Below are 57,671 nucleotides of genomic sequence, written 5' to 3' on the forward strand. Positions count from 1 at the left end.
GGGTGAAGTCGGGCCGGGGTGGTGAAGACGACCGGCGGTCGTGGAGACGGGCCGGGGTGGTGGAGACGGGCCGTCAGTCGCGGGCGAGGACGACGGTGAGGGCGTCGGCGGCGGCCGAGCGGACCCCCGTCAGGCCTGCACCGTCGGCCAGGGCGCCGAGCACGGCGCCGTCGACCACCGCCAGCACCACCTGCGGCGGCGGTGCCGCGCCGACCCCGGACCGCTCGAGCACCGTCGCCACCGCATCGAGAGCGGCGGCGTTGGTGCGCCGGGCGGCCGCGGCGAACAGCGGCTCGCGCGCGGCGAGCACGTACCGCTCGTACCAGGCGACCAGCGCGCCGTACTCGTCCGGCGTCAGGAGGGTCGCGATCATCCGCGCGACGGCCGCACCGCCGCGGCGCCGGGCCGGCAGGGCGTCGACGGCGGCGGTCATGCGGGCGACGTCGGCTTCGGCCAGAGCGTCGACGGCGGCGCGGCGCAGTTCGGCGAGGTCGGCGAAGTAGTAGGTGGTGGCGCCGAGCGGCACGCCGGCCCGGCCCGCCACGGCGCGGTGCGCCACCGCCTCGAGCCCGCCCGACTGCAGCAGCTCGGCGGCGGCCCGCACCAGCGCGGCTCGGCGCTGTTCGCCCTTGGCGGTGCTCATCAGTGCGCGCCGCCGCCGGCGAGGTTCAGCAGGATCACCCCGGACACGATGAGGCCGATCGCCGCGATGCGCAAGAACGACGCGGGGTCGTCGAAGAAGATCATGCCGACGATGGCCGTGCCGGCCGCGCCGATGCCGGTCCAGACCGCGTAGGCGGTGCCGACCGGCAGCTCGCGCAGGCCGAGGCCCAGCAGCAGCATGCTGACCACGACGGTGACGGCGAAGCTGACGCTCGGCCACAGTCGGCTGAAGCCGTGCGACTCCTTGAGCGAGACCGCGAACGCCGTCTCGAACAGCCCGCCGACGATCACGTAGAGCCACGCCATGGTGTCCTCCTGGTCCTCTCGTCAATTCCTGTACGAATGTATCAAAAAACTGGGACAGTAGTACAACTCGGCGGCGCCGTGACGCCCGAGGTGGGAGACTCGACTCCGTGATCGGTGACTACAAGGGCTTCCGCTCGGGCTTCGCCTGCTTCGTCGGGCGGCCCAACGCGGGCAAGTCGACCCTGACCAACGCGATGGTCGGCGAGAAGATCGCGATCACCTCGAACCGGCCGCAGACCACCCGCCACGCCATCCGCGGCATCGTGCACCGCTCCGACGGCCAGCTGGTCATCGTCGACACCCCGGGCCTGCACCGGCCGCGGACGCTGCTGGGCCAGCGGCTCAATGACCTCGTCCGCACCACGTGGTCCGAGGTCGACGTCATCGGGGTGTGCTTCCCGGCCAACGAGGACATCGGCACCGGCGACCGGTACATCGCCGGCGAGATGGCCGCCATCGGGCGGACGCCGAAGATCGCCGTCGTCACGAAGAGCGATCTCGTCGGACCCGGCCGGCTGGCCGAGCAGCTGGCCGGCGTCGCCGCGCTCGGCGAGGAGGCGGGCATCGCGTGGGCCGACGTGGTCCCGGTGTCCGCGGCTGAACGACTTGCGGCCTCGGCTGAGAAGCGTGCCTCGGCCGGGCGTGACCAGGTCGAGCTGCTCGCCGAGCTGTTCCTCGCGCAGATGCCCGAGGGCCCGCCGCTCTACCCCGACGGCGAGCTCACCGACGAGCCCGAGGAGACGCTGGTCGCCGAGCTGGTCCGCGAGGCCGCGCTCGAGGGCGTCCGCGACGAGCTGCCGCACTCCATCGCCGTCGTCGTCGAGGAGATGATCCCCCGCGAGGACCGCCCCGCCGATCGGCCGCTGCTCGACATCCACGCCAGCCTCTACGTCGAGCGCGACAGCCAGAAGGCCATCGTCATCGGCAAGAAGGGCGCCCGGTTACGCGAGGTGGGCACCAATGCGCGCACCCAGATCGAGCGGCTGCTCGGCACCCCCGTCTACCTGGACCTGCACGTGAAGGTCGCCAAGGACTGGCAGCGCGATCCGAAGCAGCTCGGGAAGCTCGGCTTCTGACCGGGTGCTAGAGTCTCTGTTCGTGCGGCGTTTCAGCCTCCTGCTTAGCTGCCGCGATGGGGTCCGCTAGACCGGCTCCCTCATCGCGGTGAGTTCGCGCTGCCGGTCGCGCTGTGTCCGACCTTCCCGAGCAGGAGCCTTCCCGCCATGACCATCGCCAACGTCTGGCCGCCTTCGCAACGGCCGTCCGGTATGCCCGCCGAGCGCTACCGGCCGTTCCACGAGCAGATCGCCGTCGAGCTGCCCGACCGCACCTGGCCCACGAAGCGCATCACGACGGCACCGCAGTGGTGCGCCGTCGACCTGCGCGACGGCAACCAGGCGCTCATCGACCCGATGAACGCCGAGCGCAAGATGCGCATGTTCCAGCTGCTGGTCCGCATGGGCTACAAAGAGATCGAGGTCGGCTTCCCGGCCGCGAGCCAGACCGACTTCGATTTCGTCCGCGAGCTGATCGAGGGCGAGCTCATCCCCGACGACGTCGTCATCCAGGTGCTGACGCAGTGCCGCGACCACCTCATCGAGCGGACGTTCCAGTCGCTGGTGGGCGCGAAGCAGGCCATCGTGCACCTCTACAACTCGACGTCGATCCTGCAGCGCCGCGTCGTCTTCGGGCTGGACCGCGACGGCATCACCGACATCGCGACCTCGGGGGCGCGGGCGGCGCAGAAGTACGCCGAGGCGATCACCCCGGACACCGAGATCTACTGGGAGTACTCGCCGGAGTCCTACACCGGCACCGAGCTCGACTACGCCGCGGAGATCTGCGGCGCCGTCGCCGACGTGCTGCAGCCGACGCCGGACCGCCGCATGATCGTCAACCTGCCGGCGACGGTCGAGATGGCGACGCCGAACGTGTACGCCGACTCCATCGAGTGGATGAACCGCAACCTGCCGCACCGCGAGTCGATGATCCTCTCGCTGCACCCGCACAACGACCGCGGGACGGCGGTCGCGGCGGCCGAGCTGGGCCTGCTGGCCGGCGCCGACCGCGTCGAGGGCTGCCTGTTCGGCAACGGCGAGCGCACCGGCAACGTCGACCTCGTCACGCTGGGCATGAACCTGTTCACCCAGGGCATCGACCCGCAGATCGACTTCGGCGACATCGACGAGATCCGCCGCACCGTCGAGTACTGCAACCAGCTGCCGGTACCCGAGCGGCACCCGTGGGGCGGCGACCTCGTCTACACGGCGTTCTCGGGCAGCCACCAGGACGCCATCAAGAAGGGCTTCGAGGCGCTCGAGCGCGACGCCAAGGATGCCGGCGTCGCCATCGAGGACCACACCTGGGAGGTCCCGTACCTGCCGGTCGACCCGAAGGACGTCGGCCGCACGTACGAGGCGGTCATCCGGGTGAACTCGCAGTCTGGCAAGGGCGGCATCGCCTACATCATGAAGACCGAGCACCAGCTCGACCTCCCGCGCCGGCTGCAGATCGAGTTCTCCGGCGTCGTGCAGGGCCTCACCGACGGCGAGGGCGGCGAGATCGAGCCCGCGCGCATGGGCGAGGTGTTCCGCGCCGAGTACCTCGAGCGCGAGACGCCGCTGGCGCTGAACTCCGTGCACACCTCGTCGGCGGCGGGGGAGCGCGACGCCCTGCAGGTCGGGGTCTACGTCGACGGCGTGCGGCAGGTGCTGCAGGGCAGCGGCGACGGCCCCATCGACGCGTTCACCGACGCGCTGCGCGGCATCGGCCATGACGTCCGGGTCCTCGACTACGCCGAGCACGCGCTGACGTCCGGCGCCGACGCGAAGGCGGCCGCGTACCTCGAGTGCTCGGTCGGCGGCGAGGTCTTCTGGGGCGTCGGCATCGACGCGAACATCGTGACCGCCTCGCTCAAGGCGATCGTCAGCGCCGTCAACCGGTCGGTCGCCGCGCGGGCGGCCACCACCTCTTGACACGGCGAATGGTATAGACCATCGTCGTCGCTCTCCGGATCGATCATCCCCCGATGCCGAGGAGCGAACGATGGCCAGCTGGACCCGCAACCTGGCCGTCACCGCCGGCGCCACCGCGCTGGTCGTGACGGGGAACGTCGCCTCCCACCTCCTGGCGGCGGAGCCTGATGCGGCTCCGGCCGGCGCGACACCGGCCACCGACGCCCTGACCGCCGACCTCGACGCGATCCTCGCGGACCCGCGGCTCGACGGCGGTCAGGCGTCGGTCGTCGTACGCGACGCCGCGACGGGCGAGACCCTCTACGAACACGACGGCGACCAGCGGCTGATGCCGGCGTCGAACGAGAAGCTGCTGACGTCGGCCATCGCGCTGGACGTGCTCGGGCCGGACCACACGTTCGCCACCACCGTCGCCACGTCCGGCCGGCGGACCGGCCCGATCCTGCGCGGCGACGTGTACCTGCGCGGTACCGGCGACCCCACCCTGCTCGCCGAGGACTACGCCGAGCTGGCGAAGCAACTGGCCGACGACGGCGTCCGCGTGGTCAGCGGGCGGGTGCTGGCCGACGACACCTGGTTCGACGACGTCCGGCTCGGCAACGACTGGGCCTGGGACGACGAGCCGTACTACTACGCGGCGCCGGTGTCGGCGCTCACCGTCGCGCCGGACACCGACTACGACGCCGGCACCGTCATCGTGAACGTCGACCCGGGCGCCGCCGCCGGCGCGCCCGCCGTCGTGACCCTCACGCCGCACACCGGCGCCGTCACCATCGTCAACGAGGCCACCACCGGCACGAGCAACGACGTCTCCGTGGAACGCGAGCACGGCAGCGACCGCATCGTCGTCTCCGGCACCGTCGCGGCCGGCGGCAACGGCGCGAGCGAGTGGGCCAGCGTCGAGGAGCCCACCGACTATGCCGCCGACGTGTTCGTCCGCGCGCTGGCCGCCGAGGGCGTGCGGGTCACCGGCGGGATCGGCCGCGGCACCACACCGGAGGGCGCCACCGTCGTCGCCGAGCACGAGTCGATGCCGCTGAGCGAGCTGCTCACCCCGTTCCTCAAGCTCAGCAACAACGGACACGCCGAGGTGCTGATCAAGGCGATGGGACGCGAGGTCTCCGGCGCCGGCACCTGGGCGGCCGGGCTGGCGGTCCTGCGCGCCGAGCTGGCGGACTACGGCGTCGACACCGCCACCATCGCCAACCGCGACGGCTCCGGGCTCTCGCGGCGCAACCTGATCCCGGCCGCCGAGCTGGCCGACCTGCTGGTCGCCGCGCAGGACCGGCCCTGGTTCGGCACCTGGTACGAGGCACTGCCGATCGCCGGCGTCTCGGACCGCATGGTGGGCGGCACGCTGCGCTCGCGGATGGCGGGCACGCCGGCGGCCGGGAACGTGCACGCCAAGACCGGCTCGCTCACCGGCGCGTCGTCACTCTCGGGCTACGTCGACGACGCCGACGGCCGGCGGCTGGTCTTCTCGGTCGTGCTCAACGACTACCTGAGCGGCAAGCCCAGCGACCTGGAGGACCGCATCGCCGTCCGCCTCGCCACCCACACCGAGGACGGCGCGGCCGCGGCCGCTCGCACCGACATCCCGGCCGTCGACCTCCCCGACGACGTCGAGTGCTCCTGGGTCAAAACCTGCTGACGCGTGGATCATGGTGGCAGCGCGGAGTCGCCCTGGTGTCGTGTCCGGCCCGGCTGTCATCATCGGGCCATGACCGCACCGACTCCCAGGCCGATCAACCCGTACCAGGTGGCGCTCGGCATCCTGGCGCTCGGGGGGTTGCTGGTCGGGCTGATCCTGGTCCTCGCCAACCAGCCCTATGACGACTTCGGGTACGACGAGGAGGGATCGGCGGCGGGCCGGGCGGCGGGCGTGCTGCTGCTCTGTGTGGGCGCCGCGCTGGGCATCGCCTGGCTGGCCGTGTCGGCGCTGCTGTGGAAGCCGGGACCGCCGCGGCCGGCGACGCCCGCGGCCGCGTGGAACGGTCAGTACGACCACGTCGCGCCGGAGCCGCCGCGGGACCATGGGACGGCTACCCTGGACAGGTGAGCCTCTACCGTGACGAAGGGGTCGTGCTGCGCACCCAGAAACTGGGCGAGGCCGACCGCATCGTCACGCTGCTCACCAGGAACAACGGCCGCGTCCGCGCCGTGGGCAAGGGGGTGCGGCGCACCACCAGCCGGTTCGGGGCGCGGCTCGAGCCGTTCATGCACGTCGACTGCCAGTTCGCCACGGGGCGCACGCTCGACATCGTCACGCAGGCCGAAACCATCGCGCCGTACGGCATGAGCATCACCGACGACTACGGGCGATACACCGCCGGCACCGCCATGCTCGAGACCGCCGAGCGGCTCACCGCCGAGGAGCGCGAGCCGGCCGTCCAGCAGTACCTGCTGCTCGTGGGTGCGCTGCGCACGCTCGCCGGCGCCGCGCACGATCCCGGGCTGGTCCTCGACGCCTACCTGCTGCGGGGGCTGTCGGTCGCCGGGTTCGCGCCGAGCTTCGCCGACTGCGTCCGCTGCGACGCGCAGGGGCCGCACCGGCTGTTCTCGGTCCAGGCCGGCGGCATGGTGTGCGGGTCGTGCCGCCCGTCGGGGACGGTGGCTCCGTCGGCCGACACCGTCGCCCTGCTGGCCGCGCTGCTCAGCGGCGACTGGCCGGCCGCCGACTCCAGCCAGCCGCGCACCCGCCGCGAGGCCAGCGGCATCACCGCCGCGTTCCTGCAGTGGCACCTCGAACGCGGGCTCCGCTCGCTCGGCCTGGTGGAACGGTGAAGCGCACCTACACACCGCCCACGCCGCACCCGTCCGGAGCCGTCCCGCCGCCCGTCCCCGCGGACCTCGTGCCGGCGCACGTCGCGCTGGTCATGGACGGCAACGGGCGCTGGGCCAACGCCCGCGGGCTGCCGCGTACCAGGGGCCACGAGGCCGGCGAGGCCGTGCTGCTCGACGTCATCCACGGCGCCATCGAGATCGGCGTGCGCTACCTGTCGGTGTACGCGTTCTCGACGGAGAACTGGCGCCGCTCGCCCGAGGAGGTGCGCTTCCTCATGGGCTTCAACCGCACCGTCATCCACCGCCGTCGCGACGAGCTCGACGCGCTCGGCGTGCGGATCCGCTGGGCCGGCCGCCGACCCCGGCTGTGGAAGAGCGTCATCGGCGAGCTCCAGGATGCCGAGCGGCGCACCCGCGACAACGACGTCATCACGTTGCAGTTCTGCGTCAACTACGGCGGCCGGGCCGAGCTCGGCGACGCCGCGGCCGCGCTGGCCGCCGACGTCGCCGCGGGCCGGGTGAAGCCGGACAAGGTGAACGAACGGACCCTCGGCCGCTACCTCTACAACCCCGACCTGCCCGACGTCGACCTGTTCGTCCGGCCGTCGGGGGAGCAGCGCACGTCGAACTTCATGCTCTGGCAGTCGGCGTACGCCGAGATGGTCTTCCTCGACACCCTGTGGCCCGACTTCGACCGGCGCCGGCTGTGGGATGCCATCGAGATCTACGCCCGGCGCGACCGCCGGTACGGGGGCGCCGACCCGGCCGCCCCCGCCGTCTGACCCCGTTCGGGCGGCGAGCCCGTCAGACCGGCCCCATGTCGCGCTCCTCGCGCCAGCCCAGGTTGGTGGCCATGCGCGCCAGCACCTCGACGGTGGCGCGGTACTCGTCGTCGGTGATGCCCTCGGTGACCCGCTGCCGGTCGGCCACGACCCGCGACTGGATGTCGGACAGTGCCTTCACCCCGGTCTCGGTGAGCGCCACGCGGTCGGGCCCGACGGGGGCGGCCCAGCCGCGGCTGCAGAGGTCGTCGACGACGGGGCGGACGGTGGGCATGTGCGGGGCCAGGTACAGAGCGGCCTCGTCGTCGATCTGCGCGTACGTGGCCGGGCCGTCCTCGAGCAGGTTGAGGATCTGCCAGTGCCGTGGCGTGACGGCGGCGCTGCCCAGGACGGCGTCGAACGACTGGTCGATCAGCCGGTCGACCAGCTTCAGCCAGTACCCGATCGGGTGCCGGTCCGCGGCCCCCCTCGACGCGTTCATGACAGCTCCTCTGAGCACCGACGACTCATATCCGCGGGCGCACCGGAGAATGACTCACTCGCCACGATTGAACGCGCCATGATAGCGCTTCAGCGGGCACATTCTCGCCGACAACCGCGGCTTTCCTCTGACCAGATTATGTGGACTCGGCCCGCCCTGTATCGCGTTGCCGACGTTCGTGACGAAGAAATGGCCGAGCGACGGCCCAGGCGAGCCGACCGGGGGAGCGGCGACCGGGGGGCGTTCGCGCGGTGGTTGGGCGCATTCGTCACGGGTTGGCATGAAACGCTCGACGAGTGTGATCATCGCATTTCCTAGATCATGACCAGGTGCCCGGCGCATAGTGATCATTCCGGTGGCGTGAGCCGGGCCGCCTTGCCCTCGAGATAGCGCTGCTCGGGCAGGCTGGTGGTGCGCTGGGCGGCGAGCCGGTAGGCGGCCCGCGCGGCGTCGTCGTCGCCGGCCATCTCGAGCAGGTGCGCGCGCACCGCCTCGAGCCGGTGGTGCTCGGCCAGCCGGGTGTCGCCGGACAGAGTCGCGAGCAGGTCGAGCCCCGCCCGCGGCCCGTGCACCATGGCGACGGCGACGGCGTGGTTGAGCGTGACCATGGGGTTGGGCGCGATGCGCTCGAGCACGTCGTACAGCGCCAGGATCTGCGCCCAGTCGGTGTCGTCGGCGGTGGGCGCCTCGTCGTGCACCGCGGCGATGGCGGCCTGTACCTGGTACGGCCCGAGCTCGCCGCTCTGCAGCGCGCCGGTGACCAGCGCGACACCCTCGTCGATGGCCTTGGCCGACCACAGGGCGCGGTCCTGCTCGGCGAGCGGCACGAGGCTGCCGTCGGGCCGGGTACGGGCCGGCCGGCGGGCATCGGTGAGCAGCATGAGCGCCAGCAGGCCGGTGACCTCGCCGTCACCGGGGAGCAGCCGGTGCACCTGGCGGGTCAGCCGGATGGCCTCGGCGGCGAGCTCGACGTGCTGCAGGTCGGCGCCGGACGTGGCGGTGTAGCCCTCGTTGAAGATCAGGTAGAGGACGTGCAGAACGGCGCGCAGGCGGTCGGCGCGGTCCTCTTCCGGCGGCAGGTCGAAGCGGGCGCCGGCGGTCTTGATGCTCTGCTTGGCCCGGCTGATGCGCTGCCCCATGGTGGCCTCGGGCACCATGAACGCCCGCGCGATCTGCGTGGTGGTGAGGCCGCCGACGGCGCGCAGGGTGAGCGCCACCTGCGACGGCGCCGACAGCGACGGATGGCAGCACATGAACAGCAGCGTGAGGGTGTCGTCGGAGTCGGCCGGCGCCTCGTCGGCGGGCGGCGCGGTGAACTGGTCGGCCGACGGCGTCAGCGCGGCCGCCGACTCCTCGCGCCGCCGCCGCGCCGATTCGCTGCGCAGCTGGTCGGTGAGGCGCCGCGACGCGACGGTGATGAGCCATGCGCGCGGGTTGTCGGGCACGCCCTCGTCGGGCCACTGCACCGCCGCGGCGAGCAGCGCGTCCTGGACGGCGTCCTCGGCGGCGTCGAAGTGCCCGTAGCGCCGCACGAGCGCACCCAGCACCTGCGGCGCCTGTTCGCGCAGCAGGTCGTCAACGCCCGCCGTATTCACCCCGTTCACCCGGCCCATTCTGGACCCTGCCACCGACAACGGCGGGTCAGTGCTCGTCGTAGTGGCGTCCGTGGGCGGCGTGCAGGTGGCCGTCGTGCAGGTAGTCGGTGTGGTCGCCGTGCTCGACGGTGGGGTGGCCGCAGTCGGGATCGTGCTGGTGCGGGTGCTGCCCGGTGGGCACGTGCGCCCCGGTGACCCGCGGGTCCTCGCCGCCCCGGGCCTTGGCGTTGCGCCGTCGCCGCAGCACCGTGCCGACCGGCCAGGCGAGCACGAACCCGAGGAGCGAGGCGACCACGATGCTGGCGCCCGGCGCGACGTCGACGTAGTACGAGAACACCACGCCGCCCAGCGACGGCACCATACCCAGCGCGAGCGCCAGCGCGAACGTCGTCCGGAAGCTGCGGGTGAGCTGCTGCGCCGTCGCGACCGGCACCACCATGAGCGCGCTGACCAGTAGCAGCCCGACCGTGCGCATGGCGACGGTGACGGTGACGGCGGCCATGATGGCGATCAGCATGCTGTAGAGGCGCACCGGCAGGCCGCTGACCCGGGCGAACTCCTCGTCCTGACAGACGGCGAACAGCTGCGGCGCCAGGCCCACGGCCAGCGCGATCACCACGACCGCCAGGACCGCGACCACCCACAGGTCGTCGGCCGACACCGTCGTGATGGAGCCGAACAGGTAGGTGTTCAGCGTCGCCGCCGTGCTGCCGGCCAGCCCGGTGATCAGCACGCCGCCCGCAATGCCGCCGTAGAAGAGCATGGCCAGCGCGACGTCGGCCGACGCCCGCCCCTGGGCCCGCACGACGTCGATGGCCAGCGCACCCAGTACGGCGACCGCCACGGACGTCCACACCGGCGCCCAGCCGGTCAGCAGGCCGACGGCGACACCGGTCAGCGCGACGTGCCCGAGCCCGTCGCCCATGAGCGCCAGCCGCCGTTGCACGAGGTAGGTGCCCACGGCGGGGGCGGCGAGACCGGTCAGGACGGCCGCGATCAGGGCCCGCTGCATGAAGTCGTAGTCGAGGAAGCTCATCCGAACAGGCCCGCCCCGTAGTCCTCGCGATGGTCGTCGTGGTGGTCCGGCGGCCCGGTCAGCGTCATCGACGGCGTGGGCAGCGGTCCGTCGTGCACGACGCGGCCCGAGTCGAGGACGACACCGCGGTCGACCAGCGGCGCCAGCGGGCCCATCTCGTGCAGCACCAGCAGCACCGTGCGGCCCGACGCGACGAACGTGCGCAGCGCACGGGCGAACGCCTCCTGGCTGCGCCGGTCGACGCCGGCGTTGGGCTCGTCGAGCACCAGCAGGTCCGGCTCCGAGGCGGCGGCGCGGGCGATGAGCACCCGCTGCTGCTGCCCGCCGGAGAGCCCGGCGACGCTCCGATTCGCCTGGTCGGTGAGGCCGACCAGTTCGATGGCGTTGTCGACGGCGTCGCGGTCGGCCGTGCCGGCGGGCCGGAAGAGCTTGCGGCGGGCCAGCCGCCCGGCGGCGACCACCTCGCGCACCGTCGCCGGAACGCCCGCCGCCGCCGTGGTGCGTTGCGGCACGTAGCCGACCCGCCACCAGTGGTGGAAGGCCTTGAGCGGGATGCCGAAGAGCTGGATCTCGCCCGCGCTCGGCGGCACCAGGCCGACCGCCGAGCGCACCAGTGTGGACTTGCCCGAGCCGTTGGCCCCCAGGAGCGTGACGACCTCGCCCTCGACGACGCGGAGGTCGACGCCGTGCAGCACCGGGCGGTCGTCGAGCTCGACCCGCAGCCCGCGGACGTCGACGACGGCTGCTCTCATGGGGTCACCGTACTCAGGAACAGCCGTTGGCGGTCCGCAGCGCCTCCAGGTTGGCCCGCATCAGGTCGAAGTAGTCCTGGTCGGCGGTGTCGTCGGTGAGCCCCTCGATGGGATCGAGGACGGCCGCCTCGACGCCGAGGTCGTTCGCCAGCGTCTCGGCGACGTCCGGGCTGACCAGCCGCTCGTAGAAGATCGTGGTGACGCCCTCGGCCTCGACGACGTCGTGCACCTCGGACAGCCGCTCCGGTGACGGCTCGGCCTCCGGGTCGATGCCGGAGATGCCCACCTGCTCGAGGTCGTAGCGGTGCGCGAGGTACCCGAACGCCTCGTGTGCCACGACGATGACCCGCTGCGTGCAGTGGGCCAGGCCGGACTCGAACTCGCCGTCGAGCGCCTCGAGGTCGGCGCTCAGAGCGTCGGCGTTGGCGTGGTAGTCGTCGGCGTGGTCCGGGTCGGCCTCGGCCAGCCGGTCGGCGACGGCGGCGGCGATCGGCTCGAGGTTGGTCGGGTCGAGCCAGATGTGCGGGTCGCCTTCGAGGTCGCCGTGGTCGTGGCCCTCGTGGTCCTCGTCCTCGGCGTGCTCGTCTGTGTGCTCGTCCTCAGCCGGCTCGTCCTCGCCCGCGTGCTCGTCCTCGCCCGCGTGCTCGTCCTCGCCCGCGTGCTCGTCCTCCACATGCTCGTCGCCGTGCTCGTCCTCGGGGTCGTCGAGCAGCTCGACCAGGTCCGCGACGTCGACGGCGCGATCCTCGGCGTTCTGCTCGACCGCCTCGTCGACCGACGGCTGGAAGCCGGCCAGATACACGACCAGGTCCGCGTCGGAGATCTGGCCGACCTGCCGGCCCGTCAGCTCGAGGTCGTGCGGCTCGCCGCCGGCCTGGGTCAGATTCTCGACCGTGGCGTGGTCGCCCGCGACCTGCTGGGTCACGAACGCCAGCGGATAGAAGGCCGCCGCGACGGTGAGACCGTCGCCGCCGCTCGCGGTGGGGTCGTCGTCGCCACAACCGGAGAGGAGGAGCCCGGCGAGGGCGGCGGTGCTCAGCGCGGCCACGGCCGCACGACGGTTCTTCATGGGACACATTCTCATCAAGACTGACAACCATTGTCAAAACGTCTCGGCTGGAACGTCCTGGCGCTCTCGCCCGTTGAAGATCTTCGGGACCGGTGCCGCGCGGTGCTCGTCTCCGAAGGACGTTCGGAGATAGACTGTGTTGGGAATGAGAATCGACAGGCGAGACCCAGAGGAGCGGGCGACTCACGTGACGGTACGCCAACAGCCGGCCAAGGAGCACCGTCGTACGCGGCAGCGCGCCGCGGTCGACGAGGTCCTCGACGAGACCGAGGACTTCATCAGCGCCCAAGAGCTGCACTCCCTGCTGCGGGCTCGCGGCGCCGGCGTCGGGCTGGCCACCGTCTACCGCACCCTGCAGACCCTCGCCGACGACGGCCGGGTCGACGTCCTGCGCTCCGACGCCGGCGAGGCCGTGTACCGCCGCTGCGTCCGCGAGGAACACCACCACCACCTGGTCTGCCGGTCCTGCGGCGCCACGGTCGAGATCGCCGGCCCGACGGTGGAGCGGTGGGCCAAATCGGTCGCCGACCAGCATGGCTACGCCGACGTGTCGCACACACTCGAGATCTTCGGCACCTGCCCGCGCTGCCGGGCCTGACCCGCTGATGGCGTCGAGCCGCTGCATCGACCGGAGGAGGTGAGTCCCATCAACGCTGTGACAGGTCGGGTGCTCTCCTCTCCCGCGACCGGGCGGTCCCGCTGACGGTGGGTCCTTCGGAGGCGCCCGTACGGCTCTTCCGGAAGGCACGACACCATGCGCTTCACCTCGCCGACGACCCTTGACGGCGTCGTCGAACGGCACTTCATCCACGACGACGTCCCCGGCGTGCTCTGGACGGCCTCCGGCTCGAGCGGCCCGCGGCCGCTGATCCTGCTCGGCCACGGCGGCGGGCAGCATGCGTCCGCCCCGGCCACCGTGCATCGCGCCCACCGCTTCGTCGCGGGCGGCGGTTTCGCGGTGGGCGCGATCGACGCGCCCGGCCACGGCGGCAGGCCGCGCACCGAGCTCGACGAGCGGCTGATCGCGGCGTTCCGGGCGGCGGCGGACGCGTGCGAGCCGGTCGGCCCGCACGTCGCCCGGCTCAACGCCGCACTCGCCGAGCGGGCCGTGCCCGAGTGGCGGGCCGTCCTGGCCGCGCTGCAGCGCCTCGACGACGTCGGCCCGACCGCACCGGTGGGGTATTGGGGCCTGTCCCTGGGGGCCGGGATCGGCATCTCCCTCGTCGCCGCCGAGCCGCGGATCGCGGCGGCCGTCGTCGGGCTCGCGGGCGGCGACGCCCTCCGTGCGGCGGCCGCCCGGGTCACCGTCCCGGTCGAGTCCTGCTGCAATGGGACGACGAGTCGATCCCACGCGACGACGCCCTGGCGCTGTTCGACGCGCTCGGGTCGGCGGAGAAGACGCTGCACGCCAACCCCGGGCCGCACGCGGGCGTCCCGGCGTTCGAGCTGGACAGCGCGCTGGCGTTCTTCCTGCGCCACGTCCACTGACCCACCGCGCCGCGTTGATCGTGGAGTGATCGTGGAGTTGCTGGGCGGAATGTCCGATCAATGCCACGGTGACTCCAGGATCAACCGCTGGGGATGGCGTATCGGGTCACCGGGCGACGGTGATCGCTGGTCGGTCCGATTGCGGGCCGGTGCGCGGGCGAGCCAACGCGGTCCTGGTCACGCGCGACCCGATGCCGGCCGCTGTGGCCGGGGTGGCGGGGAGCGCGCTGTCGCCGTCGTCGGCCCGGGTGTCGTGGACGGCGTCGGAGCACGCCGACGGCTACGACGTCGAGCGGCGGGCCGCCGGGACCGGATCGTGGGAGCCGGCCGGGCACGTGGGCGCGGGCGCGACGTCGCTCGGCGTGACCGGGCCGGCGCCGCCGACGGCGTACGAGTTCCAGGTCCACGCGTTCACCGAGCCCGACCCCGGCCGGCCGGCCCGGCGTCGGCCCCGGTCGCGGCCACGACCGGGTAGCCGTCCGGCACCTTGAAATACCCGCCCCGCAGCATTTAAGGTAAGGCTCGCCTTATTGATAGTCGCTGCGGGGCAGCGGCTCCGTGCGGATGGTGCGTGAGCTGGTATGACGGTGGTCTCGCCGCTGCCTCGAGGACCTGTGACGGCTCCCGATGCTGCGGTTCCGTTCGCACGCGACCTCGCCCGCCACGGCAACCGGCTCGCCGTCGTCGCCGGTGACGACCGCTGGACCTACCGCGAGCTGGCCCAGCGGGTCGATGCGGCGGCGGCCCGGCTGGGAGCCGGACGGAAGCTGGTGCTGGTCAGCGGCGCCAACGACGCCGAGCAGCTGGTGACGTACCTCGCCGCGCTGGCCGCGGGTCACGTCGCGCTGCTGGTGCCGCCTGCGCAGGCCGGCGCCGTCGCGGCCGCGTACGATCCCGACGTCGTCCTGCTGCCCGGCGGCGAGCTGGAGGTGCGCCGGCCCGCTTCCGCGCACGAGCTGCACCCGGACCTCGCGCTGCTGATGCCGACCTCCGGATCGACCGGGTCGCCGAAGCTGGCCCGGCTGTCGCACGAGAACGTGCAAGCCAATGCGGAGTCGATTGTGGCGTACCTCGGCGTCCGCGACACCGACCGGGCGGTCACGACGCTGCCGATGCACTACGTGTACGGGCTGTCCGTCGTGAACACGCACCTGCTGCGGGGCGCGGCCGTCGTGCTCTCGAACCTGTCCGTCGCCGACGCCTGCTTCTGGGACCTGTTCCGGGCCGAGGGCGGCACGTCGCTGGCCGGCGTCCCGCACACGTTCGACCTGCTCGACCGCGTCGGCTTCGCCTCGATGCGGCTGCCCCGCCTGCGCTACGTCACCCAGGCCGGCGGCCGGCTCGACCCGGCGCGCGTCGGCCGCTACGCCGAGCTGGGGCGGCGCGCCGGGTGGGACTTCGTCGTCATGTACGGGCAGACCGAGGCGACCGCGCGGATGGCGTACCTGCCGCCGCGGCTGGCCGCGGCGCACCCGGCGACGGTGGGAGTGCCGATCCCGGGCGGCTCGTTCGTCATCGAGCCGGCGCCCGAGGCCGTGTCGCCGGACGTCGGGGAGCTGGTCTACCACGGCCCGAACGTCATGCTCGGCTACGCGTCGAGCCCGGCCGACCTCGGGCTCGGGCGGACGGTGACGGCGCTACGCACCGGCGACCTCGCCCGGCGCACCGCCGAGGGGCTGTACGAGATCGTGGGGCGGCGCAGCCGGTTCGTGAAGATCGCCGGCCTGCGGGTCGACCTCGACCATCTCGAGACGGCGCTGACCCGGCCGGGGGTCGCCGTCCGGTGCACCGGGACCGACGGCGAGCTCCTGGTCGCCGTGTCCGGGCCGAGCGCCGATGCCGAGGCCACCGCCGTCCGCCACGAGGTCGCCAGCCGGTTGGGGCTGCCCGCCCGGGCGGTCACCGTCGCCGCCGTCGCCGACGTCCCGCGGCTGGCCAATGGCAAGGTCGACTACCCGGCCCTGCGGGAGCTGGTGTCCGCCGCGCCCGGTGCGGCGCCTCCGTCGGCCGGCACCGACGCGACGACGCCCGAGCGGCTGCGGGCGCTCTACGCCGAGCTGCTGGGCCGTCCCGACGCGACCCTCGACAGCACGTTCGTCGGCCTCGGCGGCGACTCGCTCTCGTACGTCGAGGTGTCGATTCGGCTGGAGGATGAGCTCGGCGCCGTCCCGGCGAACTGGCACGTGACGCCGATCCGCGAGCTGGCCGCGGCGCGCGCCACCGCCGCCCCCGGACGGTGGCGGGTGCGGCGCCTCGAGACCAGTGCCGCACTGCGGGCCCTGGCGATCGTCTGCGTCGTCGGTACTCATGCCGGGCTGTTCACGCTGCTCGGCGGCGCGCATGTGCTGGTGGCGGTGGCCGGGTTCAATTTCGCCCGCTTCCGGCTGACCGCCGCCGGCCGGGCGACACGGCTGCGCCGGCAGGCCGTCGGCATCGCCCGGATCGCCGTCCCCAGCGTGCTCTGGATCGGCGGAGTGGTGCTGCTGACGGACCAGTACGGGCCGCTCAACGTACTGCTGCTCAACGGCCTGCTCGGGCCGCCGTCGTGGACGTCGGACTGGCACTTCTGGTTCGTCGAGGTGCTGGTCTACATCCTGGTCGTCCTGGCCGCGTTGCTGGCCGTCCCGTCGGTGGACCGGCTGGAGCGGCGGTTCCCGGTGGCGTTCCCGGTCGTGCTGCTGGGGTTCGGCCTGCTCGGGCGCTATGAGGTGGTCGATCTCGGCGTCCCGCACACGATGCCGGTGTTCTGGCTGTTCGCGTTCGGCTGGGCGGCGGCGCGAGCGTCGCGCCCGTGGCAGCGGCTGGGACTGACGGCGGTGCTGGCGGCCACGGTGCCCGGGTTCTTCGGCAACTCCGTCCGCGAGGCGGCGATCCTCGGCGGAGTCGCCCTGCTGATGTGGGCGGCGACCGTGCCCTGCCCGGCGCCGCTGCACCGCGTGGTGAGCGTGCTGGCCAGCAGCTCGCTCTACATCTACCTGACCCACTGGCAGGTCTACCCCCACCTCGACGGGATCCACCCCGCCCTCGCCGTCACGGCCTCCGTCGCTGCCGGCATCGCCGCCTGGTTGCTGGCTGCGCGCGTGACGGCGCTGGTCAGCGGGCTGGGTGCCAGGCAGGGAGCCGCTCGGGCGGCCTCGGGTACCGCTCCTGATCGCGCTCGAGGAGCTCGACCTCCCGCGGACCCCAGTGCAGGAACGGCGGACCCTCATGATCCTCCCGCGGGACGAGGGTGCCGTTCGCGTTGAGCCGGAGCATGAGGCCGTACCACGCGCCGCGTTCCGGTTCGTAGGTCGCGTGGCGCAGGGCCGCTGCCGCCTCGGCGACGTCTGGGAGGTAGTGCAGGTGCTCGTAGCGCGACGGGCCCTCGCCCGGCTTCGTGATCATGACCCAGGTCCGGACGTCGTCAGCCGCCGCGGCGACGGTCAGCATCGCCGTCAGCCAGCCGGTGGGCAGGTGCGGGAGCAGCGCGTACCCGACTCGGAGCAGCGGTTCGTCCGTCGTCGGCGTCGGGTCATCCAGGTCGAGGCGAGGCAGCGGGTTGCCGTGTTCGTCGGTGGTCTCCTCGGACTGCCGGCGGTTCTCCCGAGCCATGACCCGGCGGATCGCCTCCTGGAGCAGCTCCTCGTCCTCGTCCATTGAGTCAATCTACCGGCGCTTCCATCGCCGATCCACGCGACGACGGCGTCCCGATCGACCGGGGCGTGATATCGACCCGCAGGCGCGGAACGAGACCCCGCGGCCGGGCGATTGATCTCGTCGTACTGGTGGATGATGACGTTGCGGTTCGCTACCGCCAGCGCCCACTCCACGCCGTCGGGCGCCAACACGCCACGTCGGGACAGCCGGTCGGCGGCCTCGCCACGCTTCATCATCAGCGAGTCGCCGGCCTCCTGAAGAGGGCATCGACGAAGCAGGCGTCCTTCCCGCGGTGGATGATCTCGTCGACGCGTTGCGAGCCAGCCCTCGATGTGCAGAAGCTCCTCGGCTGCCTTGCGGTCCATCAGAGCAGGACCGCATCGGGGCGGATGTCGTCATCGAGTTTCGGCGTCAAGCCGCCGTCAGGCACGAGGTCGATCTCGTGGCCGAGAACCTGCTCGAGGAGCTGCTTTTGGGCGGACGAACCCGAATGACGACGTGCCCTCAGGCGCCTCGACCAGTAGGTCGATCTCGGAGTCTGTGCGCGCTTCGTGGCGCGCGACGCTGAGGCTGCTCGATCGCGTCGTGGCGATCTCATCGGCGCGTAGATTGAAGGGACTCTGACCTGAGCGGGGGACAGGAGAGCACCGATGCCCCAACGCGACGGATACATCCCCGGCGTTCCCTGCTGGGTGGAGCTGAGCGAGCCCGAACCCGAGGCGGCGCTGGAGTTCTACGGCGGCCTGTTCGGATGGGACTTCGAGGACGTGATGCCGCCGGGGTCGGCCGGCACGTACTGCATCGCGCGTGGCCGGGCCGCGAGCTCGTCGATCTTCGACACGTCGGGCGAGCCGCGCAGCGGTGATGTCGCCGCCATCCGATCGATTCCCCAGGGAGCGCCGCCGGCGGCGACGTGGAACACCTACTTCTGGGTCGACAGCGCAGACGAGGTCGTGCCCATGGTCCGCAAGGCTGGCGGAGGTGTGGTGGCCGAGCCCTTCGACCTGCTGGGCGCCTGCCGGACGGCCGTCTTCACCGATCCCGAGGGCGCGGCGTTCTCCGTCTGGGAGGCGCGGGGGCAGAAGGGCGCGCGGCTGGTCAAGACCCGGGCTCGGTGGTCTTCAACAACCTGAACACCCGCGACGTCGACGGGGCGCGGTCGTTCTACGGGTCGGTCTTCGGGTGGCGGACGGCCGGAATCGGCGGCGGAGCACAGGGGTGGATCCTGCCCGGATACGGCGACTGGCTCGAGCGCGAGCACCACCCGGGCCTGCGCCGGCAGATGGCTGCGGCCGGCGCACCGGAGGGATTCGAGGACGTCGTCGGCAGCATCATCCCGATCGCGGACGACCAGTTCGGCATGCCGCCCCATTGGGGCGTCACCTTCGCCACCGCCGATGCGGACGCCACTGCCGCGAAGGCCACCGAGCTCGGCGGAAGGGTGATCGTCCCGCCGTTCGACGCACCCTGGTCCACGGACACGTACACCCATCCGCATCACCGTCATCGGCGACCCGCAGGGCGCGACGTCCACCGCCAGCGCGTTCGTGCCGAAGACCAACGACCTCGCCAGCTAGCTCGGGCCCGCCCGCGGCCGGGGCCGGTCCGCCGCCGCGTGACCGCACCCCCGCCAGCGCCTCCGCGAACCCGTCGTCGACCACGGCGATCAGTCTGGCGGGTAGAGCACCCCGCCGCCGTTGACGGTGACCGAGACCCGCATCCCGGCGTGGTACTCCGGACCCTCGTGTGCGGGCACGCGAAGCGGGATCAGCACCTGCGCCGAGCCCGCCGTCCGCAGCAGCAGTTCCGCGTGCGAGCCGCGCGGGCGGACGTCCTCGACGACGGCGTTGTGGGTGCCGTTGGCGGGGCTCAACCCGAGCTGGGCGGGCCGGATCAGCAGCCGCCCGCCGGGGCTGCCGTCGCTGCGGTCGTGACGGACGGGAACCCGGCCGAGCGCGCACTCGGCGCCGTCGGGGCCGGTGAACGACGCGGGCAGGACGATCGCCGCGCCGAGGAAGGCCGCGATCTCCGTGCTGACGGGGTTGTCGAACACCGCGGCCGGCGGGCCGGACTGCACCAGCCGGCCGCCGGCGATGACGGCGATCTGCCCGCCGAACGAGAGCGCCTCGTCGTGGTCGTGGGTGACGAGGACGGTGGTGACCCCGCTCGCCTCGAGTGCGTCGATGACCGCCTGGCGGGTCTGCTCGCGCAGGCCGGTGTCGAGGGCGCTGAACGGCTCGTCGAGGAGGATGACGGCCGGCCGCGGCGCGAGCGCGCGGGCCAGCGCGACCCGCTGCTGCTGGCCGCCGGAGAGCTGGTGCGGATAGCGGCCGGCCAGCGCCGGGTCGAGCGAGGCGAGCTCCATGACCTCCTGGACGCGGGCGGGGTCGCGCCGGCGGCGGGGCAGGCCGAACCGGAGGTTCTGCTCGACGGTGAGGTGCGGGAACAGCGCGCCGTCCTGGGCGACGTAGCCGATGCCGCGCCGATGGGCGGCGACGAACCGGCCCGGTGCGGTCAGCATGGAGTCGCCGAGCCGGATCTCGCCCTCGTCGGCGTGCTCGAACCCGGCGATCAGCCGCAGCAGCGTGCTCTTCCCGCTCCCCGACGCCCCGACGACGGCCATGCGCGTGCCCGCGGGCACCGTCAGCGACACGTCGCGCAGCACGGGGACCCGGCCGAACGACTTGGCGACACCGGACAACGCGAGCGTGGTCATCGGGCACCCCTCCTCCGTGACTGCGCGAACATCAGGGCGACCGCCGGCACGGACAGCAGGATCAGCAGGAGCGCGTACGGCGCCGCGGCCGGGTAGTCGATCGCCGACGCCTGCGACCAGAACTGGGTCGCGAGCGTGCGGGTGCCGGTCGGCGCGAGCAGCAGCGTCGCGGTCAGCTCGTTGGCGGCGCCGAGCCCGACCAGCGCGGCACCGGCCGCGATCGACGGCACCAGCAGCGGCAGCGTGACCCGCAGCCGCGCGACGATCGGCGGATACCCGAGCGAGCGGGCCATCTCCTCCAGCGCGACCGGCGCCTGGGCGATCCCGGACCGCAGCGGCACCACCGCCCGGGGCAGGAAGATCATGACATAGGCGAGCACGACGGTGAACGCCGTCTGGTACAGCCCCGGCAGGATCCGCAGCGTGACGGTCACCAGCGCGAGCGCGACGATGATCGCCGGCAGGCTCGCGGCGACGTACGACGTGCCCTCCAGCAGCCGGGCGAGCGGGCCGGGATGCCGCGCCGTCAGCCAGGCCAGTGGCAGCGCCACCAGCACCGCCGTCACCGCGCCGCCGCCGGCCAGCAGCACCGTCTGCGTGAGCGCCTGCGGCAGCTCGGGCTGCGACCACGCACCGCCCCAGCCGCCCCGGCCCAGCCAGCGCACCACGCTCGCGAGCGGGACGGCGACGGCGGCGACGCCCAGCGCCGTCAGGGCCAGCAGCACCAGCGGCGTCAGCACGCCCAGCCGCTGCGGCACCGCGGCCCGGGCCACGCCGGAGCCGACCCGTGCGTAGCGGGCCCGGCCACGCGCGCCCGCCTCCGCGACCAGCAACGTCAGGCACAGCGCCGACAGCACGACGCCCAGGGCGCCGGCGGCCGGGCCGGCGAACGTCGACTGGTACTGCACGACGATCGCCGTGGTGAACGTGTCGAACCGGATGAACGCGAACGCCCCGTACTCCGCCAGCAGGTGCAGCGCGACGATCAGCCCGCCGCCCAGGACCGCCAGCCGCAGCTGCGGCAGCACGACTCGGCCGAAGACCGCCCACGAGCCGAGCCCGAGCGAACGCGCCGACTCCTCCAGCGCGGGGTCCAGCCCGCGGATCGCCGCCATCGCCGGCAGGTACACCAGCGGGTAGTACGCCAGCACGGACACCAGCAGCCCGCCGCTGAGCCCGTGGATCGACGGGACCGCGCTGGCCCACCCGTAGCTGCTGACGAACGCCGGGATCGCCAGCGGCGCCACCAGCACCACGGCCCAGAACCGGCGCGCCGGCAGCGTCGTCCGCTCGACCAGCCATGCCCCGCCGACGCCCAGCAGCACGGTCAGCGGCACGCCCAGCACGACCAGCAGGACGGTGTTGACCAGCAGCTCGCCGACCCGCGGCCGGAAGATCAGCGGCTCGAGCGTGCCCCAGCCGACGTCGACGACCACCGACACCACATAACCGAGCGGCACCAGCAGGACGGCCGCCAGTACCGCGGCCACGACGACCAGCGCGACGGGCGGACGCGAGCCGCCGTCGGCGCCGGCGCCCGCGTCCCCGGGCCGGGATGTCTGGAGGGAGTCGGTGGCGGCCACGGCGTGCCCCTAGAGCAGCCCCGCGTCCGTCATCAGGTCGGTGACGTCGACGCTGTTGAGCCTCGACGGGTCGACGGCGGGCGCCTGCAGCGAGTCCAACGCCGGCAGCGCCGGGTTGGCCGGAACACCGCTGGCCACGGGGTACTCCATGCTGTAGCCGGTGCCGAGGATCTCCTGGCCGGTGGTGCCGGTGAGGAACGCCAGGAACTGCTGCGCCTGCTCCTGGTTCTCGCTCGAAGCGAGTACGCCGCCGCCGGAGACGCTGACGAACGCTCCCGGGTCCTGGTTGCCGAAGTAGTGCAGCTCGGTGTTGCCGCTGTTCTCCCGAGTGCCGTCCTGGTCGCGGAACCAGTAGTAGTGGTAGATGACGCCGCCGGGCACCTCGCCGGCGTTGACGGCCTTCATCGTCGCGATGTTGTTCTGGTAGACCGTGACGTTCTCCTCCATCGCGTCCAGCCACTGGCGGGTCGCGTCGGGGCCCTCGAGCTCGAGGATCGCCGACACGATCGCCTGGAAGTCGGCACCGCCGGGCGCCGCGCCCCAGCGGTCCTTCCACGCGGGGTCGGCGAGGTCCATGATCGACGCCGGCAGTTCGGCCTCGGGCAGCTCGTCGGGGTTGTAGACGAACACCGTGGAGCGGGCCGCGATGCCGGTCCACAGCCCGCTCGCCGGGCGGTACTGCTCCGGGACCTGGTCCAGCGTCGCCTGGTCGACCGGCGCCAGCAGGCCGGCGTTCTCGACCAGCGACATGGCGGGGGAGTTCTCGGTGAGGAAGACGTCGCCGCGCGACTCCTCGCCCTCCTGGACGAGCTGGTTGCCCAGTTCGGCGTCGTTGCCGTTGCGCAGGACGACCTCGATGCCGGTCTCCGCGGTGAACGCGTCGGCCCACTCCTCGGTGAGCTGCTCGTGCTGGGCGTTGTAGACGACGAGGGCGTCGTCGGAGGCGGCCGCGACGGGGTCCTCGTCGCCGTCGGCGGAGCAGGCGGTGAGGCCGAGAGCGACGGCGGTCAGGCCGGCGGCGAACGCGGCCGTGGAGCGGCGGCGGGTCATGGTGTCCTCGATGGGTGCGATCCGATGGGCGAGGCAAGAATAGCCTAGCCTTACCTACGCGAGTCGGCGCCGATCGGATGGCGACGAACGCGACGGATTCAGGCCAGCCAGCCGCCGGCCCGGGCGACCACGAGGGCGCCGAGCGCGACCACGATGAATCCGCGGCTGAGTCGCTGCCCGGCCGACAGCCGCGGCCAGGCCAGCACCAGCAGCCAGAACAGGAACAGCACCACCAGGCCGAGCAGCGCCGGGCCGATGGGCGACGGCGCGAGCAGCCCGCCGAGCAGTACGGCCGCCGTCACGACGCCGAGCAGCCACTTGGGCGCCGCGGTGAGCTTCACCAGGATGGGGTAGCTGACCGTCTCGATGCGGGCGCGCAGGCTCGACCTGGGCGGCGGGCCGGCCGGGGCCGGACGGCGGCTGCCCCCGGACCGCGGGGCGCGCGACCCGGCGCCCGGCGCGGCGGGCCGGCGGTTCGGGTTGCGGCGCGGCTGGCGGTTCTGGGGCACGGAGAGATCCTTCGGGACGGCCTGATCACCGAGCATCGTACGGTGGTTGGTCGACATACTGCTCCATGGCTCCGACAGAGTCGAGTCGCCCCCATGCCTCGAGAGGATCACGATGCTCGTCGTCACCCGGTACCGGGTCCCGCCCGCGGACGCCGTGTCGTTCCGCGACCGAGCCCGCCGGGCGCTCGAGGTGCTCGCCGCGAAGCCGGGCTGGCGCGGCGGCCACGTCGGCCGCGCCGCCGACGACCCCGGGCTGTGGGTGGTCAGCAGCGAGTGGGAGAACGTCGGCTCCTACCGGCGGGCCCTGTCGTCCTACGAGTCGAAGCTCGAGGCCGTCCCGCTGCTGTCGCTGGCCATCGACGAGCCGACGGCGTTCGAGATCGTCGCGACGGTCGGCAGCAGCGGCGCCAGCGTCCGGGCGTCCGACGCCGACCAGGTCGGTCTGGGCGACGCCGCCGCGCCTGTCGTCCCCACGGACTTCGATGCGGCCTCAGCTGAGAAGCGTCCTCCGGCCGGTTCCGACCGCGGCGCTGGCGAGCCCGCGTGAACGCCGTCCACGTCCACGGCACCGAACCCGCCCCGCCGGCCGGGCCGCACGTGCGCAACCTGGTGCTGGCGGTGCTGATCCCGCTGATCCTCGCGACCATCGCCGGGCTGATCGTGCTGTGGCCGTCCGGCGAGACGCCGAGCATCGAGGCCGGGGTGCGCACCGACGGCACCATCCTCGCCGTCGAGCCGTGCGAGGACGTCGTCGAGACGCCGCCGACCCCTGAGGGCGAGGACACCGCCGGCGAGTGCCTGCAGGCGCGGGTGCGCGTCGACGCCGGCCCGGACGAGGGCGTCGAGACCGTCGTCCCGCTGCCGTTCGGCATCGGCGCGCCGGAGTTCCACGGGGGCGACGAGGTCGTGCTCAGCGCGCTGCCGGACGCCCCGCTCGAGAGCCGCTACGAGGTGCTCGACTTCCAGCGCGACCTGCCGCTGCTCTGGCTGGCCGGGCTGTTCGCCGTTGCCGTCGTCGTGCTGTCCGGCTGGAAGGGGCTGGCCGCGCTCGGCGGGCTGGGCGTGTCGATGGTGGTCCTGCTGGTGTTCGTGCTGCCGGCGCTGCTGACAGGGGAGCCGCCGCTGCCGGTCGCCGTCGTCGGGGCGTCGCTGATCATGATCATCACGCTGTACCTCGCCCACGGGCTGTCGATCCGCACGTCGGTGGCGCTGATCGGCACGCTGGTCAGCCTGGCGCTGACGGGTCTGCTGGGGTCGCTGTTCACCTCGGTGGCGCACTTCACCGGGCTGTCCGGCGAAGCGGCGTCGTACCTCGGCACGGTCAACACCGAGATCGACCTGCGCGGGCTGCTGCTGGCGGGGCTCGTCATCGGCGCGCTGGGCGTGCTCGACGACGTCACCGTCACCCAGAGCGCGGCGGTGTGGGAGCTGGCCGCCGCCGACCCGTCGTCGTCGCGGCGCTCGCTCCTGGCCGCGGGACTGCGCATCGGCCGCGAGCACGTCGCCGCCACGGTGAACACGCTGGTCCTCGCCTACGTCGGCGCAGCACTGCCGCTGCTCATGCTGTTCAGCGTCGCCGGCCAGGGGGTGACGGACGTCATCACCACCGAGGCGGTGGCGCAGGAGATCGTGCGGGCGCTCGTCGGCGGGCTCGGCATCATCGCCGCGGTTCCGGTGACGACGGCGCTCGCCGTTCTTGCCGTCCGGGGACGACCGGCCCGCCCGGCCGGCCGACGGCGCAAGCCCGCGTCGTCTACCCTCGAAGCTTGACCCGAACGCCGAGACCCCGAATGGAGTGACCACCGTGCCTGCGCCCGTCGACGCCATCGTCTCCCTCGCCAAGCGCCGTGGTTTCGTCTTCCCGACGGGTGAGATCTACGGCGGTACGCGCTCGGCCTGGGACTACGGGCCGCTCGGCGTCGAGTTGAAAGAGAACGTGCGCCGGCAGTGGTGGCGCTCCGTGGTGCAGCAGCGCGACGACGTCGTCGGCCTCGACTCCGCGGTCATCCTGCCGCGCGAGGTCTGGGTCGCGTCGGGCCACGTCGACGAGTTCGTCGACCCCCTCGTCGAGTGCCAGGCCTGCCACCGTCGCCACCGCGCCGACCAGCTCGAAGAGGAGTTCGCCGAGCGCACGGGGCGCCCCGTCGTCGGCGGGCTGGCCGAGGTGCCGTGCCCCACCTGCGGCGCGAAGGACTCCTGGACCGAGCCGCGGATGTTCAACGGCCTGCTCACCACCCACCTCGGCCCGGTCGAGTCCGACGAGGGCCTGCACTACCTGCGGCCCGAGACCGCGCAGGGCATCTTCGCCAACGTCGTCAACGTCATGAACGCCTCGCGCAAGCGGCCGCCGTTCGGCATCGCCCAGGTCGGCAAGTCGTTCCGCAACGAGATCACTCCCGGCAACTTCATCTTCCGCACCCGCGAGTTCGAGCAGATGGAGATGGAGTTCTTCGTCGAGCCCGGCACCGACGAGCAGTGGCACGAGTACTGGCTGCAGGAGCGGTGGAACTGGTACCTGGGGCTCGGGTTGACCGAGGCCAACCTGCGCCTCTTCGAGCACCCCAAGGAGAAGCTCTCGCACTACTCGAAGCGGACCGTCGACATCGAGTATCGATTCGGCTTCGGGGCGTCGGAGTTCGCCGAGCTCGAGGGTGTGGCCAACCGCACCGACTTCGACCTCACCACCCACTCCCGGCACTCCGGCCAGGACCTCAGCTTCTTCGACCAGGAGAAGGGCGAGCGCTGGACGCCGTACGTCATCGAGCCCGCCGCCGGGCTCACCCGCTCGGTGCTCGCGTTCCTGCTCGACGCCTACGACGTCGACGAGGCGCCCAACGCCAAGGGCGGCGTCGACACCCGGCACGTCCTGCGCCTCGACCCGCGGCTGGCGCCGGTCAAGGTGGCCGTGCTGCCGCTGTCGCGCAACGCCGACCTCTCGCCCAAGGCCCGCGACCTCGCCACCCGCCTGCGGGCGCGGTGGAACGTCGAGTTCGACGACGCCGGCGCCATCGGCCGCCGCTACCGCCGCCAGGACGAGATCGGCACGCCGTTGTGCGTCACCGTCGACTTCGCGACGATCGAGGACGACGCGGTCACCGTCCGCGACCGCGACACCATGCACCAGGAGCGCATCGGGCTGGACCACGTCGAGGGCTACCTCGCCGAGCGGCTGCCGACCTGCTGACACCGTCGCCCATGGGGGACAATGGGTCCGCCATGACTTCCACGCTCACCGTCGCCCCCCTCCGGCTGGGATCCCTGCAGGTCGACCCGCCCGTCGTGCTCGCGCCGATGGCCGGCGTCACCAACGCCGCGTTCCGCCGGCTCTGCGCCGAGCAGGGCGCCGGGCTGTACGTGTGCGAGATGATCACCTCGCGCGGCGTCGTCGAGCGCGACGACAAGACCCTGAACATGCTGGTCTTCGCCGACGTCGAGGACGTCCGCTCGGTCCAGCTCTACGGCGTCGACCCCTACTACGTCGGCGAGGCGGTCACGATCCTGGCCGGCGAGTACGGCGTCGCCCACGTCGATCTCAACTTCGGCTGCCCGGTGCCCAAGGTCACCCGCAAGGGCGGCGGGGCGGCGCTGCCGTACAAGCGCGGACTGCTGGAGCGGATCCTGCGGTCGGCCGTGCGTGCCGCTGAGCCGTACGGCATTCCGGTGACCATGAAGACCCGCAAGGGCATCGACGACCATCTCCTGACCTACCTCGACGCCGGCCGCATCGCCGAGGACGCGGGCGCGGCCGCCATCGCGCTGCACGGCCGCACCGCCGCCCAGCACTACTCCGGCTCGGCCGACTGGGGCTCCATCGCGCGGCTCAAGGAGCACGTGTCGATCCCGGTGCTCGGCAACGGCGACATCTGGGAGGCCGCCGACGCCGTCCGCATGCTCGAGGCCACCGGCGCCGACGGCATGGTCATCGGCCGCGGGTGCCTTGGCCGGCCCTGGCTGTTCCGCGACCTGGCGGCGGTGCTGACGGGTGCGCCGGCGCCGCCGTTGCCGACACTGGGCGAGGTGGCCGCCATGATGCGCCGCCACGCCGAACTGCTCGCCGACCTCATGGGCGAGGACCGCGGCCTGCGCGACATGCGCAAGCACATGGCCTGGTACCTCAAGGGCTTCGTCGCCGGACAGCAGGTGCGGGCGTCGCTGGGCATGGTGTCGTCGCTCGCGGAGCTCGATCTGCTGCTGGGCGAGCTGGACCCGTCGCAGCCGTACCCCGTCGCCGAGCTCGGCACGCCGCGCGGCCGGCAGGGGAGCCCGCGCAAGGTCGCGCTGCCGGCGGGCTGGCTGGACGACACCCACGACGCGGGTGACCTCGCCGACGCTGAGATCGGCATCTCCGGAGGCTGACCGGGTTCCCCCTGCTGCTCATTCTGTTAGCCGCTCCGCGGCCTGAGAACGGACAGCTATCAGGGGACGCACCCGCTGGCGTCCACGTGGTGGGATTCTCCGGCGTCAGCTGGGCAGCCCACCACGGTTACCTGTGCCGCACCACTATTGCAGGCGTAGTGCGACACGAGATCTCGGGCTGAACGTGATCATCTCGGGGCCGGCGGACCGCAGGGATCGGCGAGGCGTGCCCAAGGCCTCCCTCTTGACACCGGACATTTGGTACGGAAATCTCTTCGTAACCGGTTACTGATACCGGTTACATTCGGCGGGGCGCCAGACGAAATCTGGGCTGAGGCCGGGCACACGGGGGGCACAGGGGAACTCGACGGAGAGGAACCGCTCATGGCTCAGCCCGGACCGCGCCGCCGACGCAGATCGGCCGTACTGGTCGCCATTCTCGCCCTGATCGCCGGGCTACTCGCTGCGGCCGGAGCGCAGACAGCGGCCGCTCATCCAGGGCACGGCGGCTACTCGATCCTCGTCTTCAGCAAGACGGCCGCGTTCCGGCACGACTCCATCCCGGCCGGCATCGCCGCGATCCAGCAGCTGGCCGCCGAGCACGAGTTCACCGTCACGGCCACCGAGGACGCCGCCGCGTTCACCGACGACAACCTGGCCCAGTACGACGCGGTCGTCTGGCTCTCCACGACCGGCGACGTGCTGAACGAGGAGCAGCAGGCGGCCTTCGAGCGCTACATCCAGGCCGGCGGCGGCTACGCCGGCGTGCACGCGGCGAGCGACACCGAGTACGACTGGCCGTGGTACGGCGAGCTGGTCGGCGCCTACTTCCAGGGCCATCCGCGCAACCAGGACGCCACGATCCACGTCGCCGACCGCACCCACCCGTCGACCCAGCACCTGCCGGCGGACTGGCAGCGCTTCGACGAGTGGTACTCGTTCCGCACCAACCCGCGCGGCGACGTGCACGTGCTGGCCAGCCTCGACGAGTCCACGTACGACCCCGAGGCCAACCCGATGGGCCTGGACCACCCGATCGCCTGGTGTCACGCCCATGACGGCGGCCGCGCCTGGTACACCGCGGGCGGGCACACCACGGAGAGCTACTCCGAGCCGCAGTTCCTGCAACACCTGCTCGGCGGCATCGAGACCGCGGCCGGCGCGACGGCGGCCGACTGCGGCGGGACCGTCTGGGACACCTTCGACAAGGTCCCGCTCGACACCGGCACGGCGAACCCGATGGAGCTCGACGTCGCGGCGGACGGGCGGGTGCTCTACATCGAACGGGCCGGCGAGGTCCGCATGATCGACCCCGAGAGCAGCCAGACCACCGTCGTCGGCACCCTCGACGTCTACACGCAGCGCGAGGACGGCCTGCTGGGAATCGCGCTCGACCCCGCCTTCACCGAGAACGGCTGGATCTACCTCTACTACTCGCCCGACGGGACGGAGGCCGAGCAGCGGCTCTCGCGGTTCACCCTCACCGGCACCACGCTGGACCTCGCCAGTGAGGTGCAGCTGCTCGAGGTCCCGGTCGACCGGGCGGTCTCGGGCCACGCCGGCGGCTCCCTGAGCTTCGACGCCGCGGGCCACCTGTACCTGGCCACCGGCGACGACACCAACCCGTTCGAGTCGCAGGGCTACGCGCCCATCGACGAGCGGCCGGGCCGGGCACCGTACGACGCCCAGCGCAGCTCGGCCAACACCAACGACCTGCGCGGCAAGGTGCTGCGCATCCACCCCGAGGCCGACGGCACCTACACCGTCCCCGACGGCAACCTGTTCGCGCCCGGCACCGCGCAGACCCGGCCCGAGATCTACGCCATGGGCTTTCGCAACCCGTTCCGCATCGAGGTCGACGGCGAGACGGGCGCGCTGCTCGTCGGCGACTACGGGCCGGACGCGCCGCAGGCGAACCCGGACCGCGGCACCGAGGGCCAGGTCGAGTGGAACCGCATCACCGCGGCCGGCAACTTCGGCTGGCCGTACTGCCACGGCGCCGGCCCGTTCCGCGACTGGGACTTCGCCACCAACACCGCCGGCCCGGCGTTCGACTGCGCGAACCCCGTCAACGACTCGCCCAACAACACCGGCCTGACCGAGCTGCCGCCGGTCACCGCACCCGACATCTACTACGGCCGCTCCGAGTCCGGCACCAACGCGCCCGAGATGGGCACCGGCGGCGGCGCCATGGCGGGCCCGGTCTACCGCTACGACGACACGCTCGACTCCGACGTCAAGTGGCCGCAGTACTACGACGGCGCCGCGCTGTTCTACGAGTGGACGAACACCGAGGACGGTTACGTGCGGCCGTTCGACAACGACGTGTGGGAGATCCGGCCCAACGGCGACGACGCCGTCCACGACATCAACCCGCTGCTCACCAGCATGCAGTTCCTGCGCCCCATGGACATGACGTTCGGGCCCGACGGCGCGCTGTACGTCATCGAGTGGGGGACGGGGTTCGGCGGCAACAACGCCGACTCCGGCATCTACCGCATCGAGTACGCCGGCAGCGGCACCCGGCCGGTCGCGCAGGCCGCCGCCGACCCGACCTCCGGCGCGCTGCCGCTGGAGGTGCGGTTCAGCAGCGAGGGATCCGGCCACCCCAGCGGCCTGCCCGTCACCTACCACTGGGCGTTCGGCGACGGCGCGGAGTCGACCGACCCGAACCCCACCCACACCTACACCGTCGCCGGCCAGTACTCCGCCCGGCTCACGGTGACGGCCGAGGACGGCGCCACCCGCTCGCAGACCGTCCAGATCACCGCCGGCAACACCGCGCCCGAGGTGACGCTCGACCCACCGGCCGACGGCGGCTTCTTCGACTTCGGCGACGACATCGCCTACGGCATCGACGTCACAGACGCCGAGGACGGCTCGACCGGGGCCGGCACGATCAGCTGCGACGGCGTCGAGCTGCAGGTGCTGTTCGGGCACGCCGGTCACGCGCATCCGGTCGAGGTGCTGCCCGGCTGCGAGGGCACCGTCGCCACCAGCACCGACGCCGGGCACCCGGCCGGCGAGGACCTGTTCTGGGTGCTCGAGGCGCGCTACACCGACCAGGGCGGCGACGGCGTCGGCGCGCTCACCGGGCGGGACCTGCACGTCCTGCAGCCCAAGCTCAAGGAGGCCGAGCACTTCCAGACGATGAGCGGCATCCAGCTCGAGGCCACCAGCGACCCGCGCGGCGGCCGGCAGAACATCGGCTTCATCGACGACGGGGACTACATCTCCTACGACCCGATGAACCTCGCCGGGATCGACGCCATCACCTACCGGCTGGCCTCGGGTGGCAGCGGCGGGCGCATCGAGATCCGCAGTGGTGCGCCGGACGGCCCGCTCGTCGGCGACAGCGGGTTCATCCCGCCGACCGGCGGCTGGCAGTCGTGGACCGACGTCACCGTCCCGGTCGAGGACCCCGGCGGCACCCACGAGCTGTTCTTCGTGTTCCGCCACGAGCCCGGGTCGACCGGCCTGTTCAACCTCAACTACCTGAAGTTCCGCGGCAAGGGCGTGTCGGCCGACGCGCGGCCCGAGATCTGGTCGGTCGAGGCCGACCCTGCGTCCGGCGAGCTGCCCTACGAGGTCACGCTGAGCGCCGAGGCCACCGACCCCGAGGGCCAGGACCTCACCTACACCTGGGACTTCGGCGACGGCACCACGGCCACGGGTGCGGAGGTGACGCACACGTACGAGCTGTCCGGCGTGTACCGGCCGACGGTCACCGTGACCGACGCCGCGGGTTCCGAGGCACACGACTCCGTCCGCGTCGAGGCGGTGCCGGAGGCGTCGCCGCCGATCGAGTGCGCCGACCCGGGCAGCGACCCTGCGCCCGACGACGAGTTCGACGGCGACCGGCTCGACGGCTGTCGCTGGGACCAGGTGGTCCGGCCCGACCTCAACCGCTTCCGGGTCGAGGGCGGCCAGCTGAAGATCGACACCACGCCGACCAACCTGTTCGACCAGCACAACAATGCGCCGAACCTCATGCTGCAGTCGCTGCCCGAGGGGGACTGGGTGGTCGAGACGAGGGTGTCCGGCGAGGTCTGCGAACGCTGGCAGCAGGGCGGCCTGCTGGTCTACGAGAGCGACCAGACGTTCCTCAAGCTCGACTACGTCGGCACGTCGCCGGTCGGGGAGCCGTGCGCGCGCAAGATCGAGATGCGACACGAGATCGACGACATCTTCCAGCCCGCCTTCCCCGAGGTCACGCTGCCCGCCGACGTCACCACCTGGTGGCTGCGGCTGGAGAAGTCGGGCACCACCTACACGGGCTGGTACAGCGCCGACGGCGTGAACTTCGAGCAGGTGGGCGTCATCGAGAACGACCGGCTGGCCACGGCCGACGTCGGGCTCTACGCGTTCGGCCAGGAGCAGACGCAGGCGACCACCGTCGCGTTCGACTGGTTCCACGTGCTCGAGTCCGGTCCGCCGGACGCCTGCCCGGACTCCGACGAGAGCCCGACGGTCGTCATCCGCGACGTCGACTCCGGCGTCACCAACCACGAGCGCGAGGACGGCTGCACCGTCGAGGACCTCATCGAGGACGAGGAGGAGTGGCCGAGCCAGGGCCGGTTCCTCATGCACGTGCGCAGCGTGACCCAGCACCTCGTGCACGACGGCGTGCTGACGCGCATCGAGCGCAACGAGATCATCGCCGCCGCCGGTCGCAGCTGAATCCCGTCTACCCGGAGAGGATTGTCGATGCAGATTCGATCGAGAGCGAAGGCACTGGGCTCGGGAGCCGTCGCGACGGTGCTGGTGGCCGGCCTGGCGCTGCCCACCCAGGCCGCGGCCCCGGCGCCGGCGGCGACCGGCGCCGCGGCCCGGCCCGGCGGCGGCCTGTCCGCCGACGACCGCGCCACCCTGCAGCGCTACGCCGAGGACACGTGGGCGTCGTTCGTCGCGATGACGGACGAGGCCAGCGGGATGCCCGCGGACAAGCTGAAGCACGACGGCACCACGAGCGTGCAGACGTCGACCACCAACATCGGCGCCTACATGTGGAGCGCCGTCGTCGCCGAGGAGCTCGGCATCATCGAGCGGGCCGAGCTGGTCGACCGGCTCTCCGTCACCCTCGACACCCTGGAGGGACTGGAGCGGCACGAGGAGAGCGGCCAGTTCTACAACTGGTACGACCACCACACCGGCGAGGTCATCACCACCTGGCCCGACGACGGCAGCACAGTCGTCCCGCACCTGTCGTCGGTCGACAACGGCTGGCTGGCCACCGGCCTGAAGGTGGTCGCCGAGGCCGTACCGGAGCTGGCCGAGCCGGCCGGCGTGCTCTACGACAGCATGGACTTCGGGTTCTACTACCGGCCCGAGGTGAACCGGATCCTGTTCCACTACGCGCCCAGCACCGGCGCCGCACCGTGCTGCTACGACACGCTGGTCAGCGAGAGCCGCATCGCCACCTACATCGGCATCGCGAAGGGCGAGCTGCCGCGCAAGACCTACTTCGGCACCTGGCGCAGCTTCCCGAACACCTGCGACTGGAGCTGGACCGAGCAGCAGTCGGCCGGCGAGCACCGCACCTACCTGCGCCAGGACGTCTGGGAGGGCTCCTACCAGTACCGCGGCATCGAGGTCGTCCCCGGCTGGGGCGGCAGCATGTTCGAAGCGCTCATGCCTTCGCTGTTCGTGCCCGAGGAGTCGTGGGGCCGGCGCAGCTGGGCGGTCAACCACCCGAACACCGTCCAGGCACACATCGAGCACGGGCTCGAGGAGGCGCAGTACGGCTACTGGGGCTTCTCACCGTCGAACAACACCAACGGCGGCTACGGCGTCTACGGCGTCGACGCGATCGGCATGGACCCGAACGGCTACCCGTCGAACAACGACGCCACCCTGGTGGACTACGGCTGGGAAGACTGCGACAAGCCGGCCCAGCCGCTGCCCGCGCCCGAGGACTACACCAACGGTGTCGTCACGCCGCACGCGTCGTTCCTGGCGCTTCGCTACGCCCCCGAGGAGGCGATGGAGAACCTCGCCAACCTGGAGAGCGATTTCGACATCTACTCCCAGTGGGGCTTCCGCGACGCCGTCAACGTCGACACCGGCACCGTCGACGAGTGGTTCCTCTCCCTCGACCAGGGCATGGTCATGGGCGCGATCGGCAACGCCCTGGCCGACGACGTGCTCCGCGATGCGTTCGTGACGCCGCGGTTCCAGTCCCGCGTGAAGCCGGTCATCGCCATGGAGGAGTTCACCAACTACCGCTGACGGCTGGCTCTCGATGCCGGCGGATTGTCCGCGACCTGGGCAGACCGTCGGCATCGGGACGGGGGCGGCTCTACCCTCGAAGCATGCAGACCGGGCTCCTCGACTGGGTGTCGACCACCGCCGTGGACCTGCAGCCCGTTCTGCGGACGGTCGCCGTCACCGTCGCCATCGTGTTCGTCATCTACAAGGCCGTGCAGTCGAAGTTCTCGCTGGGCACCATCGTCGTGTCCGCGCTCGCGGCCGGTATCTTCGTCTGGCTGGTGTTCAACGTCGAGCAGCTCACCGACACCATCGGCGAGGACCTGCCCGGGGGGACGTCCGCCCCCGGCTGACCTTCCGGCGATCCGTGGTCACTGGTCGGGAGAGGTCCGTACCAGAACCTGTGCCGTGCGTCACGCCCCGCCCACCATGGATCCGGGGTCGGACGCGGGAATCGGTGCACGAGACGCCGCCGCGGTAGCACACTCCGGGATTGGTCCGGATGTGGTCCAGGCGAGCGCTCCGCCCGCGTCGTTAGGCTCCCGCGAAACCCGCTCGTTGGATGCCGTACGCGACACGGAGGGCCGGCCTGTGCAGTACGTTTTCGACTTCACCGAGGGCAGCAAGGACCAGCGCGACCTACTCGGCGGCAAGGGCGCCAACCTCGCCGAGATGACCTCTCTGGGGCTTCCCGTCCCGCCGGGGTTCACCATCAGCACCGAGGCGTGCCGCACGTATCTCGCCACCGGGCGCGAGCCCGACGGCCTCGCCGCCGAGGTCGACTGGCACCTGGCCGGCCTCGAGTCGGGCATGGGCAAGCGGCTCGGCGACGCCACCGACCCGTTGCTGGTGTCGGTGCGCTCCGGGGCCAGGTTCTCGATGCCCGGCATGATGGACACCGTCCTCAACGTCGGTCTCACCGACACCTCCGTCGAGGGACTGGCCGCGGTCGCCGGCGACGAGCGGTTCGCGTGGGACTCCTACCGCCGGCTCATCCAGATGTTCGGCAAGACGGTGCTGGGCGTCGACGGCGAGCACTTCGACAAGGCGCTCGAGGCCCGCAAGAAGGACACTGGCGCGGAGTCCGACGTCGACCTCGGCGCCGACGACCTGCGCGAGCTCGTCGCCGAGTTCAAGGAGATCGTCCGTCGCGAGAGCGACACCGACTTCCCGCAGGACCCGCGCGAGCAGCTCGACCGCGCCGTCCGCGCCGTCTTCGAGTCGTGGAACACCGAGCGGGCCCGCATCTACCGCCGCCAGGAGCGCATCCCCGACGACCTCGGCACCGCCGTGAACGTCGTCGCCATGGTGTTCGGCAACCTCGGACCCGACTCCGGCACGGGCGTGGCGTTCACCCGCGATCCCGCCACCGGCGAGCAGGGCGTCTACGGCGACTACCTGCCGAACGCGCAGGGCGAGGACGTCGTCGCCGGCATTCGCAACACGCTGTCGCTGGCCGACCTGGAGCGCTTGGACAAGGCGTCGTACGACCAGCTGCTCGGCATCATGGAGACGCTGGAGAAGCACTACCGCGACCTCTGCGACATCGAGTTCACCATCGAGCGCGGGAAGCTGTGGATGCTGCAGACCCGGGTCGGCAAGCGGACGGCGGCCGCGGCGTTCCGCATCGCCGGCCAGCTGGTCGACGAGGGCCTCATCGACGCCGACGAGGCGCTGACGCGGGTCACCGGGGCGCAGCTCGCGCAGCTGATGTTCCCGCAGTTCGACCCCGCCGCCGACCGTACGGCGATCGCGCGCGGCATGGCCGCCAGTCCGGGCGCGGCCGTCGGCAGGGTGGCGTTCGACTCCGCCACCGCCGTCGAGTGGGCGCAGCAGGGCGACGACGTCATCCTCGTCCGGCGCGAGACCAACCCCGACGACCTGCGCGGCATGGTCGCCTCGCGCGGCGTGCTCACCTCGCGCGGCGGCAAGACGTCGCACGCCGCCGTCGTCGCCCGTGGCATGGGCCGCACCTGCGTCGTCGGCGTCGAGGCGCTGCGGGTCGACCCACGGGCGCGCGAGTTCACCACGCCCGACGGCGCCCGGGTCGCCGAGGGCGACGTCATCTCGATCGACGGCGGCACCGGCGAGGTGTTCCTGGGCTCGGTCCCGGTGGTGCCCTCGGCCGTCGTCGACGCGCTGTACGGGGGAGCGGCGGCTCCGTCGGCGTCCTCCGCCGACGAGGACGGTGCCCGGCAGGAGGTCGTCGCCGCCGTCCTGCGGCTCATGCGCCACGCCGACGACCGCCGCCGCCTGGAGGTGCGGGCCAACGCCGACACCGGCGAGGACGCCCGCCGCGCCCGCGACCTCGGCGCCGCCGGCATCGGGCTGTGCCGGACCGAGCACATGTTCCTGGGCGCGCGGCGCAAGATCGTCGAGCACGTGATCCTGGCCCGCACGCCGGAGCAGCGCGACGCCGGGCTGGACGAGCTGCGGCCGCTGCAGCGCGCCGACTTCACCGAGATCCTCGAGGCGATGGACGGCCACCCGGTGACGATCCGACTGCTCGACCCGCCGCTGCACGAATTCCTCCCCGACATCACCGAGCTGTCCGTGCGGGTCGCGGTGGCCGACGCGACGGGGTCGCCCGACGCCGAGGCCGCGGCGCTGCTCGCGCAGGTGCAGCGGCTGCACGAGCAGAACCCGATGCTCGGCATGCGCGGGGTCCGGCTCGGTCTGGTCGTGCCGGGGCTGTTCCAGCTGCAGGTGCGTGCCATCGCCGAGGCGGCCGCGTCGCTGCTGGCCCGCGGGCTCGATCCGCGCCCGCAGATCATGGTGCCGCTGGTGGCCGCCGTCCAGGAGCTCGAGGCGATCCGCGACATGGCCGAGGCGACGGTGGCCGAGGTCGCGGCCGAGACCGGCACGGACCTGCGCTTCCCCGTCGGCACGATGATCGAGCTGCCGCGGGCGTGCATGACGGCGCACGAGATCGCCGAGGCGGCCGAGTTCTTCTCCTTCGGCACCAACGACCTCACCCAGACCACGTGGGGCTTCTCCCGCGACGACGTCGAGGCCACCTTCTTCCCGGCCTACCTCGAGCGCGGCATCTTCGGCGTCAGCCCGTTCGAGTCGCTCGACGCCGACGGTGTCGGCCGGCTGGTTTCGATCGCCGCCTGGGAGGGTAAGGAGACTCGGCCGGACCTCGAGCTCGGCGTCTGCGGCGAGCACGGCGGCGATCCTGACTCGATCCACTTCTTCGAGTCGATCAAGCTCGACTACGTGTCCTGCTCGCCCTTCCGGGTGCCCGTGGCGCGCCTCGAAGCCGGCAGGGCGGCCCTGGTCACGGAGGGTAGCGACAGCCGCTGAGATCGACGGGCGGGGCGTATTGCGACGAAGCGGGCAGTTCCGATAACCTCCTGCCCGATTGTGTCGAATTAGAGCGTTTTAATACTTGAGGGGCACCATGCGCCGTCTTGCCTACCTTGCTGCCGTTTTGCCTGCCATCACCGTTGGTGCCGCATTGCTCGGCACCCTGCCCGCCGCCGCCGACCACAACGAGCCCGACCAGGTCCTCGACGGCAACGTCCAGTCGTGCAAGGACATCGTTCCCGGCGCGTACTGGGAAGAGACCGACCCGGACGCCACCGACGACGATGTCATCACTCACCCGTGGTTCACGGTCACCCTGTCCGAGGACCTGCTATGGCTCGACGTCGAACTGACCGACGTCGGTGAGGCCGTCAACGCCCAGTTGGCGGTCCTCGTCAAGGGCGGGAACCAGACCAACCTGTTCCTCGGCCCGGATCTCACCCACCTCTTCGCGCCGGTGAACGCCTCCGGCAAGCCGGCTGAGATCAGCAACTACACCATCTGCAAGATCAAGCCGACGACGCCGACGGAGCCGCCGACGGAGGAGCCGACCGAGCCTCCCACGGAGGAGCCCACGGAGCCGCCGACCGAGGAGCCCACCGAGACTCCGTCGGAGTCCCCGAGCGAGACCCCGTCGGAGACCCCCAGCGAGTCGCCGTCGGAGACCCCCAGTGAGTCGCCCTCGGAGACCCCGTCCGAGTCGCCGAGCGAGACCCCGACCCCGTCGGAGACCCCGGACGAGCCGGAGCTGCCGGACACCGGTAGCTCGCCGACAGTGCTGATCGGCGCGGCGCTGGTGCTGCTGGCGGCCGGTGCCCTCGCGCTGCGGAACCGCTTCGTCAAGGCCTGACGCTCACCGTCACGTCCGGGCGCACGACCCCCGTGGGTCGTGCGCCCGGCGTGTCTCACCCGAACGCGTTGCCAGCCATGCCCCGGCTCCGATATGTTCCTCCTGCCTCCGCAGCGGCTTGTGTCATGTTCTGAACACTTGTATCGAGGGGCATATCGTGCGTCGCATCACCTTCATCGCCGCTGCCTGCGCAGCGATCGCCGTGGGAGCCGCCGTTCCGGCAGCCGCCGGCGACGAAGTCGAGCACCCGAACGACCACACCCACAACTACTACGGTGGCAACGCTCAGGACTGCGAAGACCCGAGCTTCCTCGCCAACGCCGCGCTCGCCGGACTTCCCGCCCCGGGTGAGACGCTGTTCGATTCCGAGCCCGAGGGCGAGGAGTTCCCTGAAGGCGTGCTCGAGGGCACTGTCTATGGTGACGACGACCAATTCCTCGACGTCGAGCAACTCGACGACTCCTACGTCATCACGTCCATCGTCGTGAAGGGCGGTAACGCCTACACGATCTACGTCGTCGAGGGCACCGAATCGCCGTGGACGGAGCTGCACTCGCCGCCGCTCGACAACGGCAACTTCCCCGGCATCAGCCACTGGTTCGTGTGTGGCTACCAGGACGAGGAGCCCACCGAGACCCCGACCCCGACGCCGTCGGAGACGCCCAGCGAGACGCCGTCGGAGACCCCGTCGGAGACGCCCAGCGAGTCGCCGAGCGAGTCGCCCAGCATGTCGCCGACCGACAGCCCGTCGCCGTCGCCCAGCGAGGGTGACGACGACGGCGGCGAGCTGCCCGACACCGGCGGCGCGCCGACAGTGCTCATCGGCGCGGCGATGGTGCTCCTGGCCACCGGCGCGGTGGCGCTGCGGCACCGCTTCGTGAAGCCGTAACACCTGCGTTAGACCGCTGATCAGGCGCTCGGTCCTTCGGGGCCGGGCGCCTGATCGCGTCAGTCGTCGAGCAGCTCGCGGGTCACGTCGTCGGCGATGGCGAGGCAGGCCGTCGCCGCGGGCGACGGGGCGTTGCGGATGCACAGGATGTTGCCGCGCCGGCTCGACCGGAAGTCGTCGACCAGGGTGCCGTCGGCCTCCATGGCCTGCGCGCGGATGCCGGCCGGGGCCGGCACGAGGTCGGCGACGGTGAGCTCGGGCAGGTACTCGCGGGCGGCCGCGGCGAACCGGCGCCGGCTCATCGAGCCGTACAGCTCCTGGACGGCGGTGCGCCGGTTGGCCCAGGCGAACCTGCGGAACCCGCTCCACCGGGCCAGCCGGATCAGCTCCGCGGGGTCGAGGTCGCGCTTGCGGTAGCCCTCGCGGGCCAGCGCCAGGACGGCGTTGGGCCCCACCATGACCTCGCCGTCGACCCGCTTCGTGAGGTGCACGCCGAGGAACGGGTAGCGCGGGTCCGGCACCGGGTAGACGAGGCCGTTGACGAGGTGCCGGCGCTCGGGGCGCAGCAGCGCGAACTCGCCGCGGAACGGCACGATGCGCGGGTACTGGTCGTCGCCGGCGAGGCGCGCCAGCCGATCGGACTGCAGGCCGGCGCACACGACGACGCGGTCGAAGGCGAGCGTCTCGCCGGACGCGCCGGTGACCCGGACCTCGTCGTTCGACTGGTGGAAGCCGGTCACCTCGAAGCCGGTGCGGACCGTCCCGCCGGCGTCGACGGCGTCGGCCAGCAGCGCCGCGGCGATGGCGGCGAAGTCGACGATCGCGGTGGTGGGCGAGTGCAGGCCGGCGACGCCGCGCACGTGCGGCTCGAGCTCGGCCAGCTCGTCGGGGCCGAGCGTGCGCACGCCGGGGACGTCGTTGGCGATGGCGCGTTTGTGCAGGTCGTCGAGGCGGCTGCGCTGCGTCTCGTCGAGGGCGACGATGACCTTGCCGCACTCGTCGTAGGTCAGGCCCTTCTCGTCGCAGTAGGCGCGCAGCAGGCCGACGCCGCGGCGCGAGAACCGGGCCTTCGCCGAGCCGGGCGTGTAGTAGATGCCGGCGTGGACGACCCCGCTGTTGCGCCGGGTCTGGTGCAGCGCCGGCTCGGGCTCCTTCTCGAGCACGGTGACGCTGGCGCCGTCGGCCGAGCGGGCCAGGGCGCGCGCGATGGCAGAGCCGACGATGCCGCCGCCGACGACCGCGAAACTGGACGGTTCACTCATGCGCCGCGCCTCCCCCTGGACCGACCCTGGCGCCAGGGTACTGAACGCGCGGCGGCGGCGGGCAGCGTAACCTCTGGCCGTGATGAGCGGCTACGACGACGCCGACCGCGAACGGTGGGCGGCCGAGCCACCGAAGCGGGCGGTCCGCACGGCGTTCGAGCGCGACCGCGCCCGCGTCGTGCACTCGGCGTCGCTGCGGCGGCTGGCGGCCAAGACCCAGGTGGTGGCGCCCGGCAGCGACGACTTCGTCCGCAACCGGCTCACGCATTCCCTCGAGGTGGCCCAGGTCGGCCGTGAGCTCGGCAAGGAGCTGGGCTGCGACCCCGACGTCGTCGACGCCGCCTGCCTCGCGCACGACATCGGGCACCCGCCGTTCGGGCACAACGGCGAGCAGGTACTCGATGAGATCGCCGCCGGCATCGGCGGATTCGAGGGCAACGCGCAGACGTTGCGGCTGCTCACCCGGCTGGAGGCCAAGGCAGCCCACCCCGACGGCCGGTCCGCCGGGCTCAACCTCACCCGCGCCGGCCTCGACGCGTCGACCAAGTACCCGTGGCGTCGCGGCGAGCGCGACGGCCGCAAGTTCGGCGTCTACGACGACGACGCCGAGGTGTTCGGCTGGCTGCGCGACGGCGCCCCCGACGGTCGCCGCTGCCTCGAGGCGCAGGTCATGGACTTCTCCGACGACGTCGCCTACAGCGTCCACGACGTCGAGGACGCGATCGTCGGCGGCTGGCTGCAGCCCGGCCCGCGGCTGGACGACCCGGGCGAGCGGGCGCGCGTCGCCGAGCTGACCCGGGAGTGGTACCTGCCCGGCGCGTCGCCCGACGAGATCACCGAGGCGCTGGACCGGCTGCGCGCCCTGCCCTACTGGGTCGCCTCCTACGACGGGCGGCTACGGTCGCTGGCGGCGCTCAAGGACATGACCAGCCAGCTGATCGGCCGCTTCTGCGACGACGCCGAGCGCGCGACCCACGCGGCCTACGGAGGCGGCCGGCTGACCCGCTACGCCGCCGACCTCCTGATGCCGCGGACGACCCGGGTCGAGGTCGCCGTGCTGAAGGGCCTGGCCGCCGTCTACGTCATGACGGCGTCGGACCGCGCGCCCATCTACGCCCGGCAGCGCGAGCTGATCGAGGAACTCGTGTCGGCGCTGCGGCTGCGCGCCCCGGAGTCGCTGGAGCCGGCGTTCCAGGAGTCCTGGGCCGCCGCCGCGGACGACGCCGCCCGGCTCCGCGTGATCATCGACCAGGTCGCCTCGCTGACCGACGACTCCGCCGTCGCCCTGCACGCGCAGCTCACCCGCTGAGCCGCTCGCGCGGCCGGACGAGCCCGGCCGCCGGTCGCCCAGTGGTCACGCGGCCTGGCAGCGCGGGCACCAGACCGTCGTGCGGCCGCCGAGCCGAGTGCGCCGCAGCGGCGTTGCGCAGCGTGGGCAGACGCCGTCTCGGTCGTCGCGGTGGCCGGTGAGCCAGCCGTCCCAGCCGGGCACCCGGCCCACGCGCGTCGACCGGCGCAGGACGGTGGTCATCGTGCGGTGCAGGCGGCGGCGGTCGATGTCGGTGAGGTCCCGGGTGCCACGGCGCGGGTGGACGCGGGCCTGCCAGAGGATCTCGTCGGCCAGCAGGTTCCCCAGCCCGGCGACGACGGCCTGGTCCGTCAGCGCAGGTTTGAGGGTGCGCTGCCGGCGGGCGAGGCGCGCGCCGAGCTCGGCGGTGCCGATCCGCGCGGCGTCCGGCCCGAGGTCGCGGAGAAGGGAGCTGACGCCGTCGTCGTCGGGAACCAGCCGGATGCCCTGCAGCTTGCGCAGGTCGCGGTAGCGCAGCTCACGAGTGCCGCTGCCGATGACGACGCGGTCGTGCGGATGCCGCTCGGTGTCACCGTCGACCCAGGTGAGCGAGCCGGTCATGCCGAAGTGGAAGACGACGCTCGGCTCGTCGCGGCGGTGCCGGCGTCCGGCGCGGACCGGTCCGATCAGCCACTTGCCGTGCCGCCTCGGGGTGGCGAACGCAGTCCCGGTGAGCGCGTCGCGCAGCTCGGCGGCGTCGACGCCGCGCAGCACCCCCGCGTCCAGGACCTCGACGTGCTCGATCGGCTTTCCGGCCGCCCGGCGCAGCACCCGGCGGAACCCTTCGACGTCCGGAAGCTCCGGCATGCCGGGGTCGTACCCACGACGGCCGGTCACATGGGCCGAGGGCGGCCGGCGGTCGTAGACTCTGCGCGTGGCAGGTCGAATCCGGGACGAAGACATCGCGGCCATCCGCGAACGCGCCCGCATCGACGTCATCGTCGGCGAGTACGTCGCGCTGCGCAACGCCGGCGGCGGGTCGCTCAAGGGACTCTGCCCGTTCCACGACGAGAAGTCGCCGTCGTTCCACGTCACGCCGACGCGCGGATTCTTCCACTGTTTCGGCTGCTCCGAGGGCGGCGACGTCATCAGCTTCGTGCAGAAGATCGACCAGCTCTCGTTCACCGAGGCGGTCGAGCGGCTGGCCGACAAGGTCGGGCTGCAGCTGCGGTACGAAGAGACGGGGTCCGGGTCGGGGGCGCCGCGGCAGAACCGCGAGCAGCGCACCCGGTTCGTCGAGGCGCACCGCGTGGCCGCCGAGTACTACGCCGAGCAGCTGGCCGAGTCGCCCGAGGCGATGGTCGGCCGGCAGTTCCTCGACGAGCGCGGGTTCGACCAGGAGGCGGCGCAGCGCTTCGGCGTCGGCTACGCCCCGCAGGGCGGAGACGTGCTGCGCACGTATCTGCGGCAGAAGGGGTTCAGCGACCACGAGATCATCGCGGCGGGCCTGGTGGCTCAGGGCCGCAACGCGCCGTACGACCGGTTCCGCGGCCGGCTGGTGTGGCCCATCCACGACCTCATGGGCGACGTCGTCGGGTTCGGCGCCCGCCGCCTCTACGACGACGACCGCATCGAGGCCAAGTACCTCAACACACCCGAGACGCCCATCTACAAGAAGAGCCACGTGCTCTACGGTGTCGACCTCGCCAAGAAGGACATCGCCCGCACCTCGCAGGCCGTCGTCGTCGAGGGCTACACCGACGTCATGGCCTGCCACCTGGCCGGTGTCACCACCGCCGTCGCCACCTGCGGGACGGCGTTCGGCGAGGACCACGCGCGGATCCTGCGCCGGCTGCTGCGCGACCAGGACGAGTACCGCGGCCAGGTCATCTTCACCTTCGACGGCGACGCCGCCGGCCAGAAGGCGGCGCTGCGGGCGTTCGAGGGCGACCAGCGCTTCGTCGGGCAGACCTACGTCGCCATCGACCCCGACGGCCTCGACCCGTGCGAGCGGCGCCAGACCTCCGGCGACCTCGGCGTGCGCGAGCTGGTCGCCCGGCACCGGCCGCTGTTCGAGTTCGCCATCCGCACCATGATCGACGAGTACGACCTCGACAACGCCGAGGGTCGGGCCCACGCCCTCGACAAGGCGATCCCGTTCATCGCCCGCATCCGCGACCGCTCCGTCCGCGACCAGTACGCCGTGCGGCTGTCCGGCTGGGTCGGGCCCCCACTGGGGCACTCGGAGAACTGGGAGCGCGACGTCGTGTCGCGGGTGCGCGCCGCCGCCGGCGTGCCGGACCGCCGGGCGGCCAACGGCCGCGGCCGGGCCGCCGCGCCGCCGCCGGCCGGGCAGCAGGCGCTCGGCGTGCCGGTGCACGGCAATGTCGACCCGCAGACGCTCGAGCTGGAGCGGGCGGCGCTGCGCGTCGCCGTCCAACGCCCCGCCCTGGCCGGCCCGACGTTCGACGACCTCGGCACCGAGGCGTTCCTGTCGCCGGCCTACCGTGCGGTCCGCGAGACCGTCGCCAAGGCCGGCGGCTGCGCCACCCAGGCCGGCGGGCACGACTGGGTCGAGGCGCTGCTTGCCGCCGCCCCCGACGACTCCGCCCGGCACATCGCCACCCAGCTCGCCGTCGAGGCCATGCCGGTCGACGAGACCGCGGTGCAGCGCTACGCCGACTCGGTGGTGCTGCGGCTGCACGAGGTGTGGGTGTCGCGCCAGCTGGTCGCGCTCAAGGCCAAGCTGCAGCGCACCGACCCGTCGGCGCAGGTCGAGGTCTACAACCGGCTCTTCGGCGAGCTGATGGCGCTCGAGAAGCACCGCCGCGACCTGCGCGAGCGAGGCATCGGCACCGCCGGCTGACGGCGCCCGGCACCCGCCGCCGAGTCAGCCGTCCTCGCGGCGGAACACCGTCCGGGTGAGCGCCTGGACGTCGCCGTCGAGGTGGTCGAGATGCCGGTTGACCTCGTCGAACCGGGTGTTCATCTCGGTGCGCATGGAGTCGAACTTCACATCCATGGCGCCGAACTTCGCATCCATGGCGGCGATCTTCGCGTCCATCGACTGGAAGCGCGCCTCGGCCTTGTGGTCCATGGCCTGGAATCGGTGGTCGATGGCGTCGAAGCGGGTGTCGATGGTGTCGAAGCGGCCGTCGAGCCGGTCGATCTTCGCATCGACCAGGCGCAGCAGCATGGTGGCCATGATGCTGATCGCGGCGAGGAAGCCGCCGATGAGCGTCCAGGTCTGCGCGTCGTCCATGCACTGCTCCTTCGTGGATCGTCATGCTACGACCCTGACCGATGGCGGCGCATCTCGTCGGGGACGAGTCGGACAATGTGGATGACGTCCAGAACTCGTCGTCCTTGTGGACGAGCAGGCGATCAGACGTGGCCGAAGCGGGCGAGCGCCTCGACCAAGGTGAGGCCCTCGCGCAGGGCGGCCCGGATCGAGACCTCCGTCGTCGTCAGCTGCTCCGCCGCCTCCAGCACCTGCGAGACCAGCGTCGACGGCACCACGATGCCGCCGTCCTCGTCGGCCAGCACGAAGTCGCCGGGCCGGACCTCGACCCACGCCGTCGTCGCGCCGCCCAGGTAGACGGGCTCCTGCCAGCCGGTGACGGCCCACCGGCCGATCGACTGCACCGGCGTCCGATACCGGGCGAACACCGGGAAGCCGTGACGGCGCAGCCAGCGCAGGTCGCGGACACCGCCGTCGACCACGGCGCCGACGCAGCCGCGCTCGCGCAGGCCCAGCGCGATCAGCTCGCCGAAGTAGCAGACGCCGTGTCCGTCGCCGGCCCAGACGGCGACCTCGTCGGGCCCGATGCCCTGGCAGGCCTCCATCTTCGCCGCGTCGCCGCCACCCGAGTACGGGCGCATCTGGCCGCGGATCGTGTACGCCCAGCCCGCCACCCGCTCGCCTGACACCGCCGCCAGCGACGGCGCCAGCCCCTGGTCGGGCCGGCCGAGGCCGTCGAGGACGTCGGCGACGTTGGAGGTGTCGACGGCGGCGAAGCGCCGGCGGATCTCTGCTCGCTGCTCTGCCGTGTGCACGGTGGATTGTCCACCACCACAGCCCCAAGAGGGAATGCGACGTGACCCGTTGACGCTTCAACCATCATGAGCGAGCGCCGGGACACCTCCGTCACCTCCGCCGACGAGGCGCCACCCGCGCTGATCGTCCTCGGCGCCCCGGACGGCGCCACCGACGCCGGCGAGTGCGCCGACGGCTTCTGCGCCGTCTGAGCGATCCCCCACGAACGAGGAGAACACGACAGTGCTGGTCGAGGTGTGGTCGGACTTCGTCTGCCCGTGGTGCTACATCGGCAAGCGGCGGCTCGAGACCGCGCTCAGCCGGTTCGAGCACGCCGGCGACATCGAGATCGTGTGGCGCAGCTTCCAGCTCGACCCGTCCACGCCGCCCGGTGCCGACGGCCCGGTGTCGGAGAGCCTGCGCACGAAGTACGGCGTCAGCGCCGAGCAGGTGGTGCAGATGAACGAGCGGGTCACCACGCTCGCGGCGGCCGAGGGCCTGGACTACCACCTCGACACCGCCCGCGTCGCCAACACGTTCGACGCCCACCGCGTGGCGCACCTGGCCCGCGAGCACGGTGTCGGCCCGGAGCTGCACGAGCGGCTCATGCGCGCGCACCTCATCGAGTCCGTGCATCTGGGCACCCCGGAGAACGTCGTCCGGCTGGCCGCCGAGGTGGGCGTCCCCGAGGACGAGTCCCGGCGGGTGCTCGACGGCGACGACTATGCCGGCGACGTCCGCGCCGAGATCGACCTGGCGCGCCAGTTCGGCGCCGGTGGCGTCCCGTTCTTCGTCATGGGCCGCACCCACGGCGTCTCTGGCGCGCAGCCGGTCGAGGTGTTCGACGGCGCCCTGGCCGAGGCCTACCGCCGCGCGACCGCCCCCGCTCAGTAGCGGGCGCTGACCCCACGCTCGCGCCCGTCGCCGGCGGCCGGGCATGATGCGGGCATGACCCTCGTCGCCGGCGTCGACTCGTCCACCCAGTCCTGCAAGGTCCTCCTGGTCGACAGCGACGACGGCACCGTCGTCGCGTCCGGGCGGGCCGGCCATCCCGACGGCACCGAGGTCGACCCCCGTGCCTGGTGGGACGCCCTGGCCGAGGCCGGCGACGGTCTGCTCGACCGCGCGGACGCCGTCGCCGTCGGCGGGCAGCAGCACGGCATGGTCGTGCTCGACGACGACGGCGAGGTCGTGCGTCCGGCGCTGCTGTGGAACGACACCCGCTCGGCCGGCGCCGCCCGCGACCTGACGGCGGAGCTCGGCGGCCCCGCCGCGTGGGCCGAGGCCGTCGGGCTGGTCCCGGTCGCCAGCTTCACCGTCACCAAGCTGCGCTGGCTCGCCGAGCACGAGAAGGACAACGCCGCCCGGGTCCGGCAGGTCATGCTGCCGCACGACTACCTCACCTGGCTCCTCGCCGGCCGCCCGGCGGAACCGGTCACCGACCGCGGCGACGCCTCCGGCACCGGCTACTGGTCGGCCGCCACCGGCGAGTACCGCCCGGACCTGCTCGAGCTCGGCTTCGGCCGGACCATCGACGTCCCGCGCGTCGCGACCCCGAACGAGGCCACGGGCACGACGGCGACAGGCGCGGTCATCGCCCCCGGCACCGGCGACAACATGGGCGCCGCGCTCGGCCTGACCCTCGAGCCCGGCGACGTCGTCGTCTCGCTCGGCACCAGCGGCACCGCCTTCGCCGTCTCGGAGTCGCCGGTCGCCGACGCCACCGGCACGGTCGCCGGGTTCGCCGACGCCACCGGCCGGCACCTGCCGCTGGTCGCCACCCTCAACGCCGCCCGCGTGCTCACCGCCGCGGCGACGCTGCTCGGCACCGACCTCGCCGGGCTGGACCGGCTCGCGCTCGCGGCGGAGTCCGGCGCCGGGGGCCTGGTGCTGCTGCCCTACCTCGACGGCGAGCGCACCCCCGATCTCCCCGACGCCACCGGCTCGCTGGTCAACCTCACCCGTGCCGCCATGACCCCGCAGAACCTGGCCCGGGCCGCCGTCGAGGGCATGCTCTGCGGCCTCGCCGACGGCGTCGACGCGCTGGCCGCGCAGGGGGTCACCGTCCGGCGGGTGCTGCTCATCGGCGGCGCGGCGAAGTCGGCCGCCGTCCGCGCCGTCGCGCCGCAGGTGTTCGGCGTCCCCGTGGTCGTGCCCGCGCCGGGGGAGTATGTCGCGCTCGGGGCCGCCCGGCAGGCCGCCTGGGCGCTCTCCGGCGCCGCATCCCCGCCCGCCTGGCCGCTCGAGCTCGAGACCTCGGCCGAGCCCAGCGGCGACGGCGGCAGCCTGCGGGTCCGCGACGCCTACGCGGAGGCACGCACCCGGCTGCACGGCTGAACCCACCCACATCGGGCATGGTCGTGCCACCCTGGAATACGGGCATGCGCCGGCCGGTTATGGCGGGTACATTAGTTGACACGTCAACATCCGGCGAGAGGGAGTGACGGGAGATGCAGTTCGGGATCTTCACGGTGGGCGACGTGACCACCGATCCCACCACGGGGCGAACCCCCACGGAGCACGAGCGGATCAAGGCGACGGTCGCGATCGCCAAGAAGGCCGAGGAGGCCGGGCTCGACGTCTTCGCGACCGGTGAGCACCACAACCCGCCGTTCATCGCCTCGGCGCCCACGACGACGCTGGCCTACATCGGCGCGCAGACCGAGCGGATCATCCTCTCGACGGCGACGACGCTGATCACGACCACCGACCCGGTGCTGATCGCGGAGAACTACGCCAAGCTGCAGCACCTCACCGACGGCCGCGTCGACCTCATGATGGGCCGCGGCAACACCGGCCCGGTCTACCCGTGGTTCGGCAAGGACATCCGCGACGGCATCGCGCTGGCGGTCGAGAACTACGCGTTGCTGCACCGGCTGTGGCGCGAGGACGTCGTCGACTGGCAGGGCCGGTTCCGCACGCCCCTGCAGGGCTTCACGTCGGTGCCGCGCCCGCTCGACGGCGTGCCGCCGTTCGTCTGGCACGGCTCGATCCGCAGCCCCGAGATCGCCGAGCAGGCCGCCTACTACGGCGACGGCTTCTTCCACAACAACATCTTCTGGCCGATGTCGCACACCAAGCAGATGGTCGGGCTCTACCGCCGCCGCTTCGAGCACTACGGCCACGGCCCGGCCGACACCGCCATCGTCGGGCTGGGCGGCCAGGTGTTCATGCGCCCCAACTCGCAGGACGCCGTCCGCGAGTTCCGGCCCTACTTCGACGTCGCGCCGGTCTACGGCCACGGCCCGTCGCTCGAGGAGTTCACCGAGCAGACGCCGCTGACCGTCGGCAGCCCGCAGCAGGTCATCGACCGCTACGCCGCCATGCGCGACCACGTCGGCCACTACCAGCGTCAGCTGTTCCTCATGGACCACGCCGGGCTCCCGCTCGACGTCGTCCTCGAGCAGATCGAGATCCTCGGTACTGAGGTCGTGCCGGTGCTGCGCCGCGAGATGGCCACCGGCCGGCCCGCGCACATCCCCGACGCGCCGACGCACGCGTCGCTGGTCGAGGCTGCCGGCGGCGGCCGCGACACGACGGTGCACGCCGTCGACGACGTCACGGGCAAGGCCCCCGAGGCGGCGGAGGCCTCGCGATGACGACACCGGGGACGTCGACGCGCCGGGTGGCCGTGGTGTCGGCCGGGCTGCGCCAGCCGTCGTCGACCCGGCTGCTGGCCGACCGCCTCGCCGAGGCGGCGGGCACCCAGCTCGCCGCCCGCGGCGTCGACGTCGACCTGCGGGTCCTCGAGCTGCGCGAGTACGCGCACGACCTCACGAACCACCTGCTCAGCGGCTTCCCGAGCCCGTCGCTCGGCGAGGCGATCGAGGCGGTGACGACGGCCGACGGGCTGATCACGGTCTCACCGATCTTCACCGCCTCCTACAGCGGCCTGTTCAAGACCTTCTTCGACGTGGTCGACGCCGACGCGCTCGAGGGCATGCCGGTGCTACTCGGCGCCACCGGCGGGACGGAGCGGCACTCGCTGGCGCTGGAGCACGCGATGCGGCCGCTCTTCACCTACCTGCACGCGATCGTGGTCCCCACCGCGATCTACGCGGCCACCTCCGACTGGGGCGCGGAGCAGGCGGGCGACGGCGCCGGCGCGCCCACCGGGCTGGCGCGGCGCATCGAGCGGGGCGCCCGCGAGTTCGCCGACTTCGTGGCCGGCCGCGAACCCCGTCAGGCCGCCGACCCGTTCGCCGTCCCCACCCCGTTCGAGCAACTCCTCGCCGAGAACTGAGCCACCGCGGGCCCCGCCCAGGTTGATCTTGGAGCAACTGCGGGATCAATCGGGCATGTCGCCCAGCTATGGCGCCGTTACTCCAAGATCAACGTAGACTGGGGCGCGGGGTCGGGCTGGCTGCGGCCCGACGGGCGGACGGCGCGGTTCAGCTCATCGCGGCGGGGGTGGCCGACATGAGGTAGTCGACCTGGGCCGGCGCGAGCGCGTGGTCGATGACCATGACGGCGGCGCCGATGATGCCGGCGCGGTCGCCGGTGGTGGACTGCACGATGCGCAGGTCCTGGGTGGCCAGCGGCAGCGAGCGGCGATAGACGATCTCGCGGACGCCGGCGATGAGATGCTCGCCGGCCTGCGAGAGCGAGCCGCCGATGACGATGACCGACGGGTTGAACAGGCTCACCGCGGCGGCCAGGACCTCGCCGATGTCGCGGCCGGCCTGCCGGAGCAACTGCAGCGCCTCGATGTTGCCGCCGCGGGCCAGCGCCACGACGTCGAAGCTGGTGGAGGCCTGCATGCCGCGGGCGGCCAGCTTGGCCGCGATGGCGGCGCCGCTGGCGACGGCCTCGAGGCAGCCGGTGTTGCCGCAGCGGCAGACGATGTCGGCGCCGTGGGGCAGCTGCAGGTGGCCCATGTCGCCGGCCGCGCCCTGGGCGCCACGATGCAGCCGCCCGTCGCTGATGAGGCCGCTGCCGATGCCGGTGGCGACCTTGACGAACATCATGTGCGGGGCGTCGCTCCAGGCGACGTTGTGCTCGCCCAGCGCCATGATGTTCACGTCGTTGTCGACCAGCGCGACGACGCCGCCGAAGCGGTCCTGCAGGTAGCCCTGCACGTCGAAGCCGTCCCAGCCGGGCATGATCGGCGGGCTGACGGGGCGGCCGGTGGAGTGCTCGACCGGCCCGGGCAGCCCGATGCCGACGCCCAGCAGGTCGGCGGGATCGCGGCCGGCCTGCCGGATGAGCTCGTGGCCGGTGCGGTCGACCCAGTCGAGGACGGTCTCGGGACCGGCGGCGACCAGCAGGTCGTCGGCGGACTGGGCGAGCACCTGGGCGGCGAGGTCGGTGATGGCGAGGCGCGCGTGCGTGGCGCCGATGTCGGCGGCCAGGACGTAGCGGGCGTTGGGGTTGAACGCGAAGCGCGTGGGCGGCCGGCCGCCGGTGGAGGCGGCCTTGTCGGCCGGGCCGATGAGGTTGCTCGCAAGCAGCGCGTCGACCCGCTGGGTGACCGTCGAGCGGGCCAGCCCGGTCTCGGCGGCGAGCTCGGCGCGCGTGCGCGGCCGGCCGTCGCGCAGCAGCTGGAAGAGGGACCCCGCGGAGTACATCGAGGTGCCGTCTGGCTGGACGTATGCCGGCCGTGACGTCGTGACGCCTACGCCTTCGAGCATGGCACTAGTGAAACACACCAGACTTCTTCCTGTGCAACATCCGGAGATGCGGTAATCGTCGCGCAACTTTTGCTTGACGTGCGCGCAAAAGTGCCTCTAAGTTGCTCTGCCATGGCAGTGACTCCGATCACAGACCGCGAGGCCGGCGACGACCCCGTCTCGATCACGGGATACCGGGCGGCGATCGTCGGGACGGGCTTCATGGGCCGGGTGCATGCACGGGCGGTCCAGGTGGCCGGCGGCCGCGTGGTCGGAGCGGTCGGCTCCACGCCGGAGCGCGCGGTCGCGGCCCAGGGCGACCTGCAGGCGGACGCCGTCTTCGCGACCTTCGACGAGCTGCTCGACACGGTCGAGGTCGACGTCGTCCACGTCTGCACCCCCAACCACCTGCACGAACCGGTCGTGCTGGCCGCGCTCGCCGCCGGCAAGCACGTCGTCTGCGAGAAGCCGCTGGCCACGTCGTCGGCGGCCGCGGAGGCGATGACCGCCGCGGCGCGCGAGGCCGGCCGGGTCACCGCCGTCCCGTTCGTCTACCGCTTCCACCCGATGGTCCGCGAGGCCCGCGAGCGGGTCCGCGCCGGTGAGGTCGGAACCCTCTTCCTGGCCCACGGCAGTTACCTGCAGGACTGGCTGCTGCACCCGACCGATGACAACTGGCGTGTCGACCCGCACCTCGGCGGCCCGACCCGTGCGTTCGGCGACATCGGCTCGCACTGGTGCGACCTGCTCGAGTTCGTGACGCAGGAGCGGATCACCCGGCTGTCGGCGCAGTCGTCGACGGTGAACAAGCTGCGCGGCGTCGACACCCTGCGCAACGTCACCACCGAGGACGTCGTCGTCGTCCAGTTCGCCACCGCGGGCGGCGCCATCGGCTCCGTCGTCGTCAGCCAGGTCTCGGCCGGGCGCAAGAACCGGCTGCTGCTCGAGGTGTCCGGCTCGCGCGGGTCGCTCGCATTCGACCAGGAGAACCCGGAGCACCTGTGGTGGGGTGGCCGCGAGCGCAGCAGCCAGCTGGTCCGCGACCCCGAGACGCTCAGTGCACAGGCCGCGCGGTACGCCCGCGTCCCCGCCGGGCACGCCCAGGGCTACCAGGACTGCTTCGACGCGTTCGTCGCCGACACGCACGCGGCCATCCTCGGCGAGATGCCCGACGGGCTGCCCACCTTCGACGACGGCCTGCGTGCCGCCCGGCTGGCCGAGGCCGTCATGACCTCGGCCGCCGAGCGCGAGTGGGTGGAGGTGCGCGCATGAGCTCTGACGTGGTGAGCCCCGCCACGACGCTGCTGCGGATGAGCGGCATCGAGAAGTCGTTCCTCGGCGTGCAGGTGCTGCACGGCGTCGACCTCGACCTGCGCGCGGGCGAGGTGCACGCGCTCATCGGCGAGAACGGCGCCGGCAAGTCGACGCTGATGAAGATCCTCGCCGGCGTCTACCAGGCCGACGGCGGCACCGTCGAGCTGGACGGGCAGAGCGTGCGGTTCGAGCACCCGCTGCAGGCGCAGCAGGCCGGCGTGTCGACGGTGTTCCAGGAGTTCAACCTGCTGCCGGAGCGCACGGTGGCCGAGAACGTCTTCCTCGGCCGCGAGCCGCGCCGCAACCGGCTGGTCGACGCCGCCCGGATGAACACCGACACCCAGGCGCTGCTGGAGGACCTCGGGCTCACCTGGCTGCGGCCGGCGACGCGGGTGCGCTCGCTGTCGGTGGCCGGCCAGCAGATCGTCGAGATCGTCAAGGCGCTGTCCTACGACGCGCGGATCATCTCGATGGACGAGCCGACCGCCGCGCTGGCCGACGAGGAGGTGGAGCTGCTCTACCGTCTGATCGCCAAGCTCAAGGAGCGCGGCGTCGCCATCCTCTACGTGTCGCACCGGCTCAAGGAGATCTTCGACCTGTCCGACCGCGTGACCATCCTCAAGGACGGCGCGCTGGTCGACACCGTCGCGACCGCCGACATCACGTCCGACGAACTGGTCCGCAAGATGGTCGGCCGGCCGATCTCGAGCTTCTTCCCGGACAAGCGGCCGGGCACCGAGGCCGGCGACGTCCGGCTGGAGATCCGCCAGGGCGGCAACGAGCAGGTCGACGGCATCGACCTGACGGTGCGCGCCGGCGAGATCGTGGCGCTGGCCGGACTGCAGGGCAGCGGACGGACCGAGATCGCGCACGCGCTGTTCGGGGTCGACCGGTTCACCCGCGGCCAGGTGCTGCTCGACGGCCGGGTGGTCACGCTGCGCTCGCCGCGGCAGGCCGTCCGGTCCGGGCTGGCGCTGGTCACCGAGGACCGCAAGGGTGAGGGCCTGGTGCTCAACCAGTCGGTCGCGGCCAACGCGCGGCTGGTGCTCGACGCCGTCCTGCCGCGGCGCGCGTCGCAGGGCGCCCGGCGGATCCCGGGGATCCTCTCGTCGCTCGAGCTGGTCTCGCGCGGCAGCAGCCAGGAGGTGCGCTTCCTCTCCGGCGGCAACCAGCAGAAGGTCGTGCTGGCCAAGTGGCTGGCCACCGAGCCGAAGGTGATCGTGCTCGACGAGCCCACCCGCGGCATCGACGTGGGCGCGAAGGAACGCGTGTACACGCTCATGCGCGAGCTGTCGGCGCAGGGCGTGGCGATCCTGATGATCTCGTCGGAGCTGCCCGAGGTCATCGGCATGGCCGACCGCATCGTCGTCCTGCGCGACGGCCGCGTCGCCGGCGAGCTTCCCGGCGGCGTGGACGAGGAGACCGTCATGGCCCTGGCGACGGGGCATCAGGCGGACGAGAGGGGAGAGCCATGAGCCGCGCGGTCGCCGTCGCCGGGAGCACCCGCACCGCCCGCCGCCTCGGCGCCACCGAGCTGGTGTGGCTGGCGCTCGCCGGGGTCGTCGTCATCGGCGCGGTCCTGGTCGCCGTCGACGGCCACAACCTCTTCAGCACCGCGAACACCCGCGACATGCTGGCCCGCTCGAGCCTGCTCGGGTTCGTGGCCATCGGCCAGACGCTGGTGATCCTGTGCCGGTCGCTGGACCTGTCCGTCGGCTACGTCATGGCGCTGTGCAGCCTGATCGCCGCGACGACGATGAACGGCGACCCCGCCCGGGTGCCGCTGGCCATCGGCGCCGTGCTGGTGGTCGCCGCCGCGATCGGCCTCGCCAACGGCCTGATCATCTCCGTGCTCAAGGTGAACCCGTTCATCGCGACGCTCGGCGTCGGTCTGATCATCAAGGGCTACCTCGACACCGAGTACCAGGGTCCGGCCGGCGACGTGCCGAGCTCGTTCCAGCAGTTCGGCTACAGCCGCATCGGCCCGGTCCCGCTCTCGACGATCGTCATGCTCGCGGTCGCGGTGGCCGGCATCCTCTTCCTGCGCAAGACCCGCACCGGCTACCACATGTTCGCCGTCGGCGGCAGCGAGGACGTGTCGCGGCTCTCCGGCATCCGCACCGGCCGGGTGATCGTGACGGCGCACGTGCTGTGCGCGGTCGCCGCAGGCCTGGCCGGCCTGCTGCTGGCGGCCCGGTTCGGCACCGGCAGCGCGCTGGTGTACGACTCCGGCTACGACCTCGACTCCATCGCCGCGGTGGTGCTCGGCGGCACGCTGCTCATGGGCGGGCGCGGCGGCATCGGCGGCACCATCGCCGGCGTCCTGATCCTGGCCGTGCTCGACACCGTCTTCAACATCCTCGAGGTCGACCCGTTCTTCAAGGACGTGCTCCGCGGCGTGATCATCGTCGCCGCCGTCGCGATCTACGCCCGCCGGCAGATCGACCGGAAGGCCAGCCGGGTGCGGTTCGGGGGTGACGGCGGCAGCGGCGGATCCGCGCCACCCGATCCCGTCCCCGATGCGCCCGTCCCCGCCGGCTCGACGGGAGGGAACGCGTGACCGTCACGACCTCGCAGCCCACGCGGCGCCAGAGCGCCGGCGACCTGCTCGGCCGCCTCTTCGGCGGCGGCAGCGGGACGGTGTTCGCGCTGCTCATCGTCGTGTTCGCATGGATCTTCATCGTGAACCCGAGCTTCGCCGAGCCGCCGTCGCTGATGGCGTTCCTGAAGCAGGCCGCGCCGCTGATGATCCTGGCGATCGGCCAGTACTTCGTCATCGTGTCCGGCGAGTTCGACCTGTCCGTCGGGTCGCTGGTGGGCGCCCAGGTGGTCATCGCCGCGGCCCTGATCGACGGCGAGGAGGGCCGCACCGTCCCCGTCATCCTGCTGATGCTCGGGTTCGGCATCCTGGTCGGCCTGGTGAACGGGCTGATCACGACGCTGCTCAAGGTGCAGTCGTTCATCACCACCCTCGGCATGATGCTGGTGCTCTACGGCGCCATCCGGTTGTGGACCGGCGGCGCGCCCACCGGCGCCCTGTCCGAGGCGTTCCGCCAGCCCGGGCGCGGCGGCATCGACATGGCGGTCGTACGACAACTGCCGTGGGCGCTGATGATCCTGGCCGGGATCGTCATCGTCGCCGTGGCGGTCATGCGCAGCTCGTACGGCCGCACGTTGATGGCCACCGGCGACAACGAGCGGGCGGCCGCGTTCGCCGGCGTCCGGGTCTGGCGGGTCCGCACCCTGGCCTTCATCGCCTCCAGCGTCATGGCGACGCTCGCCGCGATCCTCATCGGCGGGTACGCCGGCGTCACCGCGCAGGTCGGCCAGGGCCTGGAGTTCACGGCGATCACCGCCGTGGTGCTGGGCGGCGTCGTGCTCGGCGGCGGAAAGGGCTCCGTCGTCGCCGCCATGGCCGGCGCCCTCACGCTCGAGGCGCTGTTCGTCCTGTTCAACCAGCTGAGCTTGCCGTCGACCATCAGGCCGGCGGTCCAAGGCGTGATCATCATCGCGGCCGTCGCGTATGCGGCTCGTGAGAGGGCGCGTCCCCGGCACCACCAGGAAGTCCCGTCCCAACAACAACCGAACGAAGCCTGACTCCGCCGAGGCACGCTTCTCAGCCGAGGCGGCAATGTCACTGTGATCGTCACCCAAGGAGGGGGAACGATGCGCACTACGCGCGCTCTACTGGCGGCAGCGGCTGCCGCGGCCCTGATGCTCGCGGCCTGCACGACCGACGAGCCGGCCGACACCGCGGCACCCGACGAGTCCGCCGCCGCCGAGGATCCGGGCGCCGAGGGCGAGGAGGAGCCGGAGCAGGAGACGGCCGACGGCGAGTTCTTCGTCCGCGCGGACTTCGAGCGCCAGCTCGCCCAGCGTGACGTCGAGCCCGAGGGCGATCCCGCCACGCCGTGGCTGCAGGCGATCGAGCCGGAGTACGTCGACACCGCGGAATTCGCGCAGGACGGCAACACGCTCTGCTTCTCCAACGCCTCGGTCAGCAACCCGTGGCGCGTCACCGGCTGGATCACCATGCAGCAGCAGGTCGAGGTGCTGCAGCAGCAGGGCCTGATCGGCGAGTTCCGGGTGTCCGACGCCGCCGACGACGACAACCAGCAGATCTCCGACATCCAGGCCTTCATCGACGCCGGCGACTGCAACGCGATCATCATTTCGCCGTCGACGACGGCGACGCTCACCCCGGCCGTCGAGGCGGCCTGCGCGAGCGGCGTGCCGGTCATCGTGTTCGACCGCGGCGTCAACACCGACTGCATGGTGACGTTCATCCACCCGATCGGCGGCTACGCCTACGGCGCCGACGCGGCGGAGTTCCTGGTCGAGAACCTGGAGCCGGGCTCGACGGTGCTGGCGCTGCGCATCCTGCCGGGTGTCGACGTGCTGGAGAACCGCTGGGCGGCGGCGCAGGAGATCTTCGCCGACAGCGAGCTGGAGGTGCTCGGCGACGAGTTCACCGGCGGCGACGGCGCGGAGATCAAGAACATCGTCACGCAGTACCTGCAGCGCGGTGAGGTCGACGGCATCTGGATGGACGCCGGTGACGGCGCCGTCGCGGCCATCGAGGCGTTCGAGGACACCGGCAACGACTACCCGGTCATGGCGGGTGAGGACGAGCTGAGCTTCATGCGCAAGTGGCAGGAGACCGGCATGACCGCCATCGCTCCCGTGTACTCGAACTTCCAGTGGCGCACCCCGATCCTCGCCGCGACCATGATCTGGGCCGGCGAGCAGGTGCCGTCGGAGTGGGTGCTCCCGCAGGACCCGATCACCGAGGCCGACCGCGACGACTTCCTCGAGCGCAACGCCGACATGCCCGCCCTGCACTACGCCAAGTTCGGCGGCGAGGACCTGCCGGGCTTCCCGGCGGCCTGGCAGGACCGTTGACCCGCTGACCGCACCCCGGTCGCCCGCCGATCACCGGTACGCCGCAGCGTGCCGGTGATCGGCGGGGCTCGGGGGAGAGGAGTCCCGACCGATGACCCGACGCTTCGGGGTCAACACCTGGGTGTGGACGTCGCCGCTCACCGACGCCGCCCTCGCCGACCTGGCGCCGCGGATCCGCGACTGGGGGTTCGACGTCGTCGAGCTGCCGGTCGAGAACCCCGGCG

General features: G+C 72.3%; 50 protein-coding genes and 2 pseudogenes (1 of these 52 running past the window's edge). 35 read left to right on the plus strand and 17 right to left on the minus strand.

The window, feature by feature from the left end:
* Positions 1 to 73 precede the first annotated feature (73 nt).
* Both E1212_RS05585 and E1212_RS05590 read right to left on the minus strand, forming a co-directional pair.
* The gene (locus E1212_RS05585; protein ID WP_131980184.1) at positions 74 to 643 is read right to left on the minus strand and encodes a TetR/AcrR family transcriptional regulator; all 570 of its coding nucleotides are present in this window, start codon (positions 641 to 643) and stop codon (positions 74 to 76) included.
* Positions 643 to 969: a DMT family transporter gene (locus tag E1212_RS05590; RefSeq protein WP_131980186.1), complete on the minus strand. Its 327-nt coding sequence runs from the start codon at positions 967 to 969 to the stop codon at positions 643 to 645. Before E1212_RS05590 ends, E1212_RS05585 begins: the two co-directional genes overlap by 1 nt.
* A 107-nt stretch (positions 970 to 1,076) precedes the next feature.
* Between E1212_RS05590 and era the strand changes: the two genes are divergently transcribed.
* From era to E1212_RS05620, 6 genes are all read left to right on the plus strand, one after another.
* A complete protein-coding gene (era, locus tag E1212_RS05595; RefSeq protein WP_131980188.1) occupies positions 1,077 to 2,045 on the plus strand; it encodes a GTPase Era in 969 nt (322 codons plus the stop codon).
* A gap of 147 nt (positions 2,046 to 2,192) precedes the next feature.
* The gene (gene leuA / locus E1212_RS05600; protein ID WP_131980190.1) at positions 2,193 to 3,944 is read left to right on the plus strand and encodes a 2-isopropylmalate synthase; all 1,752 of its coding nucleotides are present in this window, start codon (positions 2,193 to 2,195) and stop codon (positions 3,942 to 3,944) included.
* A 70-nt stretch (positions 3,945 to 4,014) separates the two neighbouring features.
* A complete protein-coding gene (dacB, locus tag E1212_RS05605) occupies positions 4,015 to 5,595 on the plus strand; it encodes a D-alanyl-D-alanine carboxypeptidase/D-alanyl-D-alanine endopeptidase (RefSeq protein WP_131980192.1) in 1,581 nt (526 codons plus the stop codon).
* 69 nt (positions 5,596 to 5,664) lie between these two features.
* Positions 5,665 to 6,003, plus strand: a complete 339-nt coding sequence (locus tag E1212_RS05610; protein ID WP_131980194.1) for a hypothetical protein — start codon at positions 5,665 to 5,667, stop codon at positions 6,001 to 6,003.
* Positions 6,000 to 6,728, plus strand: coding sequence for a DNA repair protein RecO (recO, locus tag E1212_RS05615; RefSeq protein ID WP_131980196.1), 729 nt, complete (start codon positions 6,000 to 6,002; stop codon positions 6,726 to 6,728). Before E1212_RS05610 ends, recO begins: the two co-directional genes overlap by 4 nt.
* On the plus strand, positions 6,725 to 7,510 hold the full coding sequence (locus E1212_RS05620) for an isoprenyl transferase (protein WP_131980198.1): 786 nt from the start codon (positions 6,725 to 6,727) through the stop codon (positions 7,508 to 7,510). The genes recO and E1212_RS05620 overlap by 4 nt, the downstream gene beginning before the upstream one ends.
* A 22-nt stretch (positions 7,511 to 7,532) precedes the next feature.
* Here the strand turns inward: E1212_RS05620 and E1212_RS05625 are convergent, their stop codons facing one another.
* Genes E1212_RS05625 through E1212_RS05650 form a run of 6 tightly spaced genes read right to left on the minus strand, consistent with a single transcriptional unit; the run spans position 7,533 to position 12,443 of the window.
* A complete protein-coding gene (locus E1212_RS05625; protein ID WP_131980200.1) occupies positions 7,533 to 7,991 on the minus strand; it encodes a MarR family winged helix-turn-helix transcriptional regulator in 459 nt (152 codons plus the stop codon).
* A gap of 54 nt (positions 7,992 to 8,045) precedes the next feature.
* A complete protein-coding gene (locus E1212_RS05630; protein ID WP_131980202.1) occupies positions 8,046 to 8,297 on the minus strand; it encodes a hypothetical protein in 252 nt (83 codons plus the stop codon).
* A 41-nt stretch (positions 8,298 to 8,338) separates the two neighbouring features.
* A complete protein-coding gene (locus tag E1212_RS05635) occupies positions 8,339 to 9,604 on the minus strand; it encodes an RNA polymerase sigma factor (RefSeq protein ID WP_131980204.1) in 1,266 nt (421 codons plus the stop codon).
* 28 nt (positions 9,605 to 9,632) lie between these two features.
* Entirely contained in the window at positions 9,633 to 10,622 is a 990-nt protein-coding gene (locus tag E1212_RS05640) for a metal ABC transporter permease (protein ID WP_131980206.1), read from the minus strand.
* Entirely contained in the window at positions 10,619 to 11,374 is a 756-nt protein-coding gene (locus tag E1212_RS05645; RefSeq protein ID WP_131980207.1) for a metal ABC transporter ATP-binding protein, read from the minus strand. The genes E1212_RS05640 and E1212_RS05645 overlap by 4 nt, the downstream gene beginning before the upstream one ends.
* A gap of 13 nt (positions 11,375 to 11,387) precedes the next feature.
* Complete coding sequence (locus tag E1212_RS05650) at positions 11,388 to 12,443, minus strand: metal ABC transporter substrate-binding protein (protein WP_131980209.1); 1,056 nt, start codon at positions 12,441 to 12,443, stop codon at positions 11,388 to 11,390.
* A gap of 187 nt (positions 12,444 to 12,630) precedes the next feature.
* Between E1212_RS05650 and E1212_RS05655 the strand changes: the two genes are divergently transcribed.
* From E1212_RS05655 to E1212_RS31015, 6 genes and pseudogenes are all read left to right on the plus strand, one after another.
* A complete protein-coding gene (locus E1212_RS05655; RefSeq protein WP_238992255.1) occupies positions 12,631 to 13,041 on the plus strand; it encodes a Fur family transcriptional regulator in 411 nt (136 codons plus the stop codon).
* Between the two features lie 156 nt (positions 13,042 to 13,197).
* Positions 13,198 to 13,931: pseudogene (locus E1212_RS31010) on the plus strand (dienelactone hydrolase family protein).
* 149 nt (positions 13,932 to 14,080) lie between these two features.
* Positions 14,081 to 14,422, plus strand: a complete 342-nt coding sequence (locus E1212_RS05665) for a fibronectin type III domain-containing protein (protein ID WP_131980213.1) — start codon at positions 14,081 to 14,083, stop codon at positions 14,420 to 14,422.
* A gap of 90 nt (positions 14,423 to 14,512) precedes the next feature.
* Positions 14,513 to 17,176 carry an AMP-binding protein gene (locus E1212_RS05670; RefSeq protein ID WP_131980215.1) on the plus strand — a complete coding sequence of 888 codons (2,664 nt, stop codon included), beginning with the start codon at positions 14,513 to 14,515 and terminating at the stop codon, positions 17,174 to 17,176.
* A 1,041-nt stretch (positions 17,177 to 18,217) separates the two neighbouring features.
* Positions 18,218 to 18,700: a VOC family protein gene (locus E1212_RS29910; protein ID WP_203416450.1), complete on the plus strand. Its 483-nt coding sequence runs from the start codon at positions 18,218 to 18,220 to the stop codon at positions 18,698 to 18,700.
* A pseudogene (locus E1212_RS31015) lies at positions 18,682 to 18,984 on the plus strand (VOC family protein); the annotation flags it as partial. The gene E1212_RS29910 and the pseudogene E1212_RS31015, both read left to right, overlap by 19 nt.
* A gap of 249 nt (positions 18,985 to 19,233) precedes the next feature.
* On the opposite strand, the gene E1212_RS05680 reads toward E1212_RS31015, so the two are convergent.
* The 4 genes from E1212_RS05680 to E1212_RS05695 all read right to left on the minus strand — a co-directional run bounded on the left by E1212_RS05680 (position 19,234) and on the right by E1212_RS05695 (position 23,425).
* A complete protein-coding gene (locus E1212_RS05680; protein WP_131980217.1) occupies positions 19,234 to 20,283 on the minus strand; it encodes an ABC transporter ATP-binding protein in 1,050 nt (349 codons plus the stop codon).
* A complete protein-coding gene (locus E1212_RS05685; RefSeq protein WP_131980219.1) occupies positions 20,280 to 21,866 on the minus strand; it encodes an ABC transporter permease in 1,587 nt (528 codons plus the stop codon). Before E1212_RS05685 ends, E1212_RS05680 begins: the two co-directional genes overlap by 4 nt.
* Before the next feature lie 9 nt (positions 21,867 to 21,875).
* The gene (locus E1212_RS05690) at positions 21,876 to 22,916 is read right to left on the minus strand and encodes an iron ABC transporter substrate-binding protein (protein WP_131980221.1); all 1,041 of its coding nucleotides are present in this window, start codon (positions 22,914 to 22,916) and stop codon (positions 21,876 to 21,878) included.
* Between the two features lie 98 nt (positions 22,917 to 23,014).
* Positions 23,015 to 23,425: a DUF6703 family protein gene (locus E1212_RS05695; RefSeq protein WP_131980223.1), complete on the minus strand. Its 411-nt coding sequence runs from the start codon at positions 23,423 to 23,425 to the stop codon at positions 23,015 to 23,017.
* A 112-nt stretch (positions 23,426 to 23,537) separates the two neighbouring features.
* Here E1212_RS05695 and E1212_RS05700 point away from each other — a divergent pair, with 112 nt between their 5' ends.
* From E1212_RS05700 to E1212_RS05745, 10 genes are all read left to right on the plus strand, one after another.
* Positions 23,538 to 23,972, plus strand: a complete 435-nt coding sequence (locus E1212_RS05700; protein WP_131980225.1) for an antibiotic biosynthesis monooxygenase family protein — start codon at positions 23,538 to 23,540, stop codon at positions 23,970 to 23,972.
* Positions 23,969 to 25,195 (plus strand): YibE/F family protein, encoded by a 1,227-nt coding sequence (locus tag E1212_RS05705; protein WP_131980227.1) that lies wholly within the window; start codon positions 23,969 to 23,971, stop codon positions 25,193 to 25,195. Before E1212_RS05700 ends, E1212_RS05705 begins: the two co-directional genes overlap by 4 nt.
* Before the next feature lie 34 nt (positions 25,196 to 25,229).
* Complete coding sequence (locus E1212_RS05710) at positions 25,230 to 26,609, plus strand: glycine--tRNA ligase (RefSeq protein ID WP_131980229.1); 1,380 nt, start codon at positions 25,230 to 25,232, stop codon at positions 26,607 to 26,609.
* Positions 26,610 to 26,641: 32 nt separating this feature from the next.
* The gene (dusB, locus tag E1212_RS05715; protein ID WP_131980231.1) at positions 26,642 to 27,781 is read left to right on the plus strand and encodes a tRNA dihydrouridine synthase DusB; all 1,140 of its coding nucleotides are present in this window, start codon (positions 26,642 to 26,644) and stop codon (positions 27,779 to 27,781) included.
* A 384-nt stretch (positions 27,782 to 28,165) separates the two neighbouring features.
* Positions 28,166 to 32,461, plus strand: a complete 4,296-nt coding sequence (locus E1212_RS05720; RefSeq protein WP_131980233.1) for a ThuA domain-containing protein — start codon at positions 28,166 to 28,168, stop codon at positions 32,459 to 32,461.
* 27 nt (positions 32,462 to 32,488) lie between these two features.
* Positions 32,489 to 34,009, plus strand: a complete 1,521-nt coding sequence (locus E1212_RS05725) for a glucoamylase family protein (protein ID WP_131980235.1) — start codon at positions 32,489 to 32,491, stop codon at positions 34,007 to 34,009.
* 83 nt (positions 34,010 to 34,092) lie between these two features.
* Positions 34,093 to 34,341 (plus strand): hypothetical protein, encoded by a 249-nt coding sequence (locus E1212_RS05730; RefSeq protein WP_131980237.1) that lies wholly within the window; start codon positions 34,093 to 34,095, stop codon positions 34,339 to 34,341.
* Between the two features lie 238 nt (positions 34,342 to 34,579).
* Positions 34,580 to 37,294: a pyruvate, phosphate dikinase gene (gene ppdK / locus E1212_RS05735; RefSeq protein ID WP_238992256.1), complete on the plus strand. Its 2,715-nt coding sequence runs from the start codon at positions 34,580 to 34,582 to the stop codon at positions 37,292 to 37,294.
* A gap of 154 nt (positions 37,295 to 37,448) precedes the next feature.
* Positions 37,449 to 38,147 (plus strand): LPXTG cell wall anchor domain-containing protein, encoded by a 699-nt coding sequence (locus tag E1212_RS05740; RefSeq protein WP_203416454.1) that lies wholly within the window; start codon positions 37,449 to 37,451, stop codon positions 38,145 to 38,147.
* 157 nt (positions 38,148 to 38,304) lie between these two features.
* Positions 38,305 to 39,036: a hypothetical protein gene (locus E1212_RS05745; protein ID WP_131980241.1), complete on the plus strand. Its 732-nt coding sequence runs from the start codon at positions 38,305 to 38,307 to the stop codon at positions 39,034 to 39,036.
* 59 nt (positions 39,037 to 39,095) lie between these two features.
* Here the strand turns inward: E1212_RS05745 and lhgO are convergent, their stop codons facing one another.
* Positions 39,096 to 40,298: an L-2-hydroxyglutarate oxidase gene (gene lhgO / locus E1212_RS05750; protein WP_131980243.1), complete on the minus strand. Its 1,203-nt coding sequence runs from the start codon at positions 40,296 to 40,298 to the stop codon at positions 39,096 to 39,098.
* 82 nt (positions 40,299 to 40,380) lie between these two features.
* Between lhgO and E1212_RS05755 the strand changes: the two genes are divergently transcribed.
* Positions 40,381 to 41,607 (plus strand): deoxyguanosinetriphosphate triphosphohydrolase, encoded by a 1,227-nt coding sequence (locus E1212_RS05755; RefSeq protein WP_131980335.1) that lies wholly within the window; start codon positions 40,381 to 40,383, stop codon positions 41,605 to 41,607.
* Between the two features lie 45 nt (positions 41,608 to 41,652).
* On the opposite strand, the gene E1212_RS05760 is transcribed toward E1212_RS05755, so the two are convergent.
* The gene (locus E1212_RS05760) at positions 41,653 to 42,453 is read right to left on the minus strand and encodes an Fpg/Nei family DNA glycosylase (RefSeq protein ID WP_131980245.1); all 801 of its coding nucleotides are present in this window, start codon (positions 42,451 to 42,453) and stop codon (positions 41,653 to 41,655) included.
* A 67-nt stretch (positions 42,454 to 42,520) separates the two neighbouring features.
* Between E1212_RS05760 and dnaG the strand changes: the two genes are divergently transcribed.
* Complete coding sequence (gene dnaG, locus E1212_RS05765) at positions 42,521 to 44,452, plus strand: DNA primase (protein ID WP_131980247.1); 1,932 nt, start codon at positions 42,521 to 42,523, stop codon at positions 44,450 to 44,452.
* Positions 44,453 to 44,476: 24 nt separating this feature from the next.
* Here dnaG and E1212_RS05770 read toward each other — a convergent pair whose 3' ends face one another.
* Positions 44,477 to 44,848, minus strand: coding sequence for a hypothetical protein (locus tag E1212_RS05770; protein WP_131980249.1), 372 nt, complete (start codon positions 44,846 to 44,848; stop codon positions 44,477 to 44,479).
* A gap of 122 nt (positions 44,849 to 44,970) precedes the next feature.
* The gene (locus tag E1212_RS05775; protein ID WP_131980251.1) at positions 44,971 to 45,642 is read right to left on the minus strand and encodes an RraA family protein; all 672 of its coding nucleotides are present in this window, start codon (positions 45,640 to 45,642) and stop codon (positions 44,971 to 44,973) included.
* A gap of 66 nt (positions 45,643 to 45,708) precedes the next feature.
* Between E1212_RS05775 and E1212_RS30700 the strand changes: the two genes are divergently transcribed.
* The 5 genes from E1212_RS30700 to E1212_RS05795 all read left to right on the plus strand — a co-directional run bounded on the left by E1212_RS30700 (position 45,709) and on the right by E1212_RS05795 (position 49,865).
* Positions 45,709 to 45,834, plus strand: coding sequence for a hypothetical protein (locus E1212_RS30700; protein WP_275296152.1), 126 nt, complete (start codon positions 45,709 to 45,711; stop codon positions 45,832 to 45,834).
* Positions 45,835 to 45,865: 31 nt separating this feature from the next.
* Positions 45,866 to 46,516, plus strand: coding sequence for a DsbA family oxidoreductase (locus E1212_RS05780; RefSeq protein ID WP_131980253.1), 651 nt, complete (start codon positions 45,866 to 45,868; stop codon positions 46,514 to 46,516).
* A 54-nt stretch (positions 46,517 to 46,570) separates the two neighbouring features.
* Complete coding sequence (xylB, locus tag E1212_RS05785) at positions 46,571 to 47,959, plus strand: xylulokinase (protein WP_131980255.1); 1,389 nt, start codon at positions 46,571 to 46,573, stop codon at positions 47,957 to 47,959.
* Between the two features lie 113 nt (positions 47,960 to 48,072).
* Positions 48,073 to 49,221, plus strand: a complete 1,149-nt coding sequence (locus tag E1212_RS05790; RefSeq protein WP_131980257.1) for an LLM class flavin-dependent oxidoreductase — start codon at positions 48,073 to 48,075, stop codon at positions 49,219 to 49,221.
* Positions 49,218 to 49,865: an FMN reductase gene (locus E1212_RS05795; RefSeq protein ID WP_131980259.1), complete on the plus strand. Its 648-nt coding sequence runs from the start codon at positions 49,218 to 49,220 to the stop codon at positions 49,863 to 49,865. The genes E1212_RS05790 and E1212_RS05795 overlap by 4 nt, the downstream gene beginning before the upstream one ends.
* A 148-nt stretch (positions 49,866 to 50,013) precedes the next feature.
* Here E1212_RS05795 and E1212_RS05800 read toward each other — a convergent pair whose 3' ends face one another.
* Complete coding sequence (locus E1212_RS05800) at positions 50,014 to 51,252, minus strand: ROK family transcriptional regulator (RefSeq protein WP_203416456.1); 1,239 nt, start codon at positions 51,250 to 51,252, stop codon at positions 50,014 to 50,016.
* Between the two features lie 111 nt (positions 51,253 to 51,363).
* Between E1212_RS05800 and E1212_RS05805 the strand changes: the two genes are divergently transcribed.
* From E1212_RS05805 to E1212_RS05830, 6 genes are all read left to right on the plus strand, one after another.
* Positions 51,364 to 52,503 carry a Gfo/Idh/MocA family protein gene (locus E1212_RS05805; protein ID WP_131980261.1) on the plus strand — a complete coding sequence of 380 codons (1,140 nt, stop codon included), beginning with the start codon at positions 51,364 to 51,366 and terminating at the stop codon, positions 52,501 to 52,503.
* On the plus strand, positions 52,500 to 54,020 hold the full coding sequence (locus E1212_RS05810) for a sugar ABC transporter ATP-binding protein (protein ID WP_131980263.1): 1,521 nt from the start codon (positions 52,500 to 52,502) through the stop codon (positions 54,018 to 54,020). The genes E1212_RS05805 and E1212_RS05810 overlap by 4 nt, the downstream gene beginning before the upstream one ends.
* Entirely contained in the window at positions 54,017 to 55,105 is a 1,089-nt protein-coding gene (locus tag E1212_RS05815) for an ABC transporter permease (RefSeq protein WP_131980265.1), read from the plus strand. Before E1212_RS05810 ends, E1212_RS05815 begins: the two co-directional genes overlap by 4 nt.
* Positions 55,102 to 56,142, plus strand: coding sequence for an ABC transporter permease (locus E1212_RS05820; RefSeq protein WP_203416458.1), 1,041 nt, complete (start codon positions 55,102 to 55,104; stop codon positions 56,140 to 56,142). Before E1212_RS05815 ends, E1212_RS05820 begins: the two co-directional genes overlap by 4 nt.
* 69 nt (positions 56,143 to 56,211) lie before the next feature.
* Positions 56,212 to 57,447 (plus strand): substrate-binding domain-containing protein, encoded by a 1,236-nt coding sequence (locus E1212_RS05825; protein WP_131980267.1) that lies wholly within the window; start codon positions 56,212 to 56,214, stop codon positions 57,445 to 57,447.
* 91 nt (positions 57,448 to 57,538) lie between these two features.
* Positions 57,539 to 57,671, plus strand: partial view of a sugar phosphate isomerase/epimerase family protein gene (locus tag E1212_RS05830; RefSeq protein ID WP_131980269.1) — the beginning only. 731 nt of this gene lie beyond the right edge of the window; the window shows 133 of its 864 coding nt (coding positions 1-133); it begins with the start codon at positions 57,539 to 57,541; its stop codon lies beyond the right edge, outside the window.

The sequence above is a fragment of the Jiangella ureilytica genome (assembly GCF_004348545.1).
In the GTDB taxonomy this organism is placed as follows: domain Bacteria; phylum Actinomycetota; class Actinomycetes; order Jiangellales; family Jiangellaceae; genus Jiangella; species Jiangella ureilytica.

Excerpts from the sequence above, each read along its gene's own strand:
- E1212_RS05585 (WP_131980184.1), bottom strand. The coding sequence starts at position 643 with ATGAGCACCGCCAAGGGCGAACAGCGCCGAGCCGCGCTGGTGCGGGCC.
- E1212_RS05590 (WP_131980186.1), bottom strand. The coding sequence starts at position 969 with ATGGCGTGGCTCTACGTGATCGTCGGCGGGCTGTTCGAGACGGCGTTC.
- leuA (WP_131980190.1), top strand. The coding sequence starts at position 2,193 with ATGACCATCGCCAACGTCTGGCCGCCTTCGCAACGGCCGTCCGGTATG.
- dacB (WP_131980192.1), top strand. The coding sequence starts at position 4,015 with ATGGCCAGCTGGACCCGCAACCTGGCCGTCACCGCCGGCGCCACCGCG.
- E1212_RS05610 (WP_131980194.1), top strand. The coding sequence starts at position 5,665 with ATGACCGCACCGACTCCCAGGCCGATCAACCCGTACCAGGTGGCGCTC.
- E1212_RS05625 (WP_131980200.1), bottom strand. The coding sequence starts at position 7,991 with ATGAACGCGTCGAGGGGGGCCGCGGACCGGCACCCGATCGGGTACTGG.
- E1212_RS05630 (WP_131980202.1), bottom strand. The coding sequence starts at position 8,297 with ATGATCACACTCGTCGAGCGTTTCATGCCAACCCGTGACGAATGCGCC.
- E1212_RS05635 (WP_131980204.1), bottom strand. The coding sequence starts at position 9,604 with ATGGGCCGGGTGAACGGGGTGAATACGGCGGGCGTTGACGACCTGCTG.
- E1212_RS05640 (WP_131980206.1), bottom strand. The coding sequence starts at position 10,622 with ATGAGCTTCCTCGACTACGACTTCATGCAGCGGGCCCTGATCGCGGCC.
- E1212_RS05645 (WP_131980207.1), bottom strand. The coding sequence starts at position 11,374 with ATGAGAGCAGCCGTCGTCGACGTCCGCGGGCTGCGGGTCGAGCTCGAC.
- E1212_RS05650 (WP_131980209.1), bottom strand. The coding sequence starts at position 12,443 with ATGAAGAACCGTCGTGCGGCCGTGGCCGCGCTGAGCACCGCCGCCCTC.
- E1212_RS05670 (WP_131980215.1), top strand. The coding sequence starts at position 14,513 with ATGACGGTGGTCTCGCCGCTGCCTCGAGGACCTGTGACGGCTCCCGAT.
- E1212_RS29910 (WP_203416450.1), top strand. The coding sequence starts at position 18,218 with ATGCCCCAACGCGACGGATACATCCCCGGCGTTCCCTGCTGGGTGGAG.
- E1212_RS05680 (WP_131980217.1), bottom strand. The coding sequence starts at position 20,283 with ATGACCACGCTCGCGTTGTCCGGTGTCGCCAAGTCGTTCGGCCGGGTC.
- E1212_RS05690 (WP_131980221.1), bottom strand. The coding sequence starts at position 22,916 with ATGACCCGCCGCCGCTCCACGGCCGCGTTCGCCGCCGGCCTGACCGCC.
- E1212_RS05700 (WP_131980225.1), top strand. The coding sequence starts at position 23,538 with ATGCTCGTCGTCACCCGGTACCGGGTCCCGCCCGCGGACGCCGTGTCG.
- dusB (WP_131980231.1), top strand. The coding sequence starts at position 26,642 with ATGACTTCCACGCTCACCGTCGCCCCCCTCCGGCTGGGATCCCTGCAG.
- E1212_RS05720 (WP_131980233.1), top strand. The coding sequence starts at position 28,166 with ATGGCTCAGCCCGGACCGCGCCGCCGACGCAGATCGGCCGTACTGGTC.
- E1212_RS05725 (WP_131980235.1), top strand. The coding sequence starts at position 32,489 with ATGCAGATTCGATCGAGAGCGAAGGCACTGGGCTCGGGAGCCGTCGCG.
- E1212_RS05730 (WP_131980237.1), top strand. The coding sequence starts at position 34,093 with ATGCAGACCGGGCTCCTCGACTGGGTGTCGACCACCGCCGTGGACCTG.
- lhgO (WP_131980243.1), bottom strand. The coding sequence starts at position 40,298 with ATGAGTGAACCGTCCAGTTTCGCGGTCGTCGGCGGCGGCATCGTCGGC.
- E1212_RS05755 (WP_131980335.1), top strand. The coding sequence starts at position 40,381 with ATGAGCGGCTACGACGACGCCGACCGCGAACGGTGGGCGGCCGAGCCA.
- E1212_RS05760 (WP_131980245.1), bottom strand. The coding sequence starts at position 42,453 with ATGCCGGAGCTTCCGGACGTCGAAGGGTTCCGCCGGGTGCTGCGCCGG.
- E1212_RS05770 (WP_131980249.1), bottom strand. The coding sequence starts at position 44,848 with ATGGACGACGCGCAGACCTGGACGCTCATCGGCGGCTTCCTCGCCGCG.
- E1212_RS30700 (WP_275296152.1), top strand. The coding sequence starts at position 45,709 with ATGAGCGAGCGCCGGGACACCTCCGTCACCTCCGCCGACGAGGCGCCA.
- xylB (WP_131980255.1), top strand. The coding sequence starts at position 46,571 with ATGACCCTCGTCGCCGGCGTCGACTCGTCCACCCAGTCCTGCAAGGTC.
- E1212_RS05790 (WP_131980257.1), top strand. The coding sequence starts at position 48,073 with ATGCAGTTCGGGATCTTCACGGTGGGCGACGTGACCACCGATCCCACC.
- E1212_RS05795 (WP_131980259.1), top strand. The coding sequence starts at position 49,218 with ATGACGACACCGGGGACGTCGACGCGCCGGGTGGCCGTGGTGTCGGCC.
- E1212_RS05800 (WP_203416456.1), bottom strand. The coding sequence starts at position 51,252 with ATGCTCGAAGGCGTAGGCGTCACGACGTCACGGCCGGCATACGTCCAG.
- E1212_RS05805 (WP_131980261.1), top strand. The coding sequence starts at position 51,364 with ATGGCAGTGACTCCGATCACAGACCGCGAGGCCGGCGACGACCCCGTC.
- E1212_RS05810 (WP_131980263.1), top strand. The coding sequence starts at position 52,500 with ATGAGCTCTGACGTGGTGAGCCCCGCCACGACGCTGCTGCGGATGAGC.
- E1212_RS05815 (WP_131980265.1), top strand. The coding sequence starts at position 54,017 with ATGAGCCGCGCGGTCGCCGTCGCCGGGAGCACCCGCACCGCCCGCCGC.
- E1212_RS05825 (WP_131980267.1), top strand. The coding sequence starts at position 56,212 with ATGCGCACTACGCGCGCTCTACTGGCGGCAGCGGCTGCCGCGGCCCTG.